Source organism: Xanthomonas sp. GW (assembly GCF_014236815.1).
Classification (GTDB): Bacteria; Pseudomonadota; Gammaproteobacteria; order Xanthomonadales; family Xanthomonadaceae; genus Xanthomonas_A.
Map to the genome: position 1 here is coordinate 3,522,628 of NZ_CP051189.1, position 57,671 is coordinate 3,580,298.

Genomic DNA, 57,671 nt, shown 5'->3' on the forward strand with positions numbered 1-57,671 from the left:
GGTGGAAAGCGTGCGCGCCCGCGACGGCCGCCACGTGTTCGTGTATCCGTTCGCCGGGCGCCAGGTGCACGAAGGCCTGGCCGCGCTGCTGGCGCTGCGCTGGGGCCGGCACCAGCGCAACACTTTCAGCTTCGCCGCCAACGACTACGGGCTGGTGCTGTCGCCGGCGCAGGAGGTCGCCACCGACGCCGCCCTGCTGCGCGAACTGCTCAGCCCCGAGCACCTGTTCGAGGACCTGCGCGAAAGCCTCAACCTGGGCGAACTGGCGCGGCGCCAGTTCCGCGAGATCGCGCGCGTGTCCGGCCTGCTGCCGCCGAGCCTGCCCGGCGGCACGCCGCGCAGCCTGCGCCAGCTGCAGGCCTCCAGCGGCCTGCTGTACGACGTGCTGAGCCGCTTCGACCCCGGGCACCTGCTGCTGGCGCAGGCCGAACGCGAAGTGCTGCAGGGCGAGATGGAGCTGACCCGTCTCGCCGCCACCCTGCACGACTGCGCCGCGCGCGAACTGGCCGTGTACACGCCGCGTAGCCTGACCCCGCTGTCGTTTCCGCTGTGGGCCGAGAGCATCCGCGGCCAGCTCAGCACCGAGGACTGGAAGGCGCGGGTGATGCGCGCGGCCGCGCAGCTGGAACAACGCCATGCGCGCTGAACTGGACTGGCGCCTGGCCGGCGAGCCGATGACCCTGCTCGGCGAGCGCGCGCTGTACTGGCCGGCGCGCCGGCGGCTGCTGATCGCCGACCTGCACCTGGGCAAGGCCGACGTGTTCCGCCGCGCCGGCATCGGCCTGCCCAGCGGCGGCACCGCACTCGACCTGCACCGCCTCGCCGCGCTGCTGCAGGCGCAGGCGGCGCAGGAACTGTGGATCCTCGGCGACGTGCTGCACGGCGCCGCGCCGGCGGCCGCCTGGCAGCGCGACTGGCACGCCTGGCGCGCTGCGCATCCGCAGCTGCGCGTGGCCGCGATCGCCGGCAACCACGACCGCGCGCTGGCCGGCGCCGGATTGGACATCGCGCTGCTCGGCGAACAGGTCGAGGACGGCCCGTTCGCGCTGCGCCACGATCCGGTGCCGCACGCGCAGCTGTACGTGCTGTGCGGGCACCTGCATCCGCTGGCGAAACTGCCCGGGCTGCGCCCGCGCTGGCCGGCGTTCTGGCTGCGCGAACAGATGACGGTGCTGCCCGCGTTCTCGCAGTTCACCGCCGGCGTGGCGCCGGTGCTGGAGGCGGGGGAACGCCTAGTCGCCTGCGTCGAAGGCGCGGCGCTGGCGTTGCCGGTGGCGATGCAATGACGCGCGGCCCCGGAGACTCAGATCGCCCGCTGTGGGAGGGACTTAAGTCCCGACGCGTTATCAGTAAAACGTCGGGACTGAAGTCCCTCCCACAAAGAAGCGACGGCGCCGCAGCATCGCAACATGCCGGCCAATCGCAGAAACGACGTCGATCGCGATCTGCACGAACACGCTGGCTCACTGCACCTGTTCGCCCTGCGCCGGCCCCGCCGCAATCGGTGGCGCCGCCGCCGTCTCCGCCAGCGCCTGCAGAAATCCCGGCTCCAGCGGCAGCTTGCCGAACCAGCCGTGCTGGGTGCCGCTGAGCACGCGCAGCATGTGTCCGCGCCCGCCGGGCATGCGCCCGGCCGGGAGCATGCCGAGGTCGCGCACGCGCGCCACCAGGTCGCGTTCGGACTGGAACAGCGGGGTCAGCCAGCGGCTCCAGAACTGGTACACCGCCACGTGCGCGCGGCGCTGCGCCTGGTAGCGCGCCAGCGCCGCGTCCAGGTCCGGCGCTTCGCGCAAACTCTCGCTCAACACCCACGCGTCCATCAGCGCCATGTTCACGCCCTGCCCCAGCTGCGGGCTCATCGAATGCGCCGCGTCGCCGGCCAGCACCAGGCGGCCGCGGTACCAGCGCTGCTGCACCGCGTCGCGATAGCTGGCGCGCGCCAGCTGCGCCGGTGCGCACACCTGCGCCAGGCGCTCGCGCGCCTGCGGCCACAGCTGCGCGACCTCGTCCAGCCACGCATCCATGCCGCGCGCCTGCCAGGCGTCGAAATCGGCGGTGGGCAGGCTCCAGAAGAAACTCATGCGCGGCTCGGGATCGCCGGGCCGGGTACCGACCGGCAGCAAGCCGATCATCTTGCGCGCGGCCACGTAGCGCTGGCGCAGTTCGTCGGCGAAGGCCCAGTCGCCGCGCGGCAGCAGGCACCACAGCGCACCCCACGGATAGACCCGGTCCAGGCGCGTGCCCTGCACCTGCGCGCGCAGCGCCGAGGCCGAACCGTCGCTGGCGATCACCAGGTCGAACGGGCCATGCCAGCGCCCGTGCTGGTCCTGCACCCGGCGCAGGCCATCGTCGATGGCGACGATGCGCGTGTCGCGCTGCAGCTCGGCATAACCGTCCCACGCCTGCGCCAGCAGCGAGAACAAGGCGCCGCGCTGCATGCCCAGGCCGAACAGGCGCGTGTCCAGGTCGCGGTAGCGCATGTCCATCACCGCGCGGCCGCACGGCGTTTCGCCGTACAGGCGCCGCACCGGCGCGCCATGCGCCAGCGCCTGCTCGAGCAGGCCGATCCGCCACAACACCTGCAACCCGGTCGGCTGCAGCAGGAAACCGGCGCCGACCGGACCCGGTTGCGGCGCGCGCTCGAACACCTGCACCCGATGGCCGTCGCGCGCCAGCAGCAGCGCCAGGGCCTGGCCCGCCGTGCCGTAGCCGACGATGCCGATCTGCATCCGTTGCTTCATCGCATCCACTGATTGCGGGCGACACCGCGGCGGTATCGCCATCCATAAAAAACCCCGCCGAAGCGGGGCTCAAAAACAGCTCAGCCGAGCAAGTGAGTTACTCGACAGGCGTAATATTGGAGGCCTGCGCGCCCTTCGGACCCTGGGTCACGTCATAGCTGACACGCTGTCCTTCCTGCAGGCTGCGGAAGCCCTTGGAATTGATCGCGGAGAAGTGCGCGAATACATCGGCGCTGCCGTCTTCCGGTGAAATAAAGCCAAATCCCTTGGCGTCGTTGAACCACTTGACGGTACCGTTCGGCATGGTGATGCGAGACCTTGTGCAATGAATGGGTGGTGGTTGTGCGGCAGCCCGCACCGGCGGAGTATGCAAAGCTTGAGCAACGATGACAATCACCCGCGCGCCAGTTCGCCGATCAGCTCAGGCAGCCCCGCCGACGCCGCCTCCACATTCGCCAGCACCTCGGCCAGGGTGATTTCCTGTGCGTCGCCGCAGCCCGCGGCCCAGTTGGCCACGATCGCCAAACACACGTATTCCAGGCCCAATTCGCGTGCCAGGCCCGCTTCCGGCATGCCGGTCATGCCGACCAGATCGCAGCCGTCGCGGCGCAGCCGCGCGATCTCTGCAATCGTTTCCAGGCGCGGTCCCTGGGTGGCGCCGTAGCAGCCACCATCGACCACCTCGGCGCCGGTCACGCGCGCGGCGGCCAGCACCTTGCTGCGCAGCATCGGCGAATAGGGATGGCCGAAATCCACGTGCAGCACCTCGCTGCCCGGCTCCTCGCTGAGCGTGGAGACGCGGCCCCAGGTGTAGTCGATCAACTGGTCGGGACAGGCCAGCACGCGCGGCCCGAAGCGCTCGCCGATGCCGCCGACGGTGTTGAGCGCGAGCACCCGCGTGGCACCGATTTGCTGCAGCGCCGCAAGGTTCGCGCGGTAATTGATCTTGTGCGGCGGCAGCGAATGGCCCTCGCCGTGCCGAGCCAGGAACGCGACCCGGTGGCCGAGCAGCGTGCCGATGCGGATCGGCCCGGACGGACTGCCATAACGGGTGTCGACCTGGCGGGTCTCCACGTCGTCCAGTTGTGCGAGTTTGTAGACGCCGGTGCCGCCGATCACGGCCAGTGCGATGTTGTCCATGCGGATCCTCGAATCAGAACGTGCGCGAACGCCGGCCGCGAAGGCCGGCGAGAGATGGAAAAGGCGCGGCGCCTTATTCCTTCATCGCGTAGATCGCCGGCAGGTTGCGCAGGCCTTCGTTGACGTCCATACCGAAGCCGAACACGTAGCGGTCGGGCACGTCCACGCCCACGTAGTCGGCGCTGACGCCGTCCACGCAGCGCTCGTGGCGCTTGACCGTCAGCGCCGCGATGCGCACGTCGGTGGCGCCCTGCTCCAGGCACCATTGACGCACCGCCAGCAGGGTCAGGCCTTCGTCGAGGATGTCGTCGAGCAGCAGCACGCGGCGCCCGTACAGCGCGGTGGCCGGACGGTGCTTCCACACCAGTTCGCCGCCGACGGTCTCGCCGCGGTAGCGGGTGGCGTGCAGATAATCCAGCTGCAGGTCCTGGCCGCGCGCGCCCAGTTCCAGCGCCAGTTGCCCGGCGAACGGCAGCGCGCCGTGCATGATGGTCAGGTAGACCGGGATCTCGCCGCGGTAGTCGGCGGCGATGGCGTCGGCCATGCGCGCGATGGCCTGGTCGAGTTGCGGACGATCGACCAGCAGGTCTGCCTGGGCCAGGGCCTGGGCGATGGTGAGAGTGGACATCAGGCGGTTTTTCCGAGGGTTGCGAGCAAGTGGGATTGGGTGTGGCCGTAGCGGGCATCGGCGAGCAGGCCGTCCCAGCCGAGGGCGCCGCGGCCGATCAGGCCGAGCAGCGCGGCGGTATTGAGCGGGCGGTCGCGCGCGGCCTGCAGCGAGTCTTCGACCAGTTCGGGATGGCAGACCAGGACCACGTCGCAGCCGGCGTCCAGGTGCGCGGACACGCGCGCGGCGACACCGCCGGCAGCGAACGAGGCCGCCATGCCGATGTCGTCGGAGAACACCACGCCGCGGAAGCCCAGTTCCTGGCGCAGGATCTGCTGGATCCAGCGCGGCGAATAGCCGGCCGGTTCCGGTGCCACCTGCGGGTAGACCACGTGCGCCATCATCACCGCATCGGCGCCGGCGGCGATGCCGGCGGCGAACGGCACCAGGTCTTCCTGGCGCAGCACCTCGAGCGGGCGCGGATCCTCGGCGTTGTCGACGTGGGTGTCTTCCAGCACCGTGCCGTGGCCGGGGAAGTGCTTGAGCGTGGCCGCCATGCCGACGCTGTGCATGCCGCGCACGTAGGCGCCGGTGAACGCGGCCACCACCTGCGGATCGTCGCTGAAGGCGCGGTCGCCGATCGCGCGGTTGCCGCGCGCCAGGTCCACCACCGGGGCGAAGCTCAGGTCCACGCCGCTGGCGCGCACCTCGCTGGCCATCAGCCAGGCGTGCTGCTCGGCCAGCGCCAGCGCCGCATCGCGATCGCGCGCATACAGCGCGCCGAAGCCGTGCAGCGGCGGCAAAGCGCTATAGCCCTCGCGGAAGCGCTGCACGCGGCCGCCCTCCTGGTCCACGCAGATCAGCTGCGGCCGCGGCGCCGCGGCGCGGATCGCCGCGGTCAGCTCCACCAACTGCGCCTTGGAGGCGAAGTTGCGCTTGAACAGGACCACCCCGGCGACGGCATCGTGCTGCAGCCAGTCGCGTTCCTGGGCGGTGAGTTCGGTACCGGCGACGCCGATCGCGAGCATGCGGGGGATTCTCCTGCCAGCGCTGTTCAGCGCGCCTGGGCGGCATTGTCGCAGATGCCGGCGCCGGCGGCAGGCCGACGCGGCGCCATACGTTGCCAATGCGTGCCGGTGGCGCGCGGTGGGCGCGCCACGTTGCCGTCGTGTGACCGGCCTAAACAGCGCAGCCGTCGGGGCCGCAGTCCTGCGCCGCATCCGGTGCCGGCGGCAGCAGGCCGCGCAGGGCCTCGGCGAACACCTCCGGCGGCTGCGCCCCCTGTATCGCGTGGCGGCCATCGACGACATAGGTCGGCACCGCGCGGATGCCCATCGCCTGCGCCTGCTGCAGCTGCGCCTGGATCTCGGCCAGGCCCTCGTCGCCGTCCAGCAGCGCCTGCACCCGCGCCGCGGGCAGCCCGCCGGCGGCGCCGGCGGCGATCAGCGTGCCGGTCTCGGCCAGGTTGCGGCCTTCGGCGAAATGCGCGTGGAACAGCGCCTCGGCCACCGCCTCGGCGTTGCCTTCGCGCGCCGCCAGCCACAGCAGCCGGTGCGCCGGCAGCGTGGTCACCCTTACCTGGCCGCGATCGAAGTCGAATGGCAGCCCCTCGGCGCGCGCGGTTGCCTGGGTCTGCGCAAGGATCTGCTCGGTACGCGCGGCGCCGCCGAACTTGGCTTCATAGGCCTTGCGCAGCGGCACCGGCTCGGTGCCGGCATCGGGATCGAGCAGGTAGGGATGCCAGTGGATTTCCAGCGCCGGCGCATCCGCGCCGAGCGCCGCGATGCCTTGCTGCAACCGGCGCTTGCCGATCCAGCACCAGGGGCAGACTACGTCGGACCAGATATCGAGGCGCATAGGGCGGGGATTCGGGATTCGAGATTGGGGATTCGCAAAAGCATAAACCCGATCGCCGCACGCGACCCGCTTTTGCCAATCCCTAATCCCAAATCACCAATCCCGGCACTTCAACGAATCCCTAATCCCCAATCCCGAATCCCGGCCACTGAGAGAACGGATGCGAGGCCAGCGCCAAATTGTAGTAGCGGGCATCGTCGGTGACTTCGCTGCCGATCCAGTCGGGCTTGGCGAAGGCCTCGTCGGCGCTCTGCAGCTCGATCTCGGCGACCACCAGCCCGGCGTTGTCGCCGAGGAACTCGTCCACTTCCCACAGATGGCCCTGGTGCTGCACCAGGTGCCGGCGCTTGTCGATCAGCCCGCCCACGCACAGCGCCAGCAGCGCGCGCGCATCGTCCAGCGGCAGCGGATATTCGAACTCCTGGCGGGTGTGCCCGAGCTCGCGCGACTTCAGGTTGAGGAACGCCTCCTCGCCCTGGATGCGGACCCGCACCGAGGCCTTCTGCGCGCCGCTGTCCATCGCCGCCTGGTCGTTGATATAGCCCTGCGCCATCGGGATCACCCGATGCGCCGCGGCGCGCCAACCGTCGCCGGTGACGAGGAATTTGCGTTCGATTTCTATAGCCATGGGAATGGGGAATCGGGAAAGGAGAATGGGAAAAGCATAAGCCAGCGCGCGGACGTCGCTGTTACCACTCCCTATTCCCCATTCCCGATTCCCGGCTTCTCAAACACCGCAATGCTCTCCACATGCGCGGTATGCGGGAACATGTCCATCGCGCCGGCGGCCTTCAGCACGAAGCCCTGCTCGTTGACCAGGTAGCCGGCGTCGCGCGCCAGCGAGCCCGGGTGGCAGCTGACGTAGACGATGCGCTGGAAGCTGTCCAACGGCAGCTGCCGCAGCACCTCGATCGCGCCGGAGCGCGGCGGGTCGAGCAGCAGCTTGTCGAAACCCTGCTGCATCCACGGCGCCTGGCGCTGGTCCTGGGTCAGGTCGGCGGCGAAGAACTGCGCGTTGTCCAGGCCGTTGCGCTGCGCGTTGTCGCGCGCCCGCGCCACCAGCCCCGCGTCGCCTTCCACGCCCACCACCTCGCGCACCGTACGCGCCAGCGGCAGGGTGAAATTGCCCAGCCCGCAGAACAGGTCGAGCACGCGGTCGCCGGGCTGCGCGTCGAGCAGGGTCAGCGCCAGCGCGATCATCTTCTGGTTGAGCGAGGCGTTGACCTGGATGAAGTCCAGCGGCCGGAACGCCAGCTCCACGTCCCATTGCGGCAAGCGGAACGACAGCGGCACTTGCTGCGGATACAACGGATGCACGCTGTCCACGCCGCCGGGCTGCAGGAAGATGGCGAACTCGTGGGCCTGGGCGAACGCCACCAGCGCGTCCTGGTCGCGCGCGCTGAGCGGCTGCATGTGGCGGAAGGTCAGCGCCACGGCGTCGTCGCCGGCGATGAATTCGATCTGCGGGATGTCGCGCTTGCCGTCCAGGCTCTCGACCAGTTCGGCCAGTGCGCTCACCTTGAAGCCGATCTGCGGAATCACCGTGTGGCACACCGACAGGTCGGCGACGAAGCGCGGATCAAGCTCACGGAAGCCGACCAGGGTCTTGTCCTTCTTCTCCACCCGGCGCACCGAGAACCGGCCCTTGCGCCGGTAGCCCCAGGGTGCGCCGGACAGCGGCGGCAACACCGTCTGCGGGGTCACGTGGCCGATCCGCTCCAGGTTCTCGGTCAGCACCCGCTGCTTGGCCAGGATCTGCTGGTCCTCGGCCAGGTGCTGCAGCACGCAGCCGGCGCAGACCCCGAAATGCGGGCAACGCGGCTCGACCCGCTGCGGCGAGGCCTGCAGCACCTGCAGGGTGCGCGCCTCGTCGAAATGGCGGTTGCGCGCGGTGGGTTCGGCAAGCACCGTCTCGCCCGGCAGCGCGCCGGCGACGAAGGCGACCTTGCCGCCCTCGCCCTCGGGGCGGGCGACGCCGCGGCCGTCGTGGCTGAGGTCGACGATATCGGTCTGGAACGGGGTGCGGTCTAGGCGTTTTCTGGATCGGGCCACGTGGCGGCAGGCTGCGGGCGGAAAAGGGCGGCCATTGTCGCAGATGCGCCAGGGCCTGCCGATGCGCCGGGAGCGGCCCTGCCGTGCGCGGGCACGTGCGCCGACGCGGGCCGCGCAAGCGCCCGGGCGCGGCGCCTCGGGTTGCCCTGGCCTGCGCCGATCCGGCCAGCGCCCTCCCCAAAGCAGTTGGCCCGGAACACCCGCTTGCGGACGCGGCGGCGGCGGCGCAAAGTGATGCGACGCATCGTCGCAGCCGCTAAGATGCGCCCAGGCCGCATGGAGGCATAAGGATGGCATCGACCCAGGACCCTGTGACGCGACTTTTGCTGGTCGAGGACGACCCGATCAGTCGCACGTTTTTGCAAGTGACGCTGGAATCCCTGCCTGCGCAGGTCGATCTGGCCGACACCGTCGCTTCCGCGCTGACCAGCGCGCAGGCGCAGGAACACGACCTTTGGCTGATCGACGCCAACCTGCCCGACGGCAGCGGCGCCGACCTGCTGCAGCGCCTGCAGCGGCAGCGCCCCGGCACCCTGGCGCTGGCGCATACCGCCGACGCCAGCGGCGCGGTCCGCGAGCACCTGCTCGGCGCCGGTTTCGCCGAAGTGCTGCTGAAACCGCTCAGTCCCGAACGCCTGCTGCAGGCGGTGCGGCGGTTACTGGCGCGTGGCCGCGTCGGTGCCGCGCCGAACGCGGCAGAGGCGGCGGTGGACTGGGACGAGACCACCGCACTGGTCGCGCTCAACGGCGAGCGCTCGCACCTGATCGCGCTGCGCGAACTGTTCCTGGCCGAGTTGCCCGGCACCCGCGACGCGGTCGCCTCGGCGCTGCAGCTCAGCGACGAGCAGGCGGTGCGCAACCACCTGCACCGGCTGCAGGCCAGCTGCGGCTTCGTCGGCGCCGCCCGGCTGGCGCGCGCGGTCCGCCAGCTGCAAGGCGACCCGGCCTCGTCGCAGGCGCGCAGCCAGTTCAGCGAGGCGGTCGCTGCGTTGCTGCATTGAGCCGGGATTTGGGATTGGGGATTGGGGATTCGTAGAAGCGGGGCGTCGGCGCACTTGCCGCACACCCCTGTAGGAGCGGCTTCAGCCGCGACAGACACCGTCGGCAAGCCGGCATGCTGCAGAAGCGGTCGGGGCTGAAGCCCCTCCTACAAGAAGCCGGCAAGCGAACGCGCGGCTCAATCGGCCTTCGGCACCGGCGATCCAGGCACTTCCATTGAACCAGGCGCCTCCGACATTTCCACAGCCTCCGCGTCGCGGCGCTGGCGGGTCAGATCCTGCAGCATCTCCCAAGACTTCAGGCCGCGCCCGCCGAGGTGGTGCATCAGCACCACGCGCATGCCGCGGCGCAGGCCGGGCAGGTCTTCGGCCACCGGCATCTCGTCGGCGGCCAGCGCCAGCAGCGCGCGGCCGGTGGCCATGCCGCTGCGCTGGTCGTGGCCGCGGTCGCTGAGCAGGCGGCGCGGGCCGTGTTCGGCGTCCAGCACGTAGCGCGCGGCCGGGTCGATCGGCTCGCCGTCGCCGTCGTGGCGTAGGTCGAAGCCCACGCCCAGCGCGTCCAGCAGGTCGCGCTCGAAGCAACGCAGCGTCCACGCCAGCGGCGCTTCCGCGCCCAGCCGCGCGCGCACCCGTGCGTAGGCCAGGTACAGGTCCGGCGCAGGATCGTCGCGCGGCGCCAGGCGCAGGGTCAGTTCGTTGATGTAGAACCCGGCGAGCATGCCGTCGCCGCTCAGGCGCGGCGCCGTATCCAGCGCCTCGGCCGCACGCAGCTGGGCCAGCTCGCCTCGACGCTGCGCGCTGAAGCGGATCGACTGCAGCGGCTGCAGCGCGGCGCGCAGCGGCTGATTCTTCGGCCCCTGCACGCCCCGCGCCAGCACGCCCAGCCGGCCGTACTGCGCGCTCAGCACTTCCACCAGCAGGCTGGTCTCGCGCCAGGGGCGCGCGTGCAGGACGAAGGCGGGTTCGTGTTCGATGAGCATGGAAGCTTCGGGGACTCGGGACTCGGGACTCGGGACTCGGGACTCGGGACTCGGGACTCGGGACTCGGGACTCGGGACTCGGGACTCGGGACTCCAGAATGCTGTCCGGGGACAAATCGCTGTCAAGCGATCTGATGCAAAAGCGCCGTGTTCCGAAGAGAAGTGGCAGCTGTATTTCCGGCTCAGCCGTTTTTTTTGGGAGGGGCTTCAGCCCCGACGCGTTATCGGCAAGGCGTCGGGGCTGAAGCCCCTCCTACAGAAAAGCGGAAATGCGGCGAACTTGCGAAATCCGGAATCCTGGCTTTCACAGCCGAACGGCTGGTCATCCCGAATCCCAAATCCCGAATCCCGGCTTTACCACTACTCCCCGTACCCGAACGCCTTCAGCGCGGCCTCGTCGTCCGACCAGCCCTCGCGCACGCGCACCCAGGTCTCCAGGAACACCTTGGCGCCGAACAGGCGCTCCATCTGCTGCCGGGCCTTGGCGCCGATGTCCTTCAGGCGGGTGCCGCCCTTGCCGATCACGATCGCCTTCTGGCCCTCGCGCTCGACCCAGATCACCGCGCCGATGCGCAGCAGCGCGCCGTCCTCGGCGAAGCGCTCGATCTCCACCGTGGTCGCGTACGGCAGCTCTTCGCCGAGCTGGCGCATCAGCTGCTCGCGGACCAGTTCGCCAGCCAGGAAGCGCTGGCTGCGGTCGGTGATCTCGTCCTCGCCGAACATCGCCGGCGCTTCCGGCACCAGCCCCAGCAGGTCGCGCACCAGCGCTTCCAGGCCCTTGCGCTTGAGCGCGGAGATCGGGTGCACCGCGGCGAAGCTGCGGCCCTCGCTGACCTGCTGCAGGAACGGCAGCAGCGCGGTCTTGTCCTTGAGCCGGTCGACCTTGTTCACCACCAGCACCACCGGGATGCCGGAATCGTTGAGCACGTTGAACGCCAGCGTGTCCTCGTCGTCCCAGCGCCCGGCCTCGATCACCAGCAGGCCGGCGTCCACGCCTTCCAGCGAGCCGCGCGCGGCGCGGTTCATGACCCGGTTCATCGCGCGCTTCTGCTCGCGGTGCAGCCCGGGCGTGTCGACCAGCACCAACTGCCCTTCCGGGAAGCTGGCGATACCCAGCAGGCGGTGCCGGGTGGTCTGCGGCCGGTTGGAGACGATGCTGACCTTGGCGCCCACCAGGGCGTTGGTCAGGGTGGACTTGCCCACGTTGGGGCGGCCGATCACGGCCACGCTGCCGCTGCGGTAAGGGGAGGCTTGCTCGTTCACTTGCTGGAATCCAGTTGCTCGATGGCGGCGGCGGCGGCCTGTTGTTCGGCCAGCCGTCGCGAGGTGCCCTCGCCCTCGGTGGTGAGGGCAGGCTCGGCGAGTACGCAGCGTACCCGGAATAGCTTGGCGTGTTCGTCGCCGGTTTCGCTGATCAGTTCGTACGCCGGCAGGGCCCGCTGCCGGGCCTGCAGCCATTCCTGCAGGCGGGTCTTGGCGTCCTTCTCCGGCTTGCCCACCGGCAGTGCGGCCAGCGCCGTCTCGAACCAGGGCAGGATCACCGCACGGCAGGCCTCGAAGCCGGCGTCCAGGTAGATCGCCGCGACCACCGCCTCGACCGCGTCGGCCAGGATCGAATCGCGGCGATGCCCGCCGGACTTCATCTCGCCCGGCCCCAGGGTCAGCCGCTCGCCCAGTTCCAGCTGGCGGCCGATGGTGGCCAGCGAGGCTTCGCGCACCAGTTCGGCGCGGGCGCGGGTCAGCGCGCCTTCGTCGGCCTTGGGCCAGCGCTGGTACAGCGCCTCGGCGATCAGCTGGTTGACGATGCTGTCGCCGAGGAATTCCAGCCGCTCGTTGTGCGGCGCGCCGGCGCTGCGATGCGTCAGCGCCTGCGCCAGCAGCTGCGGGTCGGCGAAGCGGTGACCGATGCGGTCGCCGCGCAGGATCGTTTTACTCGCCACCGCGCGTCGTCAGGTCCTGGGTGATGTCGAACTTGCCGACCACGTCCAGGTTGGCGACCAGCGGCTTGCGCACTTCGTAGGCCACATGCATCTTCCAGCCCGAATCCATGCGGTCGAACTTGACGTCGTCCGGCTTCACGTTGTCCGAGTTGTTGATGTCCAGGCGGCGGAACAGCAGCATCTTCGCCTGCGCCGGATCCATGTCGGCGCTGCCCGGTTCGGCGGCCAGGCCCTTCATCGCCGAGCGCACCGCGTAGTACTCCATGTACATCGGGAACAGCTTCATGCCGATGTAGGCGAAGAAACCCACCACCGCCAGCACGATCACGAACGACGTCAACGTCATGCCACTTTGCTTGTGCTTCATCGCGCTTCCCCTTACGCCAGAAATCACTGGATGCCGGTCCCGATCCGCGAGGGATCGAAACTGCCGCTGCAGAACCAGCCTTCGCAATTGAGCCAGACCAGGAACGCCTTGCCGCGCAGGTTCTCTTCGGGCAGGAAGTGGGTCTGGGTCCAGAAGCGGCTGTCCTCGCTATTATCGCGATTGTCGCCCATCACGAAATACTGGCCCGGCGGCACCACCCAATCGCCCTGGCCGGCCGGATTGTTGCGGTCCAGCCACTCCAGTTCGGTGTGGGTGCGGCCCGGCAGGTATTCGGTGAGCAGCGTGGACCCAGTCATCTCCGCGCCCTTGCCCTTGCCGACGTACTCGCCGCGCACCTGGTACTTCATCGGCGTGCCGTTGATGTACAGGGTATCGCCGTGGAAGCCGATGCGGTCGCCGGGCAGGCCGATGACGCGCTTGATCCAGTTCTCGTCCGGCTTGTGCGGCGGCTTGAACACCACCACGTCGCCGCGCTTGGGCTCGCTGGTCGGGATCACCTTCTGATTGGTGATCGGCAGGCGGAAGCCGTAGGCGAACTTGTTGACCAGGATGAAATCGCCGACCAGCAGGTTCGGCATCATCGAGCTGGACGGAATCTTGTACGGCTCGGCGATGAAGCTGCGCAGGATCAGCACCACCGCCAGCACCGGGAAGAACGCCCGCGAATAATCGACCAGCACCGGCTCGGTGTCCAGCAGGCCGGCGCGCGCGGCGCGGCGCTTGGCGAAGAACAACTTGTCCAGCAACCAGATAATGCCGGTGGCGAAGGTCAGCACAACCAGCGCGATTTCAAACCATTTCATTCGTGTTCCTTCGGAACGGGATTTGGGATTGGGGATGAGGGGATTCGGCAGAGCGGGACATCAGACAGGCTTGCGCGCTTGCCAATCCCCAATCCCGAATCCCCAATCCCGGCTACTTATCCATCTGCAGCACAGCCAGGAAGGCTTCCTGCGGGATCTCCACGCGGCCGACCTGCTTCATGCGCTTCTTGCCTTCCTTCTGTTTTTCCAGAAGTTTCTTCTTGCGCGACACGTCGCCACCATAACATTTGGCCAGCACGTTCTTGCGCATCGCCTTGACCGTGCTGCGCGAGATGATCTGCGAGCCGACCGCGGCCTGGATCGCCACGTCGAACATCTGCCGCGGGATCAGGTCCTTCATCTTCTCGCACAGTTCGCGGCCGCGCCGGTCGGCATGGCTGCGGTGCACGATGATCGACAGCGCATCGACCTTGTCGCCGTTGATCAGCGTGTCCACGCGCACGAACGGGCCGGCGTCGAAGCGCAGGAAGTGGTAGTCCAGCGAGGCGTAGCCGCGCGACACCGACTTGAGCTTGTCGAAGAAATCCAGCACCACCTCGGCCATCGGCAGCTCGTAGCTGATCTGCACCTGGCTGCCCAGGTAGTTGATGCCGATCTGGCTGCCGCGCTTTTCCTCGCACAGGGTGATGATGTTGCCGACGTAGTCCGGCGGGGTCAGGATGTTGGCGCGGATGATCGGCTCGCGGATCTCTTCCACGTTGTTCAGCGGCGGCAGCTTGGACGGGTTGTCCATCGGAATCACGCTGCCGTCGGTCTTGAGTACCTCGTAGACCACGGTCGGCGCGGTCGAGATCAGGTTGAGGTCGTACTCGCGCTCCAGCCGTTCCTGCACGATTTCCATGTGCAGCATGCCCAGGAAGCCGCAGCGGAAGCCGAAGCCCATCGCCTCGGAGCTTTCCGGCTCGAAGCGCAGCGCCGCGTCGTTGAGGCGCAGCTTGTCCAGCGCCTCGCGCAGGTCCGGGTAGTCCTCGGCATCGACCGGGAACAGGCCGGCAAACACGCGCGGCTGCATTTCCTGGAAGCCAGGCAACGCGTGCGGTGCCGGGTCGGCGGCCAGGGTCAGGGTGTCGCCGACCGGCGCGCCGTGCACGTCCTTGATCGAGGCGTTGATCCAGCCCACTTCGCCGGCGCCCAGCGCGGGCAACTCCTTGCGCTTGGGGGTGAACACGCCGACCTTGTCGACCAGGTGGGTACGGCCGGTGGACATCACCAGGATCTTGCTGCCCGGCTTGATCTCGCCCTGCATCACCCGCACCAGCGAGACCACGCCCAGGTAGTTGTCGAACCACGAGTCGATGATCAGCGCCTGCAGCTTGTCGGTGTCGCGCGGCTTGGGCGGCGGGATGCGGTGCACGATCGCTTCCAGCACCAGGTCCACGTTGAAGCCGGTCTTGGCGCTGACCGCCACCGCGTCCTCGGCGTCGATGCCGATCACCGCCTCGATCTCGGCCTTGGCGCGGGCGATGTCGGCGGTGGGCAGGTCGATCTTGTTGAGCACCGGCACCACTTCCAAGCCCTGCTCCACCGCGGTGTAGCAGTTGGCCACCGACTGCGCTTCCACGCCCTGCGCGGCGTCGACCACCAGCAGCGCGCCCTCGCAGGCGGCCAGCGAGCGGCTGACTTCGTAGGAGAAGTCGACGTGGCCAGGCGTGTCGATGAAATTCAGGTGGTAGACCTGCCCGTCCTTGGCCGTATACGGCAGGGACACGGACTGGGCCTTGATGGTGATGCCGCGCTCGCGCTCGATCGGGTTGGAGTCGAGCACCTGCGCTTCCATCTCGCGCGCCTGCAAGCCGCCACAGAGTTGGATGATGCGATCGGCCAGGGTCGATTTGCCATGGTCGACGTGGGCGATGATGGAGAAATTGCGGATGTTCCGCATCGAATCAGAGGACATGAGGTGGGCGGCGGCCAGGACCGTCGTCAGGATAACGGGCCATTATCGCATGGCCGGAGGGAGCCAGGCGCCCCGGCTGCGGCACACCGACGCCCGCGGCGGCGCGGGCACGGTTTCGCGCAACAAACCCCAATGAAATCAATGGCGGCCAGCGAACCTGGGTTCGCTGGCCGCCATGGGCACTACCGCGATCGGCCGCTCAGTCGACGCTGATCGCGATGAACTGGCTGGCCGGGCTACCCGGCGCGCGCACCAGCAGCATCACCACGTCGCCTTTCTTCGCGCCGGCGGTGAGCTTGCGGAACTGCGCCGCAGTGGACACCGGAGTGCGCCCGACCTGCAGCACGATCATGCCCGGACGCAGCTGCGACTTGCTCGCCACCGCGCGGCTCACCTGCGCCACCTGCACGCCCTCGTCGGCGCGCAGCCCGAGCTTCTGCCGCACCGGCGCCGGGATCTCCTCCACACTGATGCCCAGCGCGCTGCTTTCCGCGGCCTGCGGCGCCGGCGCCGCGCCACCGCGGCCCGGCTGCTGCTGGCCCATCGCCATGCCGTCGTCGCTGAGCTCGCTCAGGGTCACGCTGATGTCGCGCGGCTTGCCGTCGCGGATCACGGTGACCCGCGCCTTGCTGCCCGGCGGCAGCATGCCCACCAGCGGCGGCAGGTCCTCGCGCGTGTTGATCTTCTGCCCGTTGAAGGCAACGATGAAGTCGCCCGGCTCGATCCCGGCCTTGGCCGCGCCGCTGCCCGGCTGCACGCCGTTGACCAGCGCGCCGCGCGTGTCGGTCAGGCCCAGGCCCTTTGCCTCTACATCGCTGATGTTCGGCTGCATGGTCACGCCGAGCATGCCGCGGCTGACCTTGCCGGTCTTCTTGATCTGCTCGACCGCGCTCATCGCCAGGTCGATCGGGATCGCGAAGCTGATGCCCATGTAGCCGCCGGACGCGGAGAAGATCTGCGAGTTGATGCCGACCACCTCGCCGCGGGTATTGAGCAGCGGGCCGCCGGAATTGCCCTGGTTGATCGCCACGTCGGTCTGGATGAAGGGCACGTAGCGCTGGTCGGCGTACGGATTGCTGCGCCCGGTGGCGCTGACGATGCCGGCGGTGACCGAGTGGTCCAGGCCGAACGGCGAACCGATCGCCACCACCCACTGGCCGGGCTTGAGCATGTTGGAATCGCCCACGCGCACCGTCGGCAGGTTCTTGCCCTCGATCTTCAGCAGCGCCACGTCGTACTGCTGGTCGCTGCCAACCACCTTGGCGGTGAATTCGCGGCGGTCGGTCAGCTTGACCTTGACCTCGCTGGCACCGTCGACCACGTGGTGGTTGGTCAGCACGTAGCCGTCGGGCGAGATGATGAAGCCCGAGCCCATCGAGCGGCCGCCGGGGGTCGCGTCGTCTTCGTCCGGCCCTTGCTGGCCGGGCATGCCCGGTTGGCCGGGCATCCCTTCCGGGCCGAAGAAGCGGCGGAAGAATTCGGGGATCTGCGCGTCGTCGGGCATGCCGCCGGCGCCGGTGCGCGTGGCCGCGGCCTTGCGGCTGATGGTGGTTTCGACGTTGACCACGCCGGGACCGACCTGTTCGACCAGGTTGGTGAAATCGGGCAGGCCGGCGACCAGTTGCGGCGCGGGCGCCGCGCGCGCGGCCGGCGCGGCGGCAGCGGGCGCGGCCGACTCGGGTTGCTGTGCGCAGGCGGCCAGCGGCAGGGTCAGGGCCAACACGCCCAGCAGATGGTTGCGGATACGGTGAGTCATCGGACGCGAGCCTCCGGTTCGGGAAAGGGAAGGAAAACAGGGGCGGTGCCGCGGGCACCGCGCGCCGGAGCGAAGCACGTGCTTCGACCGACGCCTGGGGTCAAGGCTGCTGCGGCAACGGCGCGGGCGCCGCGTCGGCCGGCAGCCGCGGCTCGAACGGATAGAACGCCGCCGACGCGCCCTGGCGCGGGAAACTGGCGGTGAACGCGCCGCCGGACGCGGCCGGCGCCAGCGCCGAGCGCGGCCATGGCCGCGCCTGCAACGGTGCGGGCTGGTGCGCGAACGGATCGCCGGCATGTTGCTGCGCGAGCGCCTGGCCGGCCGCCGTGGCCGTCGGCGGCAGCGCGCTCGCCGCAGGCCGCGACGGTGCCGCGGCGGCGATCGCGCGTACCGGTTCGGCGGCGCGCGCCGCGCTGCTGCGCGCGGCCTGCTGGGTGCGGGTCGCGCCACGGCGGACGGCCGCGTCCTGGCGCCGGTTGGCGGCGATGGCCACGGCCGGCGCCGCGGCGACCGCCGCGCCGAGGTCGCCCTGCGGGTCTGTCGGTGCCGGTGCCGGTGCCGGCGTCTGCGGCACGGCAGCCACCGGGACAGCGGGCGCCGCGGCGGCAGGAGCGCTCGAGCTGGCGACCTGCACCGGCGCTGGTGCGGGCGCCGCATCGGGCAGGCGCTCGCGGGTCATGAACAAGGCGATCGCGGCGACCGAGGCCGCCAGCGCCGCGCTGCCGCCCCAGCGCCAGGCACGGCGGCTGCCGGCGGCATCACTGGCGCGCGCCACCTCGGCGCGTTGCGCCTCGGCCGCCACCGCCTGGCGCACGCGCTCGCCGAAATCGGCCGGCGCCGGCATGCACACGCGGCCGCGCAGGATGTCGCCGCACAGCTGCCAGCGTTCGTGGCAGCCGGCGAGCTCCTCGTCGTGCTGCAGCCGGCGCACCACGAAGCGCGCCTCGTCGGCCGGCAGCTCGCCGTCGATCAATGCCGACAGCTGCTGCCGGTAGTGCAGTTCGAACTTGTCCGGCGGCGTGGCGCCGGGAGTCGGCTCGGCCTGGGGAATGGGAGTGCTATCGGTCATACGCGGTGTCGCTCACGAGTGGCGCTGTCGGTATCCAGCAGGGGACGGAGTTCGGCGTCGATGGCGTCCCGCGCACGGAAGATGCGCGAGCGCACCGTGCCGATCGGGCAACCCATCTTCTGCGCGATGTCCTCGTAACTCATCCCGTCCACCTCGCGCAGGGTGATGGCGGTTCGCAATTCTTCCGGCAACGCATTGACCGCCTTCATCACCGTCTGTTCCAGCTCCTGGCGCATCAGTTCGCGCTCGGGCGTGTCGGTGTCGCGCAAGCGCGTGCCGCTGTCGAACTGCTCGGCGTCGAGCACGTCGACGTCGTCGGTGGGCGGCCTGCGGTTGTGCGCAACCAGGTAGTTCTTGGCGGTGTTCACGGCGATCCGGTGCAACCAGGTAGAAAACTGGGCGTCGCCACGGAAGTTCCCTATCGCGCGGTAGGCGCGGATAAAGGTGTCCTGGGCCACGTCCTGACATTCGCTCCAGTCGGCGATGTAGCGCCCGATCAGGCCGACGATCCGGTGTTGGTACTTGCGTACCAGCACATCGAACGCCGCGCTTTCGCCGCGCTGCACACGCCGGACCAGTTCCAGGTCCAGCTCCTGAGGTGTTTCGACATCGGCCATAACGGGCCGCACTCCTGTCAGCCCAACCTACGTCGGACCATCTGACCGCCAATTCGGAAAAAAGTTCAGCGCCCCTGCGGACCGCCGCCCCACGACGTTAACCCGCATTCCGTTAGGCTGGCGGCATGCCAGCGGTCGCGGGACCCGCGTCACTCCCCTGTGGATTGGGATTTGACGCAACGGAAACAACCTCTGGATGATAACGATCTTCTCCATACATAAGCGGATGGTCCTCCCCATGCTTTCAGGCTTCGACGGGCTCCGATTCAGTCACTGGCAAGCGGATATCCGCGACGACGGCGTCGTCGTGCTCAGCCTCGACCGCCAGGACGCGCCCGTCAACGCGCTGTCGCAGGACGTGCTGCTGGAGCTGGGCGATCTGCTCGAACGCATCGCCATCGACCCGCCCAAGGGCGTGGTGATCCGCTCGGCCAAGGCCAACGGCTTCATCGCCGGCGCGGATCTGAAGGAATTCCAGGAATTCGACCGCCGCGGCACCGTCAACGACGCGATCCGCCGCGGCCAGGCCACCTTCCAGAAACTCGCCGAACTGCCCTGCCCGACTGTGGCCGCGATCCACGGCTTCTGCATGGGCGGCGGCACCGAGATCGCGCTGGCGTGCCGCTACCGGGTCGCGTCCAGCGACGGCTCCACCCGCATCGGCCTGCCCGAAACCAAGCTCGGCATCTTTCCCGGCTGGGGCGGCAGCGCACGCCTGCCGCGGCTGATCGGCGCGCCGGCGGCGATGGACCTGATGCTGACCGGGCGCACCGTGTCGGCGTCGGCGGCCCGCGCCATGGGCCTGGTCGACAAGGTCGCCGCACCGGCGGTACTGGTCGATACCGCGGTGGCGCTGGCCTTGACCGGCAGCGCGCGCCCGTTCAAGCAGCGCGCCACCGCCTGGGCCACCAACACCTGGCCGGCGCGCAAGCTGCTGGCGCCGCAGATGCGCAAGCAGGTCGCGCGCAAGGCGCGCAAGGAACACTACCCGGCGCCGTACGCGCTGATCGGCGTATGGGAGCGCAGCGGCGGCGGCGGCATCCAGGCGCGGCTGGACGCAGAGCGCAAGGCGGTGGTCAAGCTGGCGAGCACGCCGACCGCGCGCAACCTGATCCGCATTTTCTTCCTCACCGAGCGGCTCAAGGCGCTGGGCGGGAAGGATCATGGCATCCGCCACGTGCACGTGGTCGGCGCCGGGGTGATGGGCGGCGACATCGCCGCCTGGTCGGCCTACAAGGGCTTCGAGGTGACGCTGCAGGATCGCGAGCAGCGCTTCATCGATGGCGCCCTGAGTCGCGCCGGTGAACTGTTCGCCAAGCGGGTCAAGGACGACAGCAAGCGCCCGGCGGTGGCGGCGCGCTTGAAGGGCGACCTGGCCGGCGACGGCGTGCCGCTGGCCGACCTGGTGATCGAGGCGATCATCGAGAACCCGCAGGCCAAGCGCGAGCTGTACCAGGCGCTGGAACCGCGGATGCAGCCGGATGCGCTGCTCAGCACCAATACCTCCTCGATCCCGCTGACCGAACTGCGCGAGCACATCCAGCGCCCGGCGCAATTCGCCGGCCTGCACTACTTCAACCCGGTGGCGCAGATGCCGCTGGTGGAGATCGTCTGCCACGACGGCCTGGCCGCCGACAACCAGAAGCGGCTGGCGGCGTTCTGCAAGGCGATCGACAAGCTGCCGGTGCCGGTGGCCGGCACGCCCGGCTTCCTGGTCAACCGGGTGCTGTTCCCGTACCTGCTGGAAGCGGCCACCGCTTACGCCGAGGGCATCCCCGGCCCGGCGATCGACAAGGCCGCGGTGAAGTTCGGCATGCCGATGGGGCCGATCGAACTGATCGACACGGTGGGTCTGGACGTGGCGGCCGGCGTCGGCGCGGAACTGGCGCCGTTCCTGGGCCTGCCGATTCCTGCGGCGCTGCAGACGGTGGAGCCGGGCAAGCGCGGCAAGAAGGACGGCCAGGGCCTGTACGCCTGGGAGAACGGGCGCGCGAAGAAGCCCGAAGTGGACAAGGACTACCAGGCGCCGGCCGATCTGGAAGACCGCCTGATCCTGCCGCTGCTCAACGAGGCGGTGGCGTGCCTGCACGAAGGCGTGGTCGCCGATGCGGACCTGCTCGATGCCGGGGTGATCTTCGGCACCGGCTTCGCCCCGTTCCGCGGCGGCCCGATCCAGCACATCCGTGCGGCCGGCGCCGACGCGCTGCTGGAGCGGCTGCGCGCACTGCAGGCGCGCTACGGCGAGCGCTTCGCGCCACGCCCGGGCTGGGATGCGCCGGCGCTACGCGAGCCGGTGGCCTGAGTCCGCCGTTCGTCCTCTGCGCCCTCTGTAGGAGCGGCTTCAGCCGCGACAGGCGTTACCGATAGATCCTGTCGCGGCTGAAGCCGCTCCTACAGGAGACGGAAGACGCCCGACCCGTGTCAGGAATGCGAATGCCCATGTGCATGGCGGTGCCGGTGCTCATGGTCGTCGTGCTTGTGGTGATCGTGATCCGCATGATCGTCGTGCGTACCCGATGCAGCGCGCGCCGGCGTGCCGCAGGGCTCCGCGCCGCAGTGCCCGGCTTCCATCTGCAGGGTGATGTGGTCGATGTCGAAGCGCGCATGCAGGCCATCGCACAGGGCCGCACGCAACGCGTCGGCATCGGCGCCGTCGGCGATCACCACGTGCGCGGTCAGTGCCGGGGTGCTGGAGGCAAGCGCCCACACGTGCAGGTCGTGCACGTCCTCCACGCCCGCAACGCCGCGCAGATAGCCACGCACCGCGGCCATGTCCACGCCCTTGGGCACGCCTTCCAACAGCACGTTGATCGCCTCGCGCAGCAGCACCCAGGTACGCGGCAGCACCCACAGGCCAATCAGCACTGCCAGGATCGGATCGATCACCTTCCAGCCGGTGAGGCGGATCGCCAGCGCGCCGACGATCACCGCCACCGAGCCGAGCATGTCGCTCCACACTTCCAGGTAGGCGCCCTTCATGTTGAGGCTCTCGCCGCTGCCAGCCTTGAGCAGGCGCATCGAGATCAGGTTGATCAGCAGGCCGAACGCGGCGATGCCGAGCATGCCGACCGTGGCCACGTCCTGCGGCTGGCGGAACCGCTGCACCGCTTCCCACAAAATGTAGGCGGCGACCACGAACAGCATGCCGCCATTGAACAGCGCGCCCAGCGCTTCCAGCCTTGCGTAACCGTAGGTGCGCTTGGCATCGGGCGGGCGCCGGCTCAGCCGCACCGCGACCAGCGCGATCATCAGCGCCAGGGTGTCGGTGGCCATGTGCGCGGCGTCGGACAGCAACGCCAGGCTGTTGGTCAGGAACGCACCGGCGATCTCCACCAGCAGGAACGTGGCGGTCAGCCCCAGCGCCCACCACAGCGGTTTCTCGTGGCGGATCTCGGTCGGTGCGTGGCTGTGGTCGTGTCCCATGGCTGGCCGGTGACGTCTGCGGAGAATGTCCGCCACCTTAGGCCGGCACCGCCGCGGAGACTATTACACCGTGGCCGCCGCTGCCGCGCTCGTCATGCCCGGAACGAACACCGCGCGCACGCAGCCTTCGTGCTTGTGCTTGAACATGTCGTAGCCGCGCACGGCGTCCTCCAGCGGCATCCTGTGGGTGGCCAGGAAACGCGACTTGAGCGCTCCGCTACGCGCCAGGTCCAGCAGCTGCGGCACATAGCGCTGCCCGTGCTGCTGCGCGGTGCGCACGGTCAGCCCCTTGTTCATGATCGCGCCCAGCGGGAACTTGTCCATTAGCCCGTACACGCCCAGGATCGACAGCACGCCGCCCTTGCGGCATGCCAGGATCGCCTCGCGCAACGCCTGCCCGCGATCGGTGTGCAGGTGCAGCGCCTGCTTGACCCGATCGTAGGCATAGCCGAGGCCGGTGCCATGCGCTTCCATGCCAACCGCATCGATGCATGCGTCGGGGCCGCGCCCGCCGGTCATCTCGCGCAGCATGTCGACCACGCCGTCGACGGCCGAATAATCGATCGTTTCCACGCCGAGCACGTCGCGCGCCATCGCCAGCCGCTCGGGCAGGCGATCGATGCCGATCACCCGCTCGGCGCCGAGCAGCTTCGCGCTCTGCTGCGCCATCAGGCCGACGCCGCCGCAACCCCACACCGCGACGGTGGCGCCCGGTTCGATGCGACAGAAATCCGCGCCCATGAATCCGGTTGGCCCTGCATCGGACAGGAACAGCGCGTCCTCGTCGGCCACTTCGTCGGGAATCGGGAAGCAGCCCACGTCGGCATGCGGCACCCGGATGAACTCCGCATGCGACCCGGCATAGCCGCCGAACACATGGGTGTAACCGTAGATGCCGGCGGTGGGATGACCCAGCAGCGGCTCCTGCATTTCCCAGTTCGGATTGGTGTTGTCACACAGCGAGAACTCCTGGCGTCCGCAGTGCCAGCACTCGCCGCAGGAGATGAAGGACGGCACCACCACGCGCTGGCCCACGCGCAGGGATTGGACCTGCGGCCCGACCTCCACCACCTCGCCCATGAACTCGTGGCCGATGACGTCGCCCTCGCGCATGCTGGGAATGTAGCCATCGATGAAGTGCAGGTCGGAACCGCAGGTGGTGCTGAGTCCGACTTTCAGGATCACGTCGCGCGGATTGACGATGACCGGATCGGGCACCGTCTCCACGCGCAGGTCGTTCACGCCGTTCCAGCAAAGTGCGCGCATGGCATGTCCTCTTCAGTCTCGGGGTTGATCGCGCTCGCGCGCGGACGGGTTGTCGCGCAAGGTCGGTACCTCGCCGCATTCGACCCATGCCTTGAACCGGCGCAGGACCGTGGCGACCACGGCGTCAGGCGCGGCGCCGACCAGCTTCGCCGCCGCCTGCGCGAGTGGGCCGCCTTCCACGCGGTACTCCACGGCCAGCAAGGTTTCGCAACCGAAACCATTGGGCGCGGGACGCACGCTCAGTTCGGTCTGCAGCTGCAGGCCGTGCTCGCCGCTGCCCTCGTAGCGGACCCACTCGCCCAGCCGCGCCTCGCCGCGCCGGTAGTTCAGTGCAATATGCCGGTCCAGCGGCAGGTGCAGCCGCCATTGCGACGCGTAGCCATCGCCGGACTGCAGGTCGGCGATGCCGTCCAGGATCTGCTGCTGCACGGCCATGTCGCACCACGCATCCAGGATCCGGTGCGGCTCGGCGAGGATGCTGACGGTACGCAGCATGCGGGTTCCGCCGAGCGCATCGGGGTGTTCTGCAACCGCGGGAGAATCGCGCATGGAAGGATCTCTCTGGCTGAAGCCGCCGGCGCAGGCACCGGCGGCGGAAGGAACGGCGGTTCCGGCGCAGCGTTCAGCGCGCGTCGGCACCGGACGCGGCTGCACCGCTCTGCTGCAACTGCTGCGCCTTGGCGAGATGCGCGGCGACATGCGTACGCGTGGTACGCAGATGCTCGGCCACCTGCGGCGTCTTGGCCGCGGGGATCAAGGTATCGTCCAGCATCTTCAACGCCGCCTTGTGGTCCTTGACCATGGCGTCGATATAGGCCCGCGCGAACGCGCCGCCCTGCAGCGCCTGCAAGGTCTTGGCTTCCGCCTGGCCCTTCTGCAGTTGCCGCTCGGCCGGACCGGCCTTGGCATCGGGCGCCCATGGCACGATCTTTGCGTTGTTGTCCGAGTGCTCCTTGACCATCTGGCTGGCGTAATCGCGGACTGCGCCGGTCACCTGTTTTTGCAACGCCAGATTGCCGGCATTGATCTCCGTGGTGTTGATCGCCGCCAGTACGCCGAGCGCCTGCTTTTCGTTGATCGCACCGGACCGATCGGCGGGGCTGCCGGGCGCGGCGCCAGTGGCGGAGGAAGGCGACGTGGAAGGTTGGGACTGCGTTGCGCCGGCAGTGCCGTTCGTGCGGCTCCCGGATTGTCCGGACATGTCGTTCTGCGCCTGTGCGGCGCCGGTGCCCAGGGCCAACATCACCGCCAAGGACGTTCCGTTGATGAGGTTGCGCATGACATCTGTTCCTTGCATGAGGTTAGGCCCAATGCTGTGCAGCGAGGCGTTAGCGCGTCGTTGAACAGAAGTGGAGAAGGCGAGAAAACTGCGGTTTCGGCAGCGGAAAAAACGCCATTGGCGCGCCTGTGCCCGCAGACATTGGTCCTGCCGCCGCCGACCTGCGCTAGATCGCCCACACTCGCGCGCCGCCCACAGCGGGATGCCTGCTCGGCAACGGAACGTAGCTCCGGCATAACCGAGCGATCGCGCGGCAGGCCCGTACGCTCCGCCTGCTGTGTCAGACCCGCGTATCGCGCAAGCGCATGCCGCGGATCACGAAGCCGCTGCGCGGCAACGTGGGAAACCGGTTCAGCGGATAGTGCAGGTCCTGCGCAGGCACCTCGTAATCGCACCCCATCGCCAGCTCCTCGACCGCGGCCATCAGCAGCGCAATGGCCGGGTCTTCGCCCGGGCAACGGTGCCCCTGCTCGACCGAACCGCCGCCTTGCGGCACCAGGTCGAAGCTGCCCACGGCCCGATCGCGGAAACGGTCCGGATCGAACCGCTGCGGTTGCGTCCACAGCGTCGGATCGTGATTGGTGCCGTACAGATCGACCATCATCCATTCGCCGCGGCGGAAATTGCGCCCGCGCCACTGGAACGGCGTACGCACGCGCCCGCCCACCATCGGAAAGAACGGGTAGAAACGCCGCACTTCCTGCACGACATTGCGCAGCAGGCCGGGTTCGCCCAGGCGCAGCCGCTGCTGCAAGCGCGGGTGCTGGTGCAGCGCAAGCGCGGCGAAGGTGATCCAGCGCGCCACCGCCACGGTCGGGCGCAACAGGTTGATCAACTCCACCGCGGCGACCCGCACACTCAGCGTCCTGCCCTGCGTATCTCGGTACGCGGCGATGGCGGCAGCCGGCGTGGCGGGATCGGGCGTGGCCTCGCGCCGCAACGCGCGGATCACGCCACGGATCCAGCGTTCGCTGCGCTTGCGCCGCCACCAACCGCGCCACCAGCGCGCGCCGGCGCTGCCGGCGCCGTCGATCATCGCCGCGAATTCGCCTGCGCGACGCTGGCTCTGCGCCGCATCGAGCGGAATGCCTGCCCAGCGGCACACCGCGCGGCACAACACCAGTTCGGCTTCCTGCTGCAGGACCAGTTGCGGCATGCGCGCCCATTCCGCGCACGTTCGCGCCATTGCCTGCGGAATTCATCGACCAATGCGGCGCTGGCATCAGGCGCCAGCACCGCGCGAAACAGGCGCTTGCGTTGCAGGTGCGCATCGCCATCCAGGCGCTGCACGCTGCCGAAGCCCTGCAGCAATGCGACTGTGGTCGGCGGCAAGGCGCCGCGCCGGGTAAACCGGCCCGGATGGTAGAACGCCGCGACGGCATCCGCGCCGCGCGCGAAAGTCGCGGTGCGCAGCAGCATCCGGGTCTGGAACACGTCGCTGTGCAGCCGCTCGCATTGTTCGGAGACGAAAGCGTAACCGCCACGTCGCAGGCCGCGCACGACCTGCGTGGCCGGAAGCTGCGGAAACGGCGGCACGTGCGGAGAGGAAGAAGATGCCTGCATGCGAATGCTCCCAACAGTGACCAGGGCAGACTAGGCGGCGTCCCACGCCGCCCGCAGCGGCCTGCGCGGGCCAGCATCCGCAACGGCTGGCAACACCATGTGATCCCCGTTTCACCCAGGCTTCGCCGGCGTCTCACGTCGCGCTACCGCAGCGTCAACGCCTGCGTACGAACCTTGACGCGGCAGCGATCTGCGCTTCACCGCCAAGCCACGGCGTACGACCTAGCGTGGGTCGTCCTTGTCCTGGGAGCAGCGCCATGGCGTACCAACACCATCCCATCGAACAACAGGTCATGGTCATCACCGGCGCCTCCAGCGGCATCGGCCTGTGCACCGCGTTGATGGCCGCCGAGCGCGGCGCCAAGCTGGTGCTGGTGGCGCGCAGCCGCGAGACGCTGGAGGACGTGGTCAGTACGATCGGCGACGCTGGCGGCGAGGCGATCGCGCTCGCCGCCGACGTCGCCGATCGCGAACAACTGGAAGCCGCGGCGAGCGCCGCACTGCGCCGCTATGGCCGCATCGACACCTGGGTCAACAATGCCGGCGTGGCGATCTACGGCAAGCTCGCGGAGGTGGCCGACCAGGACAGCAAGCGCCTGTTCGACGTCAACTTCTGGGGCGTGGTGCATGGCTCGCTAGTTGCCTTGCCGCATCTCGTCGCCTCGCACGGTTGCCTGATCAACCTGGGCAGCGAAGCATCCGAGGCCGTGGTGCCGCTGCAAGGCATGTACTCGGCCTCCAAGCATGCGGTGAAGGGCTTTACCGATGCGCTGCGGATCGAACTGGAGCACGTGGACAAGCTGCCGGTGTCGGTGGTGCTGATCCAGCCCACCGCGGTGGACACGCCCTACCCGCAGCACGCACGCAATTACATGCGCGAGCAGCCGACCCTGCCGAAGCCGATGATCACCCCGATGCGCGTCGCCGAAGCCATCCTGCACGCCGCCGAGCACGGCGGACGCGACGTCAAGGTGGGCCTGCTGGCCAAGGCCAATACGGCGGTGACACATATGCTGCCGCGGCTCGCCGACCGCATGTCGGCGATGCGCGGCGAGCAGCAGAAGCAACCGGTGCCGGCCCGCGATCCCGATGGCACCCTGTACCGCGCCGGCGAAAGCGGCCGCATCCAGGGCGGCTGAGCATGCTCCGGCTGTCGCGGCATCACGGCAGCCAGTACAGCATCAAGCCGCTGATGGCCGCCAGCGACAGCAGCGACAGCGTGCCCGCGGCCAGCACGCGGCCGCCGGAGGCCAGCACCGAGCGCAGGTTCACCGACAGCCCCAGCGCCGCCATCGCCACCAGGGTCAGCAGCGCGGAAACGCGCTGCGCCGCGTCCGCCAGCGCTAGCGGCAACAGGCCCGAGGAGCGCAGCAGCATCATGCCGACGAAGCCCAGCACGAACCACGGCAGCAAGCGGTGCAGCGGCAGGCGCGCGGCGCCCGGCCGGCCCGCGGTCAGGCCGAGCAGCAGCATCACCGGTCCCAGCATCACCACCCGCATCAGTTTGACCAGCGCGCCGACCTGCGCGCTGATGGCGCCCACCGGCAGCGTCGCCGCCAGCACCTGCGGCACCGCGTACACGGTCATGCCGGCGAGGATGCCGTAGTGGCGCTGGTCCAGGCCGAACAGCGGCACCGCCAGCGGCAGGAGCAGCACTACCACAATGCCCAATGCCGCGGTGAACGCGATCGAGGCCGCCACCTCGTCCGAATCGGCGTCGATCACCGGCGCGGCGGCGACGATCGCCGAGTTGCCGCAGATCGCATTGCCGCAGGCCACCAGCGTGGCCAGCCGTGCCGGCAAGCCGAGCAGGCGACCGATGCCGTAGCCGATGCCGATCGCCAGCAACACGGTGGCCGCGATCAGCCCCAGCAGCAGGCCGCCAGCCGCACCGACCGCACCGAAGCTGACCGATGCGCCGAGCAGCACGATCGCCACTTCCAGCGGCAGCTTGGCGGCGAACGCGATGCCGGCATCGGCACGCGCCGGCAACCGCACCGCCGTGCGCAACACGGTGCCGAGCGCGATCGCGAACACCAGCGCATCGATCCACGGCCGGCCCAGCCAGCGCAGTTGCACCTGCTCCGTCAGCCACGCCAGCGCGGCGACCGCGATCGCCAGCAGCAGCCCCGGCAACAGTGCCGCGCCCTTGTTTCGTGCCTTGTGCATTGCCGCCACCCTGTCGAAGTGGCGGCAGGATGCGCCCGACCATCCTGTCATTCCATCGCATAATGCTGGATAGTTCGTTCTGTCCAACCGAACGATCCCGCCGTGACCCTGGAACAACTCGCCCTGTTCGTCGCCGTCGCCGAACGCCAGCACCTGACCCTGGGTGCGCAGGCCGCACATCGCACCCCGTCGGCGGCCAGCGCCGCGATCAAGGCGCTGGAAACTCAGTACGGCGTGCCGCTGTTCGACCGGGTCGGGCGCGGCATCGCGCTGACCGCCGCCGGCGCGGCGTTCTTCGCGGAAGCCAAGGCGATCCTGGCGCGCACCCGCGCCGCGGAACTGGCCTTGAGCGAGTGGCGCGGCGTGCTGCGCGGCACGCTGGATCTGCACGCCAGCCAGACCGTGGCCAGCTACTGGCTACCGACGCGGCTGATGGCGTTCCACGCGCGCTTCCCGCAGATCCAGATCCGCCTCAGCGTCGGCAACACCGAAAGCGTGGCGCGCGCGGTGCTCGAAGGGCGGGCGGAATTGGGGTTCGTCGAAGGCGGCGTGCACGATCCGCAGTTGCAGTTGTCCGCGCTCGGCCACGACCGCCTGCTGCTGGTCGCCGCGCCGACCCATCCGTTGGCCGGACGCCTGCGCCTGGGCCTGCCGCGACTGGCCGAGGCCAGCACCTGGATCATGCGCGAAGCCGGCTCGGGTACGCGTTCGGAGTTCGAGGCGGCGTTGCGCGCGGCCGGGGTCGCGCCGGAACGCCTGCGCGTGGCGCTGACCCTGCCCTCGAACGAAGCAGTGTTGTCGGCGGTGCACGCCGGCCACAGCCTGGCGGCGATCTCGCAACTGGCGGCCGCGCCGTGGCTGGAGAGCGGCCGCCTGCAGCGCGTCGGCATGGCGCTGGGCGCACGCACGTTCCACGCGTTACGCCATCGCGAACGCAGCCTGGGTGCGGCGGCGGCGGCCCTGCTCGACAGCGGCGACACCGTGGACGCAACTGGCTGAGGCCGGCACAGTCGCGGCGATCTGGCGCGCCACGCGCGCAGACGCGTCGGCGCGCGTACCGGTCTTGAGCCTGGACTACAGGCGCGTCGCGTCGCCCTGCCCCGCCACGATGGGATCTGCGCGCAGCCGCCGACCGCTTCGCAGCGCTTGCGCCATGCCGCTTTGCAACATGGCGATCAATTCCAAAACAAGATAGCCGGCAGTAAATGCTTCATTGGAATGGAATGGCAGTCACTCCTATGCTCGCCCCCAGTTCCAGGCGATCGGCGCGGCGGCAAGGGGGCAAACTCCGCCACCGACGACAGCCAGGACGCAACAAGCTTCGCGCAGCGAGGCGGCCACACGACGCACGTTCGCACCATCCGCACGGGGACTAACCCCTGCGATCTGCCAGCGCGGCCAGGAGGACCGGATTGTCCGGTCCCATTTCAACTTGCTTGGTAACTTTTGTCCTGGGAGGGAACAAAGATGCCTTTTGAACAACACCGTCGCCCGGCTAGCCGGCGCGCGCAGCACCAGGCCGCCCGCACGCTGCTCGGCTCGGCCATCGTCCTGGCCCTGGCCGGCAGCTTCGGCGCCCACGCGCAGAGCGTCGCCGCCGATCCGGCGCCGCCGGCCGGCACCTCGAACCGCGATACCGGGCAGGCGCCGGTCACCCTGGACAACGTGATGGTGATCGGCCAGCGCGCCAGCCTCGACCAGGCGGTGCAGGCCAAGCAGCTCGACGACCATGTGGTCGAGGTGATCTCCGCCGACAACATGGGGCAGATGCCCAACGTCACCGTGGCCGAGGCGCTGGTGCGCCTGCCCGGCGTCAACGGCACCCGCGACCGCGGCAACGAAAGCCTGGCCACGGTGCGCGGCCTGGGCCCGCGCATGACCATGGGCACCGTCAACGGCCGCGAGATCGCCTCCTCCGAACCCAACCGCGCGGTGCGCTGGGAAGTGTTCCCCACCGAGATCGTCTCCACGGTCAAGGTCTACAAGACCCAGTCGGCGGACTTGGTGGCCGGCGGCATCGCCGCCACCGTGGACATCTCCACGATCAGCCCGCTCGACCATACCGGCCCCAGCTTCGTCGGCACCGCCGGCCCGATCTACTACGACGAAGCCAAGGACGTGGACGGCTATTCGCCGTGGGGCAACCGCCTCGGCGCCAGCTGGATCCACCGCTTCAACGACAACCTGGCGATCGCCCTCGGCGCCACCTACCAGAAGCAGAAGAACGCCGGCGTCTCGATCGGCAGCTGGGGCTATACCGACGACAGCAATGCGCGCGACGTCGATGGCGACGGCAAGGTCGATTACACCCCATGGGGCGCGGCCGACCAGCTCAAGCTGACCGAACAGACCCGCACCGGCGCGATGGGCACCGTGCAGTGGCGCTCGGGCAACCTCGAACTCAAGCTCGACGGCCTGTATTCGCGGATCAAGATCGACGAGGACCAGCGCCAAAACTGGTTCAACAACCTCGGCTACAGCATCTTCTCGGCCAGCAATCCGTACACCACGCCGGGCTCGTCCTACACCATCGTCGACGGCGACGTGGTCGCCGCCACGCTGGCCGATTCCAACCTGCAGGTGGACCACGTCATCAGCCACTACAGCGAGGTCAAGACGCTTGCCGCCGGCGGCCTCAACGCGAAGTGGAGCGGCGACGTGTGGACCCTGGGCGGCGACCTGTCGTTCTCGCAGGCCAAGCGCGACAACGACTGGCGCGCGGTGCGCTTCGGCAGCAATCCGGACACCGTGTCCTTCGATTTCCGCCACGGCGTCACCCCCACCATCAGCACCAGCTCCGACACGCCGGAATGGGGCATCAGCGGGCAGACCGAGCCGCAGGCGCTGCGCGACCGGATCGCAGCGCTGGCGCTCAGCGCCAGCCGCGCGATCGAGGATTCGCCGATCACCGCGCTGCAGTTCGGCGCGCGTGCGGCGCGGCGCGAGAAGGAGAACCGCCACTTCACCAGTTTCCAGTCCGGCTACGACCAGCCGATCTCCGCCTACCAGGACCTGATCCATCCAGTGCAGATGCCCGACCTCAACGTGCCGACGTTGACCGGCGGCGATCTGGACGCGATCGCCAGGCTCGGCTTCGGCGGCTTCGATCCGGGCCTGAACGCCGAACAGCGGCTGGACCACTGGAACGTCAAGGAAAACGTGCGCGAAGCCTTCGCCAAGGCGGTGTTCAGTTCGCAATGGTTCGGCGTCGACGTCACCGGCAACGTCGGCGTGCGCGCGGTCCACACCGATACCACCAGCGACGGCTACGACACCGTTGGCGGCGTGGTCCAGCCCAGCAGCGCCAGCAACGACTACACCGACGTGCTGCCCAGCGCCACGCTGAACTTCCTGCTCGACGACGCGCGCATCCTGCGCTTCTCGGTGGCCAAGGTGATCGCGCGTCCGCCGCTGGACGAACTGCGCACCGGCCGCGCGCTCGACGACCCCAACACCACCGTCGGCCAGCTCACCGGCAGCGGCGGCAACCCGCAACTGAATCCGTTCCGCGCCACCCAGCTCGACCTGTCCTACGAGTGGTACTTCCACAAGGAAGCGCTGGCCGCGCTGGCGCTGTACCGCAAGTGGGTGGACTCGAGCATCGGCTACAAGACCCAGCACGAGACCATCGACGGCCGCGACTATCTGATCAGCGGCCCGTTCAACGGCGGCGGCGGCTATATCAACGGCGCCGAACTGACCTTCCAGACACCGTTCTTCTTCATCCCGCACATGGAGAACTTCGGCGTCTACTCGAACTACTCCTACGTCGAGTCCAATCTGCACGAATTCTCGCCGGCCGACGATCCGCTGCCGCTCAGCGGCCTGGCGCGCAACACCGGCACCTTCGACCTGTGGTACAGCAACAGCAAGTTCGAAGCGCGCGTGGGCTACAAGTACCACAGCCCCTACACGGTGGTGTACGGCTGGAACGCCGCACGCCTGGCGCGGCTGGAAAGCGAAGGCACGGTGGACCTGAGCCTGGCCTGGCGCTTCAGCGAGCACCTGGGGCTGAAGTTCCAGGTCGGCAACCTGAGCAACGAGCCGTTGCGCGCCTACAGCGACAACAAGCGCAACCGCCTGGCCAACCAGGACGATGGCGGCTACCAGTTGTTCGGCCGCCGCTTCGCCCTGGAAGCGACCTACACGTTCTGAGCCCTTCTGCCGCAGGTACCGCATGCCGCACACACGCCGTCACTGGATGCCAGCGCTCGCGCTGGCCCTCGCCGCCGCCCTAGCCCTCGTACCGGCCGCCGCTGGCGCCGGTCCGCTGTACCTGGGCGCCGACCTGTCCTACGTCAACGAAATGGAGGACTGCGGCGTGCAGTACCGCGAGCACGGCGCGGTGCAGGACCCGTTCGTCCTGTTCCATGCGCACGGCGCCAACCTGGTGCGCGTGCGCCTGTGGAACGACGCGCGCTGGACCCGCTACAGCGACCTGAGCGACGTCAAGAAGACCATCCGCCGCGCCCGCGCGCAGGGCATGCAGGTGCTGCTGGACTTCCACTACTCCGACGACTGGGCCGATGGCGAGAAGCAACTGATCCCCAAGGCCTGGGCCGCGATCACCGACCAGGACGAACTGGCGCGCACGCTGTACGGCTACACCTACGACACGCTGAGCGCGCTGGACCGCGCCGGGCTGATGCCGGAGCTGGTGCAGGTCGGCAACGAGAGCAACTCGGACCTGATGGACCGCCAGCCGTGGGACAAGCGCCGGCCGATCGATTGGGCGCGCAACGCCACGCTGCTGCGCGCCGGCATCCAGGCGGTGCGCGACGCCGGTGCACGCTCGGCGATCAAACCGAAGGTGATGCTGCACATCGCCCAACCGGAGAACGTGGAGCCGTGGTTCGCCGCGGCGAGCAAGGCCGGCGTGCGCGACTTCGACTTCATCGGCATCAGCTACTACCGCAAGTGGTCCAGCGAATCGATGGACGAACTCGGCGCCACCATCAAGCGCCTACGCCAACGCTACCGCGCCGACGTGATGGTGGTGGAGACCGCCTACCCGTGGACGCTGGCCAGCGGCGACACCTCGCACAACCTGCTCGGCGAGGACTCGCTCATCGCCGGCTACCCGGCCACGCCGCAAGGGCAACTGGATTACCTGGTCGACCTCACCCAATTGGTGATCGACAACGGCGGCAGCGGCGTCGTGTACTGGGAGCCGGCCTGGACCAGCAGCAGCTGCAAGACGCGCTGGGGCACCGGCTCATCGTGGGAGAACGCCAGCTTCTTCGATTTCGCGCACGGCAACGAGCTGCTGCCCAGCATCGGCTTCATGCGCCACGCCTACCGGCCTGCGCCGCAGGCCAGGACCGACGCGGCGCCGGCGCCGCACGCACAGGACCCGCAACCATGATCGAACTGAGCCGACGCGAATTGCTGCGCTCGCTGGTCGCCGGCGGCGTACAGGTGGCCGTTCCCGGCGCGGCGGCGGCCCTGGCACCGGCGGCGCTGGCCGCGAGCGCCAGCGGCGCAGGTCCGGCGCTGAGCTTGGACGAAGACGCGCCAGCGCCGCGCGAACGCCTGCTGTGCGATTTCGGCTGGCGCTTCCACCTCGGCCATGCCGACGACCCGGCGCGCGACTTCAACTTCGGTACGTTCCAACGCACCTACGCCAAGGCCGGAAAGGACACCGCCGATGCGGCCCTGCTTGGCTTTGACGACAGCCACTGGGATGCGATCGACCTGCCGCACGACTGGGCGGTGGCACTGCCGGTGCGCCAGGATCCGGCCTCCGCCGCCATGCTGGCCGACGACCCGGCGGCCGCGCACGGCTACAAGCCGCTTGGCCGCAATGATCCGCAGACCAGCATCGGCTGGTACCGGCGTGAACTGGAGATTCCGGCCGACGACCTGGGCAAGCGGATCTGCCTGGAATTCGACGGCGTGTTCCGCGACTGCATCGTGTTCTGCAACGGCCACATCGTCGGCCGCAACGGCAGCGGCTACTGCGGCTTCGAAGTCGATCTCAGCGACGTGCTCGACTACGGCAAGCGCAACGTCATCGCCGTGCGCGTCGACGCCAGCCTGGGCGAAGGCTGGTTCTACGAGGGCGCGGGCATCTATCGCCACGTGTGGCTGCGCAAGACCGATGCGCTGCACGTGCCGCTGGACGGCGTGTTCGTGCGCAGCCCGTGGCAAGGCGGCGCCGCGCAGGCGCTGGTCAGTACCGAACTCGGCAACAGCGGCGCCGAACCGCGCAGCTGCAGCGTCACCTCGGTGATCCGCGCGCCGGACGGGCGCATCGTCGCGCGCGCGACCGCGGCGCCGGTCGTCGTGGCGCCGGGCGTGGTGCAGCGCGTCGAACAGACGCTGGATCTCGGCACGCCCGCGCTGTGGTCGCCGGACACGCCGCAGCGCTACACCCTGTGCACCCACCTGCATAGCGACGGCCACGCCTGCGATGCGCTGACCACCCGCTTCGGCGTGCGCAGCCTGCAGTTCGACCCACAGCGCGGCCTGCTGCTCAACGGCGCGCCGTTCAAGCTGCATGGCACCAACAACCACCAGGACCATGCCGGCGTCGGCACCGCCATTCCCGAGCGCCTGCACGAATGGCGTTTGCGCCAGCTCAAGTCGATGGGCTGCAACGCATACCGCAGCTCGCACAACCCAGCCGCGCCGGAAGTGCTGGAACTGTGCGACCGGCTCGGCCTGCTGGTCATCGACGAGACCCGGCGCATGTCCTCCGACAGCGAGGCGCTGGCCGAACTGGAAACCATGGTGCGGCGCGGCCGCAACCATCCCTGCGTGATGCTGTGGTCGCTCGGCAACGAGGAGCCGCAGATGGTCACCGCGCGCGGCGCACGCATCGTCGCGCGCATGCAGCGGCTGGTGCGGCGCCTGGACCCGACCCGCCCCACCACCTTCGCGATGGACCAGGGCTTCGACGACGGCGTCGGCCAGGTGGTGGACGTACTCGGCTTCAACTACCGCACCCCGCAGATGGATGCCTTCCACGCGCGCCATCCCGACATTCCGATCTACGGCAGCGAAACCGGCAGCACCGTCGGCGTGCGCGGCAACTACCGCACAGACGACACGCGCGGCTACGCGCGCGCCTACGACCTCGATTACCCATGGTGGGCCAGCAGCGCCGAAGCCTGGTGGAGCTACGTCGCGCAACGGCCGTACATCGCCGGCGGCTTCGTCTGGACCGGCTTCGACTACCGCGGCGAACCCACCCCGTACAACCGCTGGCCGAACGTGGCCTCGCAGTTCGGCATCCTCGACAGCTGCGGCTTCCCCAAGGACAACTACTGGTACTACCGCGCGCAATGGACCCGCGAGCCGGTGCTGCACCTGTTCCCGCACTGGAACTGGGACGGCATGCTGGACGAACGCGACAACGGCATGGTCGACGTCTGGTGCCACAGCAACCTGGACGCGGTGGAACTGCTGGTCAACGGCGCAAGCCAGGGCCTGCAGCCCGTGCCCGCCTACGGCCACGTCGAATGGCGGGTGAAGTACGCGCCCGGCACCATCGAGGCGCGCGGCTACCGCGACGGCAAGCAGGTGCTGGCGCAGACCCGCACGACCGTTGGTGCAGCCGCGGCGATACGCCTGCGCAGCGACCGCAACGAACTGCTTGCCGACGCCGAGGACGTCGCCGTGGTCGCGGTCGAGATCGTCGATGCGCAGGGCCGCGTCGTCCCCACCGCCGACAACGCCGTGCGCTTCGCCGTCCGCGGTGCCGGCCGGCTGATCGGCCTGGGCAACGGCGACCCGGCCAGCCACGAGAACGACAAGGGCGACAGCCGCCGCGCGTTCAATGGGCTGTGCATGGCGCTGCTGCAGACCAGCCGTGCGGCCGGCACGCTGGTGCTGGAGGCGACCGCACCTGGGCTGGCACCGGCACGGCTGGCGCTGCGGACGGTGAAGTCCAACGCACGCGCGTTCCTGGCGTGAAACGCGGCGTGCAGCGCGCCTGTCCCGGAACCAGCGGGCCTAGTGCCCGCGCCCGCGCTGCTGCCCCCACATGGGCGAGTGGACAACACGGAAGCTGCCCTGCGCCCGCCTCGCTCGCGAGCCCGCATGCGCCGGCGTCAGGCATCCTGCAGCCCCGGCCTGCCGTGTTCCACGGCATAGCGCTTCCAGCTCTGCAGCGTGCCGTTCGGCTGCATCACCTGGTCCAGCGTCTTCATGTCGCCGATCCACGCATCGCGGGTGACGTCGCACAGCACATAGCCGCGCTTGTCGGTGGTGGCCTTCAGGTGCGGGCTGTGCCGCAGCGTGCTTTCGGCCGACGCATCCACGCCCAGGCCGTCGGAACCGGAACTGATCGAGGTGGCGAGGAATTCGCTGGAGACGATTCCGGAATCGGCATTGTCCTGCACCAGATCGCTGGCGTAATGGCGGTGCGCATCGCCGCAGGCGGTCACCACGTTGCCGAAGCCGACGCGCTGGATGTGCTCGAGCAGGCGCCGGCGGCTGGCCAGGTAGCCGGACCATTGGTCGTCGGAGAACACCACCGCGCCATTCTTCTCTTCCGCGTAATTGCCCAACGCCACCTGGTGGGCGATGGTGTGCCAGCGCGGGGCCGCGTCGGCCAGGCCGTCGAACAGCCATTGTTCCTGCTTGGCTCCGACGATGCTGCGCGCCGGCGACTCCACCTGCGTGCGTTGCGCCATGTCGACCTGCTTGCTGCGGTACTGGCGGGTATCGAGCAGGTGCAGGTCCATCAGGTCGCCGTAGCGCGCGCGCCGATAGAGCTGCATGTGCCCATCGCGCGGGAACGACGTGTGCCGCAGCGGCATGTTCTCGTAGTAGGCCTGGAACGCCTGCGCGCGCCGCAGCGCGAACACCTCGCTGGGCGTGTCATCCTGGTCTTCCGCGCCGGCCCAGTTGTTGTCCACCTCGTGATCGTCGAAGGTCACGAACCACGGCGCCGCCGCGTGTGCGGCCTGCAGGTCGGCATCGCTCTTGTACTGCGCGTAGCGGCGCCGATAGTCGTCCAGCGTGTAGATCTCCGGGCCGACGTGGTTGCGCAGGTTGGTGAACGGGCGCCCGTTCATCTTGCGCACGCCCAGCTTGGTTTCGCCCTCGTAGATGTAGTCGCCGTAGTGGAAGACGAAGTCCAGCGGCTCCTCGGCGATGCGCCGCCATGCGGTGTAGTGGCCTTCCTCGTACTGCTGGCAACCGGCGACCGCGAAGCGCACCCGCTCCACCTTCGCGCCCGCCGCCGGCAAGGTGCAGGTGCGGCCGACCGGGCTGGCGTGGCCGCCGACGCTGAAGCGATACCAGTACGGCCGGCCGGGAGCCAATCCCTCCAGCTCGACATGCACCGCATGGCCCAGTTCCGGATGGGCCAGCGACGAGCCGCGCCGCACCAGCGTGCCGAAGCCCTCGTCGCTGGCCACCTGCCACTCCACCACCATCGGCCGCGCCGGCAGGCCGCCGCCGAACACCAGCGGCTCGGTCGCCAGCCGCGTCCACAGCACCACGCCGTCCGGCGCCGGATCGCCGGAGGCCACGCCGAGGGCGAACGGCGTACTCGCGAACCGTGGCGCGGCGAGCAGGTTGCGCGGGCTCAGGGACTTGGCGTCGGTCTGCGCGGCCAGCGCAGAGGCGGTGCCCATCCAGGCGCCGAACGCGGAAAGGCCGGACAGGGCGAGAAAGCGCCTGCGATCGAATGTGGTCATGGCCAGCGCCTCAGTTGTAGATGAGGTGGAAGTAGAAGAAACGACCGTAGTCGTCGATCTCGGTACGGAAGCGTCCGTTCGGACCGGTGCTGTAGGTCGGCTGCGTGTTGAACAGGTTCTTGGCCTCGTACTTCAGCGTCACGTGTTTGCCGATCCGGTGGCTGAAGGCCAGGTTGAAGGTCATGTACGGGTCGTAGTACGAGTCCAGCCATTGCGTGTCGCCGAAGTCGACCAGCATGCGGCTGCGGTAGGTGCCGGACACGCGCAGTTGCGCGCCCTGCCACGGCATGCGCCAGATCAGCGAGCCGTTCAACGACCAGTCCGGCTGGTACAGCAGGCGGTCGAGGCGGCGCTCGCTGCCGTCGCTGATCCGGTAGTCGGTGCGGCCTTCCAGCCGGGTGGCGTTGAAATACATGTCCAAGCGCTGCCGGCCCCAGTGCAGGTTGCGGTTGGCGATGGAGAACTCGACGCCGCGCAGCGTGGATTCGTCGGTATTCATCGGCTGGGTCACCCGGTAGCGGATGTCGCCGATGGTCTGGAAGGTGGTCAGGGTGTAGATGTCGTCCTTGATGACCTTGTCGAACAGCGCCACCGAGACCAGGCCGTTGTTGCCGTTGAAGTACAGGTCCCAGGCCAGGTCCAGGTTGGTGGCGCGGCGCGGTTCCAGGCTGGCGTTGCCCTGCTGGATGGTGCAGAAATTTCCGCCCTGGCCGTCGTCGCCGCAGCTGGTGTTGGTGGCCTGGGCGATGTTGCTTGGCGTCGGACGGCCCAGCGTGCGGCTGGCCGAGAAGCGCAGGCGCTGGTCTTCGCTGAGCTTGAAGGTGGCGTTCAACGACGGCAACAGGTTGTCGTAGCCGCCGCCGGTCTTGCGCAAGTCCGCCGTATAGGTCTTGCCGCCGTCGGCGCTGAACGGGCTGAACGCATCGAAGCGGGTGTGGTCGTAACGCAGGCCGCCGATCAGCAGCAGCCGCTCCCAGGCGTAGTGCGCCGAGACGTAAGCGTTGCTGATGTCCTCGACGTACTTGTAGTCGCTGGTGACGTTGTCGTTCGGGTAGGCCGCGTTGTTGTCGCCCAGCGTTGGCGCCAGCTGCTCGCTCCACTTGCGGTTGTCGATCAACGGAAAGCCCGGCACGGTGCCCAGCAGGGTCGCGCCCGGATAAAGATAATCGTTGAGCGTCGCGCTGGTCTTGTAGTAGTCGAAATCCACGTTCTGCCAGATGTTCAGGTGCCGGTACTCGGCGCCGGCGGCGACACCGAAGCCGCGCGCATCGGCATCGATGTTGTGGGTGAAGTCCACCCGCAGGTTGTCGACGGTCTCCTGCGCCTGGCGTGGCGAGGTGTAGGCCTGCGCCGGATTGAGCTTGAACGCCGAGCTGGTCAGCAGGCTCGGATCGGAGACGCCGACCGCGTTCGGAAAACCATGGCTGTCGTTGGCGTAGTCGACGAACAGGTTGCTTGGATAGGCGCGCACGCCCCAGTAGACCTGGGTGTTGTCGAACGTCTCTTCGGTGTGGCCGGCGCGCAGGGTGAGCTTGGACGCATCGCCCACGTCCCAGCTGAAATGGGCGATGGCGCCGCGGTTGCTGCGGTCCCAGCGGTCGTGCCGGTTCTTGATGTAGATGCTGTTGATCTGGGTGGTGCCGCTGTCCTCGGTCTGGTCGCGGATCGGAAACTTGGCATTGGAGTACAGGTCGGTCTTGTTCATCGTCGAGTTCTCGTAGAACCGGTACGAGTACAGCAGCAGCGAAGCGTAGAAGGGCTCATCCGACGGCTTCCACTCCAGCTTGGCCGAGCCGCCGAAGTTGGTGATGTAGTTGGTGTAGGTGCCGGTACTGAAATTACCCGGCGCGCGCAGGCCGTTCCAGCCGCTGGCCTCGCTGGGCTCGGTGGTGCCGTCGGTCAGGTATTTGCCGGCATCGTTGTAGTAGTAGTTCGATTCCACCCAGCGTTTGATGCTGTTGCGCGAACGCTGCTCGTAGCGCGCCACCGCCACGATGCCGAACTGCTGGTCGGCGCCGAACTGGTTGGAGAACACCGCCTTGGCACTCTTGCCGAAGTGGCCCAGGGTCTTGTGGTCGCCGCCGGCACTGCGGCCGACATCGGTTTCGGCGGTGGAGTAGATGCCGGCTAGATCAGCGAAAACGTACTTGCCGGACCGGTCGAACGCGCTGCGGCTGATGATGTCGATCACCCCGCCGATGGCATCGGGCGCCTGCTCGGCGCTGAAGCTCTTGTAGATGTCGGTGCGGGTGCCGACGTCGCTGGGAATCAGCTGCAGGTTGTTCATGCGCTCGCCGGAGCCGCTGGCGCCCACGCTGGCGATCGCGATGCCGTCGATGGTCGTGTAGTTGAGGTTGGCCTGCACGCCGCGCACGGTCACGTAGCGCGGCTCGCCTGCGTCCTCCACCGCGCTCAGGCCGGGCGCGGCCATCAGGCTCTCGGCCAGCGTCTCGTCGCCGTAGCTGTCCATCTCGTCGTAGATCACCGAGTCCCGGATCATCGACGAGGTCTTCTTCTGCTCGATCACCTCGTGCGCGGCGATCACCTTCACCGCATCCAGGGTGGGGGCGACCCTGCCCTCGTCCTCGCGCGGCGTCGGCGCGGCCGGCTTGGGTTCGCTGCGCGCCGGGGCCGGATCGATGGCGATGACGTTGCCGTCCACCACCGCATAGGTCAGACCGGTACCGGCCAGCAGCGCATCCAGCGCCTGCTTGACGGTGGCGCCCGCCGGCACCGCGCCGCCCATGCGCGCCGTGCCGGCCGGCGAATACAGGAACTGCACGCCCGAGTTGCGCGAGAGCTGTTCCAGCGCGCGGCCCAACGGCTGCGCGGCGATCGGCGCGGTGACCCGCACTTCCAGCCCATCCGGCGTCGCCGCGCGCGCCTGGGCGAGCAGGCAGGGTGACAGGGCGAGGACCATCGACAGGTAGAGCTGCTTCCGCATTGCGGTTCCTTGGAGGAGAGAGGACGGCGGGGCCCACGTCGCGGATCGACGGCGGCTTCTCCTAAGAAAGAGCGGGAAAACGCGGAAGTGGAGAACGCGGATTCGATGAATTTTTTTTGACAGCGCCCGTGCGCTCGCGCTCAGCGGCTGGAGACCCGCACCGTGTCGCCATCGCGGCGCACCGCCAAGCGCGCATCGCGCTGCAGAAAGGCCTGCAGCGCCGCGACCCGGTGCGCGTCCAGGCTGCCGGACAGGCGCACCGATGCGGCCGCCGCGTCCTCGACCACCACCTGCACCGTGTTGTGGCGATTGAACGCCGCCGCGACTTCGTCCAGGCGTTCGTCGAGGAAGGAGACCTTGCGCTGCTGCCAGTCCAGCAGCATCGAGGCCGGCATGTCGAGCCGCTGCACTGCACCGCTGCCGTGATCGACCAGCACCACCCGGCCGGCATCCAGCTGCGCCAGGCGCCGCGCATCCGCGTCGCTGCGCCAGACCTCCACCTCGCCGGACATCACCCCGATGCGGGTGCCCTGCAATCGCCGCGACACATCGAACACAGTACCGATGTCGCGGATCTGCAGGCCGTCCACCTGTACCAGGAACGGTCGCCGATCCGCGGCGATGTCGAAGGTGGCTTCGCCTTGCAGCAACTCCACCCGCCGCGCCAGCCAGCCCATGCGCACACGCACGACGCTGTCCGCGTTGAGACGCAGCTGGGTGCCGTCGGCAAGCCTGAGGTCGCGCAACTGTCCGTGTCCGGCCGTCAGCAGCAGCGGCTGCGACTGCAGGTGCAGCAGTCCGAAACCCAGCCCCAGCGCGATGCAGGCCGCTGCGGCCGCCAGCGTCCAGCCACGGCGCGCGCGGCGCACGCGCGGTGCCTGCGTGCGCGGCGTGCTGGCAAACAACGGCACCACCTTGGCCAGGGTGCCGTGCGCACCGTGCGCTGCGCGACCGGCAGCCACCACCTGCTGCTGCGCCATCCCCATCGCGGCGCCCACCTGGCGATGCAGGTGCAAGGCATGCAGGTATTCGCGCACGTGCTCGGGCGAACGCTGCATCCAGTCCAGGAACGCCAGGCGCTGCGGTTCGCTCAGTGGCGCCTCGCGGTTGAGCAGGAACCAGCGGGCCGCCTGCTCGGCCACGGTCCCGTCCACGGCTGGCGGCTCCTGCCGGTTCACGCGTCCTCCCTGGCGCGCAGCGCCTTGCGGCAGGCGTCCAGGCCCTTGCCGATGTGCTTGCGCACCATGTGCACGGACACGTCCAGCTGCGCACCGATCTGCGGACACTCCAGGCCATCGCGATAGTGCAGTTCCATCATCCGCCGCGTGGCCGGCGGCAGCTGCGCGATGGCCCTGCGGATATCGCTCCAGCGCTGCCTGCTTTCGAACGCGCCTTCGACGTCCTCTTCGCTCTTCAGGACTTCGGCCAGCAGCTCGACATCCTCCAGCGGCGGCAGCGCAGAGCGCGAGCGCGCATGCTCGCGGGCCAGGTTGGCCGCCACGGTGTAAAGATACGCCTCGGGATTGGCGACGGCCTCGGCGTTATCGCCGGTGGTGCGCAGCAAGCGCAGGTAGACCTCCTGCGCCAGGTCCTCGGCATCCTCGGCATGCGAGCCGCGGCGAAGGAAGAAGCCGCGCAGCAGGCGATGCCGCAGCTGGTAGCTCTTCTCCCAGATCCTGACGCTGCTCACGCTGATCGGCCGCACCACATGGAAACGTTCGATCTTCGCGCGACAAGATGACATCGCGGTTGCATCGCAGCGCTGCCGTACGGCGCCGCCGCGCATGGTCGGTCCCGTGACACGGCCTTCGCGTCATGAATCAGGGCGTCGCCCCGGCGATGCGCGCTCCCCCACCGCGCATGGCGGTGAGGGAGCGCAAGCCCTCATCGCAAGCGCGAGAATGCACCGATACCGGCGATCGCCAGCCGCTCGGCGGGCAGCGCCGTTTCGGCGAACGACAGCCGCAGGTAGCGGATCTGGCGGACCTCGGGGAAATTCAGCCGCTGGGTCGAGAGCGCATAGGCGATATTGGCCAACTCGCCGCCACCGGCCGGCTGCCAGTTCTTGCCGTCTTCACTGCTTTCGGCGCGATAGCCCTTTGGCGGCGCCGCGCCCTTCATCACCGCGCGCGAGGGGGTGAGGCTGAAGCCAGCGACCTGGCGCAGCGCGCCGAGGTCGATGGTCACCTGTACGGGATGGCCCGGCTTGGGAGCGGGTACGCTCCAGATCGTGCCGGCATCGTCGTCGAGCAACTTCTCCGCCCCTGGCGCACTGGCCTCGACGATGCGCCAACCCGCGGTGGACAGCACGTCCGGCGCGTTCGCCGTCGGCCGCGCGACCGCAACTGGCGCAACCGCGCGGAACAATGCGAATTCGCTGATCGCCGGGCAGACCGGCGCATCGAGCACGAGCAGACGCACGCGGCGCGCGGCGACCGGGTGCTCGAGTCGCAGGATCCGCTGTGCCCCGATGCATTGCGCTTCGGCCAAGCGCTGCCATTGCCCATCGACCTCGGCTTCGATTGCGAAGCGGGTGACGCGTACGCCCAGCGGCAGGTATTCGCGCAGCCGGATCAGGTCGAAGCTGTGCACCGCCGACAGTTCCAGCGTCAGCGTCGGCGTAGTGACGCCGTCCGGCGTAGACCAGTAGCTGTCCGCCTGGCGGTCTAGCACGCGCGCCGGCTCGAATCCCTTGCCCCGCGACGCGCTGGCGCTGGCCTTGGCGCCCTTGGCCAGATCGATGGCGAAGCTGGCGCGGATCGCGTCGCCGAAGCTCTGCAGCACCGCCACGTCGTGGTCGGCGATGCGACCGCGCCGGTCCGGCGGAAGATTGAGGTTCATGTTGGTGCCGCGCGCGACCGAGGTGTCGAAATAGCGCACCAGGTTTTCCGGGCTGCGCACCTTGCCGTCTTCATCGGCATGGTAGAACCAGCCCGGGCGGATCGAGGTGTTGGTTTCGGCCGGCCACCACAGTGCCGCCCCGCGCACGCCGGCGTTGCCATTTTCCTGGGTGTAAGGCGCATTGGGCATGGTCGGCCAGCACGGATCGCCGGCGACGCCGTCCTCGTTGCCGACCCAACGGATATCGGCGCCGAGCGGGTCGAAGGTGCAGGCCATCGGCTGGTGCTGGTGGACCAGCTCGATCATCCGCGGCCAGTCGTAGTAAGCGGGCGCATCGAGCTTGCGCGTTTCGCGCGCGCCACCGTAATAGCCGTCGCCGCCATTGGCGCCGTCGAACCAGAACTCGAACAAGTCGCCATAGCCCGTGCACAGTTCGACGATCTGCTTGCGGAAATAGTCGAGATAGCCGGGACGGCCATACTCTGCGTGGTTGCGATCCCAGGGCGACAGGTAGATGCCGAAGGCCAGGCCGGCGCGCCGGCATGCCGCCGCCATTTCGCCGACGATGTCGCCCTTGCCGTTCTTGTAGGGCGAATTGCGAATGCAATGCTCGGTCAACCGGGTCGGCCACAGGCAGAACCCGTCGTGATGCTTGGCGGTAAAGATGATCCCTTTCAGATTGCCGGCCTTGGCAGCGGCGACGATCTGGTCGGCGGAGAAATCGCTGGGATCGAACTTGCGCGGATCTTCGTCGCCGTAGCCCCATTCCTTGTCGGTAAAGGTGTTCATCGCAAAATGCACGAAGGCGTATTGCTCCCACCGATGCCACCGCAGCTGTCGCGCGCTGGGCACGGCGCCCCACGGTGCCGGCCCCTTCGGGCGCGGCGCAGCCGCGATCTGAGCGGCGGATGCACTGAAACCCGCGGCGACGGCCACAACACCCGTGGCAAGAAAGGTACGACGATCGATCATTGGCGCCTCCGACTCTGCACAAGTTTCGATCTTAGCTTTTCCAACTGCGGAAGAGTCCGCCCCCGAAGCTACAGACGGTCGTGCAATGGGAAGAAGGTCAATCCGTGTGGCGATCCTTCGCCGCATGCTTGGGGATTGACTGCGCGCTGTCGTCGATCCCGGTTTCCACGGACACTTGCAGCTGACGCCCAGACGACTCGACCGTACTTGGCATGGACTCGGCATTGCACGTACTGCACAGCGACCGGACATTCCTTGCCCCCCCCCGATTGGCTTCCTGCAACTGTCCATGGAAACGGGGTGACACCCGGAGTTCCACAATGGATCGCAGGCGACGCGTCGGGCCATGGAGCCAGGCTGAAGCCGCGCCACCCTGTCCTTTGCTGGCTGCACACGTCCATACTTGCCCACAGCCAGCCAACCTGAAATTCCTTAAACCATTGAATCAGATGCAAAATCGAGAAAAAACCCAATCTCCTGGAAGCGCAGCGGAGCACACCCCGCTGATGAAGCAGTTCTTCGCCGCAAAGTCCGAGTACCCGGACCTGCTGCTGTTCTTCCGCATGGGCGATTTCTACGAGCTGTTCTACGACGACGCGCGCAAGGCCGCGCGCCTGCTGGACATCACCCTGACCCAACGCGGCAGCTCCGGTGGCGCGCCGATCCCGATGGCCGGGGTGCCGGTGCATGCCTACGAGGGCTATCTGGCGCGGCTGGTGGCGCTGGGCGAGTCGGTGGCGATCTGCGAGCAGATCGGCGATCCGGCGCTGGCCAAGGGCCTGGTCGAGCGCAAGGTGGTACGCGTGGTCACGCCGGGCACGGTCACCGACGAGGCGCTGCTCGACGAGCGCCGCGACACCTTGCTGATGGCGATCGCGCGCAACAAGCACGGCTACGGCCTGGCCTGGGCCGATCTGGCCGGCGGCCGCTTTCTGGTCAACGAGGTCGATAGCGAGGACGCGCTGGAAGCGGAGCTGGCGCGATTGGAACCGGCCGAACTGCTGGTGCCCGACGAGGACCAGTGGCCGGAATTCCTGCGCGAGCGCCGCGGCGTACGCCGCCGCGCGCCATGGCTGTTCGACGCCGACAGCGGCCGCCGCCAACTGTTGAACTTCTTCCAGTTGCACGATCTCAGTGGCTTCGGTATCGACGACAAGCCGCGCGCCACCGCCGCCGCCGGCGCCCTGCTCGGCTACGTGGAGGAGACGCAGAAGCAACGTCTGCCGCACCTGACCGCGATCGCGATGGAAACCGCGGCCGAGGCGATCGCGATGAACGCGGCCACGCGCCGCCACCTGGAGCTGGACACGCGGGTGGACGGCGACACCCGCAACACCCTGCTCGGCGTGCTCGACAGCACGGTCACGCCGATGGGCGGGCGCCTGTTGCGGCGCTGGCTGCACCGCCCGCTGCGTCTGCGCGAGGTGCTGGTGCAGCGCCACCACGCGGTCGGCACGCTGATCGATCGCGGCGCGGATTCCGATCTGCGCGATGCGTTCCGCGCGCTCGGCGACATCGAACGCATCCTCACCCGGGTGGCGCTGCGCTCGGCGCGCCCGCGCGACTTCTCCACGCTGCGCGACGGCCTGGGCCTGCTGCCGGCGGTACGCACGATCCTGGCGCCGCTGGATTCGCCGCGACTGGCCGCGCTGGCCGCGGAACTGGGCCAGCACGACGAGATCGCGCACCTGCTGGCCTCGGCGATCGCCGAGCAGCCGCCGCTCAAGCTCAGCGACGGCGGCGTCATCGCCGCCGACTACGACGCCGAACTGGACGAACTGCGCCGGCTCAGCACCCACGCCGACCAGTTCCTGATCGACCTGGAAGCGCGCGAGCGCGCCAGCAGCGGCATCGCCACGCTGAAGGTCGGCTACAACCGCGTGCACGGCTACTACATCGAGATCAGCAAAGGCCAGGCGGAAAAGGCGCCGGTGCACTACACGCGGCGGCAAACGCTGACCAATGCCGAGCGCTACATCACCGAGGAACTGAAGAACTTCGAGGACAAGGTGCTGTCGGCGCGCGAGCGCTCGCTGTCGCGCGAGAAGCTGCTGTACGAAGCCTTGCTGGACACGCTGGGCGATCGCCTGGAGCCGCTCAAGCGCGCCGCCGCCGCGCTCAGCGAACTGGACGTGCTGGCCGGCTTCGCCGAGCGCGCGCAGGCGCTGGACTGGGCGCAGCCGGAACTCGAGACCGCGCCGTGCCTGCGCATCGAACGCGGCCGCCATCCGGTGGTGGAAGCGGTGCGCGAGCAGCCGTTCGAACCCAACGACCTGGACCTGCATCCGGACCGGCGCATGCTGGTGATCACCGGCCCGAACATGGGCGGTAAATCCACCTACATGCGCCAGAACGCGTTGATCGTGCTGCTGGCGCACATCGGCAGCTATGTGCCGGCAACACGTGCGGTGATCGGCCCGATCGACCGCATCCTGACCCGCATCGGCGCCGGCGACGACCTGGCGCGCGGCCAGTCCACCTTCATGGTCGAGATGGCCGAGACCAGCTACATCCTGCACCACGCCAGCGCGCAGTCGCTGGTGCTGATGGACGAGATCGGCCGCGGCACCTCGACCTACGACGGTCTGGCCCTGGCCGACGCGGTGGCGCGCCACCTGGCCCACCACAACCGATGCTACACCCTGTTCGCCACGCACTATTTCGAGCTCACTGCGCTGGCCGACGAATCGGTCGAAGGCGGCGCCAGCGGCATCGCCAACGTGCATCTGGACGCGGTCGAGCACGGCGACAAACTGGTGTTCATGCACGCGGTCAAGGACGGTCCGGCCAATCGCAGTTTCGGCCTGCAGGTGGCGGCGCTGGCCGGCCTGCCGAAAGCCACCGTCGCGCAAGCGCGGCGGCGGCTGGCGGAGCTGGAGCAGCGCGGCGGCGAGAGCCACGCCTCGCAGATGGCGCCGCAGGCGCTGGACGCACCGCAGCAGTTCGGCCTGTTCGCGGCCGCGCCCTCGGCCGCGCAGGACGCGCTGGCGGCGCTGGACCCGGACGAGCTGACGCCCAAGCAGGCGCTGGAAGCCTTGTACCGGCTCAAGTCGTTGCTGTAGCGCGGCGTGCGGCCTCAGCCCCCTCTCCCATCGGGAGAGGGGCTGGGGTGAGGGTCCGGCGCGAAGCGTCTCGCGGAGTTTGGGTGCACGAGGCTGCGCCCGTACCCTCATCCGCCCCTACGGGGCACCTTCTCCCGATGGGAGAAGGGAACAGCCGTAGCCCCTCTCCCCTCGGGAGAGGGGTTGGGGTGAGGGTACGGCGCGAAGCGTCTCGCGGAGTTTGGGTGCACGAGGCTGCGCCCGTACCCTCATCCGCCCCTGCGGGGCACCTTCTCCCGATGGGAGAAGGGAACAGCCGCTAGCCCCCTCTCCCGCCGGGAGAGGGGTTGGGGTGAGGGTCCGGCGCGAAGCGTCTCGCGGAGTTTGGGGTGCACGAGGCTGCGCCCGTACCCTCATCCGCCCCTGCGGGGCACCTTCTCCCGATGGGAGAAGGGAACAGCCGTAGCCCCTCTCCCCTCGGGAGAGGGGTTGGGGTGAGGGTACGGTGGCGCAGCACGCACAACCGTCGGCGAATCGCGTCCGCTAGACGGTCGCCGGCGCCACGCTTGCCGGCATGTCCGGATGCGGATGCGCCGCGAGCAATGCAGCGTCGATCGCACTGGCACGCAGCAATGCAGGACGGTCGGCATGGCGCTGCGCGAACGCGGCGAATGCCGGGCGCGGCTCGAGCAGGCCGATGCGCATGTAGTACCCCAGGCATGCGGCGGCATACAGATCAGCCGCGCTGAAACGGTCGCCGGCCAGGTGCTCGCGGCCCGCGACCGCCTGTTCCAGCGTCTGCATCAGATCGGCCTCGCGGCCATAGCCGGCGCTGCGTGCCGGTGCCAGCGCGCCACCTTCCTTCGCGGTCAACAGTGCCTCGAACGGCCCGGCCATGAAGAACAGCCAGCGGTAGTAGTCGGCGCGTGCCGGCGATCCCGGCGGCGGCGCCAGTTGCCGCTCCGGCACCAGGTCGGCCAGGTAGGCACAGATCGCCGCGTTCTCGGTGACCACGGTGTCGCCATGGCGCAGCGCCGGCACCTTGCCCATCGGGTTGATCGCCAGATATTCCGGCGCCTTCATCGTGGTGCCGTAGTCGAGGATGACCGCCTGGTACGGCAGGCCGGTTTCCTCCAACATCCAGCGGGCGACGCGGCCGCGCGACATGGGGTGGGTGTAAAGCACGATCTCGGTGGACATGGGCAGACTTCCGTGGTGAACAGCCTGCAGTCTGGTCCTGCCCTGCTGACAGGTACTGTCAGCAGTCGGCGCCGTAGCCGGTGGCCGCGCGCCAGCGCTTGATCAGCAGATGCCGGCGCGAGGGATAGCGTTCGCCGTCGTCGGCCAGGGCCAGCACCCGGTCGGCGCGGAAGTGGCGGAAATCGCGGCGCAGTTCGCACCACGCGGCGATCATGCCGTAGCCGCCGAAGAAGGCCATCGCGAACGGCCAGATCAACCGTTGCGAGGCCGCGCCGTTGGCATCGGTGTAGTCCATCCGCAGCACGTGCTCGAGGCGGATGCCATGGCGCAGCACCGGCAGCCACGGCGCCGGCGGCGGCAGGTCTGCGGCGGCGGGCACCAGCAGCCCGCTGGTCTCGATCGACAGGCGCAGATTGCCGGGCAGCGTCGCGGCGATCCGCGCCACCGCGCGCTGCGCCGCCTGCGCCAGTTCCGGATCGGCCTGGCGCGCTACCCAGCGCGCGCCCAGGGTCAACGCCTCCAGTTCGTCCTCGGTGAAATTCAGCGCCGGCAGCAGGAAGCCGGGACGCAGCACGTAGCCGACGCCGGGATCGCCGAGGATGTCGGCGCCCTGCACGCGCAAGGTCGCGATATCGCGGTACAGCGTGCGCAGACTCACGCCCAGCGCGGTGGCGAGCTCGGCGCCGGCCACCGGCCGGCGGCGTCCGCGCAGGGCGTCGAGCAGGTGCAGCAAACGGGTCGCACGGATGGTCATCGCGACAGGATAGTGGGCTTTGTCGTTTCCGATCGCGGCCTTGGCGGCTCGACGTCGCGTTGCGCAATGCATCCGATGCGCTCGGCGCGCCCATACTGCAGATCGCCGATCTCCACGCAGGCAGGCGAGGCTCGTCCGCAGGCGCGTTGTCCATCGAGTGCCGACGCCGGTCGGCGCGATCCGGTCAAAACCCGGACATGCTCTACCGCGATCCTCGAACCGCTACGCACCGTCATCCTATAGGTAAGGTCTATCGATTCCGTAGGATCATTCGACTTCCCTACCGCAACGTCCCCGCCTACCGTGTCCTCCAATCGCCGCGCGCCATGCCTGCACTCCCTGCATCCACATCGCCCGGCCCCGCCATCACGCGCACCGCACGACCACGGCGCGCGGCCACCCAGCGTCCATCAAGGTAGCCCTAGCCATGACCAGCGAATCGAAGTGCCCGTTCCACAGCGCCGCCAGCAGCGGCACCACCAACAAGGACTGGTGGCCCAAGCAATTGCGCGTGGACCTGCTCGGCCAGCACTCGTCCAAAACCAATCCGCTGGGCGAGACGTTCGATTACGCCAAGGCCTTCAATGCGCTCGACCTGCAGGCGCTGAAGCAGGACCTGCATGCGTTGATGACCGATTCGCAGGACTGGTGGCCGGCCGACTTCGGCCATTACGGCCCGTTGTTCATCCGCATGGCCTGGCATAGCGCCGGCACCTACCGCACCGGCGATGGCCGTGGCGGCGGCGGCCGCGGCCAGCAGCGCTTCGCCCCGCTCAACAGCTGGCCGGACAACGTCAGCCTGGACAAGGCGCGGCGCCTGCTATGGCCGATCAAGCAGAAGTACGGGCAGGCGATTTCCTGGGCCGACCTGATGATCCTCACCGGCAACGTCGCGCTGGAATCGATGGGCTTCAAGACCTTCGGTTTCGCCGGCGGCCGCGAAGACACCTGGGAACCGGACCAGGACGTGTACTGGGGCCGCGAGACCACCTGGCTGGGCGGCGACGTGCGCTATGCGCATGGCTCGGACGGCGTGGACAAGGCCGGCGGCGTGCTGGTCTCCGACGACGACGCCGATGGCGACGTGCACACGCGCGATCTGGAGAACCCGCTGGCCGCGGTGCAGATGGGCCTGATCTACGTCAATCCGGAAGGCCCGGACGGCAATCCCGATCCGCTGCTGGCCGCCAAGGACATCCGCGACACCTTCGCGCGCATGGCGATGAACGACGAAGAGACGGTCGCGCTGATCGCCGGCGGCCACACCTTCGGCAAGACCCACGGCGCCGGCCCGGCCGACAATGTCGGTGCCGAACCGGAAGCCAGCGACCTGGAGTCGCAGGGCCTGGGCTGGCACAACCGCTTCGGCAGCGGCAAGGGCGGCGACACCATCACCAGCGGCCTGGAAGTCACCTGGACCAGCACCCCGGCGCAGTGGAGCCACGATTTCTTCGAACACCTGTTCAAGTTCGAGTGGGAACTGAGCAAGAGCCCGGCCGGCGCGCACCAGTGGGTGGCGAAGAACGCCGAAGCACTGATTCCGGACGCGCACGATGCGTCGAAGAAGCATCTGCCGACCATGCTCACCACCGACCTGGCGCTGCGCTTCGATCCGGCCTACGCCGCGATCTCGCGCCGCTTCCTGGAACACCCCGAGCAGTTCGCCGATGCCTTCGCCCGCGCCTGGTTCAAGTTGACCCACCGCGACATGGGGCCGCGTGCGCGCTACCTGGGTCCCGAGGTGCCGGCCGAAGAACTGGTCTGGCAGGATCCGATCCCCGCGCTGGATCACGCGCTGGTCGATGCGCAGGACATCGCCGCGCTGAAGCAGACGCTGCTCGGTTCGGGCCTGAGCATCGCCCAGCTGGTCTCGACCGCCTGGGCGTCGGCCTCCACCTTCCGCGGTTCGGACAAGCGCGGCGGCGCCAACGGCGCGCGCATCCGCCTGGCCCCGCAGAAGGATTGGGAGGTCAACCAGCCCGAACAGCTGGCGCAGGTGCTGGCCGTGCTGGAGCGGATCCAGACGCAGTTCAACGGCGCCCAGAGCGGCGGCAAGAAGATCTCGCTGGCCGACCTGATCGTGCTCGGCGGCGCGGCCGCGGTCGAGCAGGCCGCGAAGAACGCGGGGCAGACGCTGACCGTGCCGTTCGTGCCGGGGCGCATGGATGCCACGCAGGCGCAGACCGACGTCGAATCGTTCGCGGTACTCGAACCGGCGGCAGACGGCTTCCGCAACTACAGCAAGCGCCGCTACGCGGTCTCCGCCGAAGCGCTGCTGATCGACAAGGCGCAGCTGCTGACCCTGACCGCGCCGGAGATGACCGTGCTGGTCGGCGGCCTGCGCGTGCTCGGCGCCAATGTCGGGCAGTCGGCGCACGGCGTGTTCACCAAGCGCGCCGACACGCTGAGCAACGACTTCTTCGCCAACCTGCTGGACATGGGGATCGAGTGGAAGGCGACCTCGGACAGCAAGGAACTGTATGCAGGCCGCGACCGCGCCAGCGGCGAGCAGAAATGGACCGGCACGCGCGTGGACCTGGTGTTCGGTTCCAACTCGGTCCTGCGTGCTCTTGCCGAGGTATATGCCAGCGCCGACGCGCAGCAGAAGTTCGTGCAGGACTTCGTCGCGGCCTGGAGCAAGGTGATGCAGCTGGATCGTTTCGATCTGGCGGCGTGAGATAGGTCGACGGCCTGCCCGGTGCGTCGGGCAGGCTGCTGGTCGATTGGGCCTGACAAGGATGATCCGGGGCTGGTCGGCGGCCTCAGTTTCTGCACTTCGCGACACACGCTAATGCCCTGGCTTGCCGGGGCGTTTGCGTGAGCGTCGTGACATGGATATCGCGACGCTCCGGCTGATGCGAAGCTGGGTTGTGGAAGTGATTCGGGATGGCCTCAAATCACCTGTCCCGACACTTTCCGACAACGACAGGTTCACCACTTCGTTCGTCGCGACTGAAGTCGCTCCCACAAGGGATCTACGGTGCGCCGGCTGGGTGCACTGTAGGAGGGACTTCAGTCCCGGCACTCTCCGATACCGATCGGTTCACCGCTTCGTTCGTCGCGGCTGAAGCCGCTCCTACAGGGGATATGCGGTGCGCCAGCTGGGTGCACTGTAGGAGGGACTTCAGTCCCGACACTCTCCGACACCGATCGGTTCATCGCTTCGTTTGTCGCGGCTGAAGCCGCTCCTACAGGGGATCTGCGGTGCGCCGGCTGGGTGCACTGTGGGAGGGACTTCAGTCCCGACATCCCCGACACCGATCGGTTCACCGCTTCGTTCGTCGCGGCTGAAGCCGCTCCTACAGGGACTTCGCGGCGTGCTGGCTGGGTGCACTGTAGGAGGGACTTCAGTCCCGACACTCTCCGACACCGTTCGGTTCACCGCTTCGTTCGTCGCGGCTGAAGCCGCTCCTACAGGGGATCTGCGGTGCGCCGGCTGGGTGCACTGTAGGAGGGACTTCAGTCCCGACACTCTCCAACACCGTTCGGTTCACCGCTTCGTTCGTCGCGGCTGAAGGGCACCTCGAACAACCCGTCATTTCACTGAAGTGAGCTGCAAAGGCGCTGCCGTTACGGCTGTTCGAGGAAGCCAACGTGCTTCGCAGGGGTCCTGGATGTAGGAAGAGCGGCCGGATTGGCCGCCTCACCCGCTCACGCGGGCGCCATGGCCCGCTGCTGCAGCCGCGCCAGCCGCATCAGGTTGTGACTGGCGACCTTCAACCCGATCACCACCGTGGCCCGTGCCAATCCGATGGTGCGCAGGCATTTACCGCCCTGCTGCGCCAGCCGCGCGAACGGGTGTTCGCCGAACACCCGGTCCTTGGCAAGCCGCCGGTTGCGGCGCTGTTCGGCCGCGCTTAGCGGCTTGCGCGCCTGGCCCTGGTGCTGGATGGCCGCCCGATAGCCGCGTTGCGTCAGATCGGCCTCCCGCGATGCGTCGGCATAGCCACTGTCGGCCCATACCGTGCGTCCGCGATTGCTGGGGTCCAGCACGTCCTCGAAGTGTCGGCTGTCATGCACGTTGGCTGCGCTCACCGCATGTCGGCGGATGAAGCCCCAACGCCGATCGGTGCTGGCGTGCAGCTTATAGCCGTAATGCGCCTTGCCGTGCTTGCGGGTCCAGCGGGCTTGCACATCCTTCTGCGCGCGCTTAGCGTCGCTCCAGTCTTGGCCTACCTTGCCACCCTGCTTGATCTGTGCGTTCTCCTCGCGCGTGTTGCGTTGGATTGGGGCGCTGACGATGCTCGCATCGATGATCTGGCCGCCACGCGCGATGAATCCCGCCCGCTGCAATTGCACGCCGACCGCTGCGCTGATGTCGCCCATCACATCCTGCGCCTTGAGCCGCTCGCGCCACACCCAGATCGTCTTGGCGTCAGGCACCTTGCCGCTGTGTTCCAGTCCAAGGAAGTGCTGGAAACTGCGCCGATCCAGCACCTGGTACTCCAGCGCATCGTCAGAGAGGTTGTACAGCTGCTGCAGCAGCAACAGTTTGATCATGACCACCGTCGGCCAAGCCGGACGGCCCCCTCGCGTACCGGTGCCCAAGGACAGCTTCGCATCGACGGCTTGGGCAATCGCTGCGAAATCGATATGACGCGAAAGCAGGGTCAGCGGGTCGCCTATCTGCTGGCGCTTGGCTTCGCGTTCGTGTCCGGCAAACAGGCTGATCATCGCGGGGCCTCGGCTCTCTCTTCTGACCATATGATGCCAAAGAAGGAGGTTTTTAGAGGTGCCCTGAAGCCGCTCCTAAAGGGGATTTGCGGCACGCCGACTGAGTGCACTGTGGGAGGGACTTCAGTCCCGACTGCACGATGCCTGGGAAAGCGTCCACTCGGCGATCGCGAGCTAGTGGCTCGGGCACCGGAGCGGCGGCTTCGGAAACGACCCTCCCTGCCCTACAACGCGTCCAGATCGCCCAGCGCGCGGATCAGGCGCCGTGCGCGCTTATCCGGCTTGCCATCGGGGGCCTGGTAGCCGTTGCGTTCGGCGCTGCGTTGCCCGCGTTGCTGCGCGCGCCGCTCGCGCGAGGCGTCGCTCTCCTGGTACAGCGTCTGCGCGACGCTGGCCGGGCCGCGGTCGTCGCTGAGCGCCAGCACCTGGATCTCGAACACCTCCTCGCCGCGCTCCACGCGCAACTGCTCGCCCACGCGCACCGCGCGCGAGGATTTCGGGCGCTGCCCGGCCACGTCGACCTTGCCGGTTTCCACCGCCTGCTTGGCCACGCTGCGGGTCTTGAAGAAGCGTGCGGCCCACAGCCAGACATCCAGCCGGACCACGCTCGGTTGCACTAGCGGTTCATTCATCGTGCTTGCGGAACTCCACGTTCATCGGTCGCTCGTCGTGTCGCTCGCTGGACCACTGCAGCGACTCCTGCGGATGGCAGCGCTGCTCGCGCTGGCTGGTGGCCAGACCGTCGGCACGGCGCGGGAGCGCACTGTCGTCCTCGCCGACCAGGCATTCGGGTCGCTCGCCGGGCCGCACCGTGGCATCGCCCCAGCGCGCGTTGTCGGCACAGGCGGCCAGTGCCAGCGCCAGCGCGCTGCATCCGATCCACTGCAGATTGCGGCGCAAGTTCGGCATTGCAAGTTCCTTGGTTAGTGATGTGTGCCGACCGCTGTGCCAGCAGCTGCAAGCCGGCCCCGCAGCGACGCATTCAGCCTAGGACGTTCCCGGCAGCGCCACACCTGCCATCCGTTGCCTCCCCGGCTTCGCGTGCAGGTGCTAGTGTGCGCGGCTCCCCGTTTCCGTCCGTGCAGGCCTGCGATGCCCAAGTCCGCCGCGCTCACCGAAGGCCCGATCGGCCGGCAGTTGCTGCTGTTCGCGCTGCCGATCCTGGCTGGCAACATCGCGCAGTCGCTGAACGGGTCGGTCAATGCGATCTGGGTGGGCCGCTACCTCGGCGAGGCGGCGCTGACCGCGGCGGCCAACGCCAACAGCATCATGTTCTTCCTGATCGGCTCGGTGTTCGGCATCGGCATGGCCGCCACCATCCTGATCGGCCAGGCGATGGGCCGCGGCGACGTGGTCCAGGCGCGGCGGGTGATGGGCACCAGCGCCACGTTCTTCATCGGCATCTCGGTGCTGATCGCGGCCTGCGGCTGGTGGCTGGCGCGGCACCTGCTGGCGGCGATGGGCACGCCCGCCGCCTCGCTGCCGCTGGCCGAGGCCTATCTGCGGGTGATTTTCCTGGCGATGCCGCTGCTGTACGCGTTCGCGTTCCTGTCGGCAGCGCTGCGCGGCACCGGCGACTCGCGCACCCCGTTCCGCTTCCTGCTGCTGTCGGTGGCGCTGGACATCGGCTTCAATCCGCTGCTGCTGTTCGGGCTGGGGCCGTTCCCGAAGCTGGGCATCGCCGGCGCCGCCTGGGCCACGCTGATCGCCCAGGCCATCGCCCTGAGCGGCCTGCTGCTGTACCTGCGGCACAAGCGCCATGTGCTGTGGCTGGGCCGGCAGGACGCGCGGCTGTTCCGCATCGACCCGGCGATCCTGCGCGCGCTGGTGGTCAAGGGCGTGCCGATGGGCCTGCAGATGGTGCTGATCTCGCTGGCGATGATCGTGATGATCTCGATGGTCAACGGCTACGGCACCGATACCTCGGCCGCCTACGGCGCCGCGATGCAGCTGTGGACCTACGTGCAGATGCCAGCGATGGCGATCGGCGCGGCGTGTTCGTCGATGGCCGCGCAGAACGTCGGCGCGCAGCGCTGGGACCGGGTCGCGGCGACCGCGCGGAAGGGCGTGCTGTTCAACTTCCTGCTGACCGGCGCGCTGATCGCGCCGCTGATCCTGCTCGACCGCTGGACCCTGGCGCTGTTCCTGCCGCCGCACAGCGCGGCGCTGGAGATCGCGCGCCATCTCAACCACATCGCGGTGTGGTCGTTCCTGTTCTTCGGCGTGACCTTCGTGATCTCCGGCGTGGTCCGCGCCACCGGCGCGGTGATCCCGCCACTGCTGATCCTGGCGCTGGCGCTGTGGGGCGTCCGCGTGCCGTTCGCCCAACTGCTGCAGCCGCAGTTCGGTGCCGATGCGGTGTGGTGGAGCTTCCCGACCAGTTCGATCTGCTCGATGGCCTTGTCGCTGGCCTATTACCGCTGGGGCAACTGGCGCAAGGCGCAGATGCTGAGCCAGCCGCGCCCGGAGGAAATGGCCAGCCCCGCGGAAGTGCCGGCGCAGCCGCCGGCTGCGGTCGCGGATGTGTCGATCGTGCAGGATCCGGCGCGCTGAGCGCTGGGACTCGCGTTGCGTTCCAGGCGATTGCGCCCGTGGATCTCCTTCAGTCGCGGCAGGCCTTCTCGGTAAAGCCCGTCGCGACTGAAGTCGCTCCCACATGCAGCCTGCGTGACTCCCAAACGCGATCTCACTTCGCCTCGACCGAAGCGGCATCGAGGGAACGCAGCGGGGACTGAAGCCGCGGACGCTCTGGCCGCGCGGATGGGCCACGGCTTGGCTCGGTCGCGGTTGAAACCGCTGCTACAGGGTCTTGCGGCGAGCTGTCTGGTGCACTGTAGGAGGGGCTTCAGCCCCGACCGGAACCTCCAGCCCACATCATGCCCAGCGCAAGCCCGGCACATCAGGCGCAGCGGCGCAGCCACCGCGAAATCACGGCATCCGGCCCCACAAACGCAAACGGCCGCCCGAAGGCGGCCGTCGCGGCAGCGACCGAAGTCGCTGGGGATTACTCGGCCTTGGCGGCGGCCGCA

At 68.7% G+C, this 57,671-nt stretch carries 47 protein-coding genes (2 of these 47 only partly in view); 12 read left to right on the top strand and 35 right to left on the bottom strand.

All coding sequences use genetic code 11. The features are described from left to right. Positions 1 to 646 carry the end of a ligase-associated DNA damage response DEXH box helicase gene (locus HEP73_RS15055; protein WP_185820595.1) on the top strand. It extends 1,895 nt beyond the left edge of the window, so only the last 646 of its 2,541 coding nucleotides appear in the window; its start codon lies off the left edge, out of view; it ends in the stop codon at positions 644 to 646. After that, positions 636 to 1,286: a ligase-associated DNA damage response endonuclease PdeM gene (pdeM, locus tag HEP73_RS15060; protein WP_185820596.1), complete on the top strand. Its 651-nt coding sequence runs from the start codon at positions 636 to 638 to the stop codon at positions 1,284 to 1,286. The genes HEP73_RS15055 and pdeM overlap by 11 nt, the downstream gene beginning before the upstream one ends. A gap of 177 nt (positions 1,287 to 1,463) precedes the next feature. Here pdeM and HEP73_RS15065 read toward each other — a convergent pair whose 3' ends face one another. The 8 genes from HEP73_RS15065 to rlmD all read right to left on the bottom strand — a co-directional run bounded on the left by HEP73_RS15065 (position 1,464) and on the right by rlmD (position 8,397). Continuing rightward, positions 1,464 to 2,741: an FAD-dependent oxidoreductase gene (locus HEP73_RS15065; RefSeq protein ID WP_185820597.1), complete on the bottom strand. Its 1,278-nt coding sequence runs from the start codon at positions 2,739 to 2,741 to the stop codon at positions 1,464 to 1,466. A gap of 97 nt (positions 2,742 to 2,838) precedes the next feature. After that, a complete protein-coding gene (gene cspE, locus HEP73_RS15070) occupies positions 2,839 to 3,045 on the bottom strand; it encodes a transcription antiterminator/RNA stability regulator CspE (RefSeq protein ID WP_003488188.1) in 207 nt (68 codons plus the stop codon). Between the two features lie 89 nt (positions 3,046 to 3,134). Next, a complete protein-coding gene (locus HEP73_RS15075; RefSeq protein WP_458309623.1) occupies positions 3,135 to 3,881 on the bottom strand; it encodes an S-methyl-5'-thioinosine phosphorylase in 747 nt (248 codons plus the stop codon). Positions 3,882 to 3,954: 73 nt separating this feature from the next. After that, the gene (locus HEP73_RS15080; protein WP_185813428.1) at positions 3,955 to 4,509 is read right to left on the bottom strand and encodes a hypoxanthine-guanine phosphoribosyltransferase; all 555 of its coding nucleotides are present in this window, start codon (positions 4,507 to 4,509) and stop codon (positions 3,955 to 3,957) included. Then, positions 4,509 to 5,516 (bottom strand): beta-N-acetylhexosaminidase, encoded by a 1,008-nt coding sequence (gene nagZ, locus HEP73_RS15085; RefSeq protein ID WP_185820598.1) that lies wholly within the window; start codon positions 5,514 to 5,516, stop codon positions 4,509 to 4,511. Before nagZ ends, HEP73_RS15080 begins: the two co-directional genes overlap by 1 nt. A gap of 151 nt (positions 5,517 to 5,667) precedes the next feature. Then, positions 5,668 to 6,345, bottom strand: coding sequence for a DsbA family oxidoreductase (locus tag HEP73_RS15090; protein WP_185820599.1), 678 nt, complete (start codon positions 6,343 to 6,345; stop codon positions 5,668 to 5,670). A 121-nt stretch (positions 6,346 to 6,466) separates the two neighbouring features. Then, complete coding sequence (locus HEP73_RS15095; RefSeq protein ID WP_185820600.1) at positions 6,467 to 6,973, bottom strand: CYTH domain-containing protein; 507 nt, start codon at positions 6,971 to 6,973, stop codon at positions 6,467 to 6,469. A gap of 71 nt (positions 6,974 to 7,044) precedes the next feature. Then, positions 7,045 to 8,397, bottom strand: a complete 1,353-nt coding sequence (gene rlmD / locus HEP73_RS15100; protein WP_185820601.1) for a 23S rRNA (uracil(1939)-C(5))-methyltransferase RlmD — start codon at positions 8,395 to 8,397, stop codon at positions 7,045 to 7,047. Positions 8,398 to 8,687: 290 nt separating this feature from the next. Here rlmD and HEP73_RS15105 point away from each other — a divergent pair, with 290 nt between their 5' ends. Then, on the top strand, positions 8,688 to 9,398 hold the full coding sequence (locus HEP73_RS15105; RefSeq protein ID WP_185820602.1) for a response regulator: 711 nt from the start codon (positions 8,688 to 8,690) through the stop codon (positions 9,396 to 9,398). Between the two features lie 176 nt (positions 9,399 to 9,574). On the opposite strand, the gene recO is transcribed toward HEP73_RS15105, so the two are convergent. From recO to rpoE, 9 genes are all read right to left on the bottom strand, one after another. Further along, complete coding sequence (gene recO / locus HEP73_RS15110; RefSeq protein ID WP_185820603.1) at positions 9,575 to 10,375, bottom strand: DNA repair protein RecO; 801 nt, start codon at positions 10,373 to 10,375, stop codon at positions 9,575 to 9,577. A gap of 360 nt (positions 10,376 to 10,735) precedes the next feature. Then, positions 10,736 to 11,638: a GTPase Era gene (gene era / locus HEP73_RS15115; RefSeq protein ID WP_185813435.1), complete on the bottom strand. Its 903-nt coding sequence runs from the start codon at positions 11,636 to 11,638 to the stop codon at positions 10,736 to 10,738. Then, a complete protein-coding gene (rnc, locus tag HEP73_RS15120; RefSeq protein WP_185813436.1) occupies positions 11,635 to 12,315 on the bottom strand; it encodes a ribonuclease III in 681 nt (226 codons plus the stop codon). Before rnc ends, era begins: the two co-directional genes overlap by 4 nt. Next, the gene (locus tag HEP73_RS15125; protein ID WP_179563682.1) at positions 12,305 to 12,682 is read right to left on the bottom strand and encodes a DUF4845 domain-containing protein; all 378 of its coding nucleotides are present in this window, start codon (positions 12,680 to 12,682) and stop codon (positions 12,305 to 12,307) included. Before HEP73_RS15125 ends, rnc begins: the two co-directional genes overlap by 11 nt. Positions 12,683 to 12,705: 23 nt before the next feature. Then, positions 12,706 to 13,506, bottom strand: coding sequence for a signal peptidase I (gene lepB, locus HEP73_RS15130; protein ID WP_053836767.1), 801 nt, complete (start codon positions 13,504 to 13,506; stop codon positions 12,706 to 12,708). A 112-nt stretch (positions 13,507 to 13,618) separates the two neighbouring features. After that, a complete protein-coding gene (gene lepA / locus HEP73_RS15135; RefSeq protein ID WP_179565498.1) occupies positions 13,619 to 15,409 on the bottom strand; it encodes a translation elongation factor 4 in 1,791 nt (596 codons plus the stop codon). Positions 15,410 to 15,623: 214 nt separating this feature from the next. Next, positions 15,624 to 17,180 (bottom strand): DegQ family serine endoprotease, encoded by a 1,557-nt coding sequence (locus tag HEP73_RS15140; protein WP_185820604.1) that lies wholly within the window; start codon positions 17,178 to 17,180, stop codon positions 15,624 to 15,626. Between the two features lie 100 nt (positions 17,181 to 17,280). Beyond that, on the bottom strand, positions 17,281 to 18,249 hold the full coding sequence (locus tag HEP73_RS15145; RefSeq protein ID WP_185820605.1) for a sigma-E factor negative regulatory protein: 969 nt from the start codon (positions 18,247 to 18,249) through the stop codon (positions 17,281 to 17,283). After that, positions 18,246 to 18,866: an RNA polymerase sigma factor RpoE gene (rpoE, locus tag HEP73_RS15150; protein ID WP_053835168.1), complete on the bottom strand. Its 621-nt coding sequence runs from the start codon at positions 18,864 to 18,866 to the stop codon at positions 18,246 to 18,248. Before rpoE ends, HEP73_RS15145 begins: the two co-directional genes overlap by 4 nt. A 238-nt stretch (positions 18,867 to 19,104) precedes the next feature. On the opposite strand from rpoE, the gene HEP73_RS15155 reads away from it, so the two are divergent. Next, on the top strand, positions 19,105 to 21,168 hold the full coding sequence (locus HEP73_RS15155; RefSeq protein ID WP_185820606.1) for a 3-hydroxyacyl-CoA dehydrogenase NAD-binding domain-containing protein: 2,064 nt from the start codon (positions 19,105 to 19,107) through the stop codon (positions 21,166 to 21,168). A gap of 119 nt (positions 21,169 to 21,287) precedes the next feature. Here HEP73_RS15155 and HEP73_RS15160 read toward each other — a convergent pair whose 3' ends face one another. The 6 genes from HEP73_RS15160 to HEP73_RS22645 form a co-directional block, all read right to left on the bottom strand. Then, the gene (locus HEP73_RS15160; RefSeq protein ID WP_185820607.1) at positions 21,288 to 22,289 is read right to left on the bottom strand and encodes a cation diffusion facilitator family transporter; all 1,002 of its coding nucleotides are present in this window, start codon (positions 22,287 to 22,289) and stop codon (positions 21,288 to 21,290) included. A gap of 63 nt (positions 22,290 to 22,352) precedes the next feature. After that, positions 22,353 to 23,555: a zinc-dependent alcohol dehydrogenase gene (locus tag HEP73_RS15165; RefSeq protein ID WP_185820608.1), complete on the bottom strand. Its 1,203-nt coding sequence runs from the start codon at positions 23,553 to 23,555 to the stop codon at positions 22,353 to 22,355. Between the two features lie 12 nt (positions 23,556 to 23,567). After that, positions 23,568 to 24,104: an SRPBCC family protein gene (locus HEP73_RS15170; protein WP_185820609.1), complete on the bottom strand. Its 537-nt coding sequence runs from the start codon at positions 24,102 to 24,104 to the stop codon at positions 23,568 to 23,570. A gap of 73 nt (positions 24,105 to 24,177) precedes the next feature. Next, entirely contained in the window at positions 24,178 to 24,834 is a 657-nt protein-coding gene (locus tag HEP73_RS15175; protein ID WP_255423515.1) for a DUF4142 domain-containing protein, read from the bottom strand. A 280-nt stretch (positions 24,835 to 25,114) separates the two neighbouring features. Next, a complete protein-coding gene (locus HEP73_RS15180; protein WP_255423802.1) occupies positions 25,115 to 25,981 on the bottom strand; it encodes a cytochrome P450 in 867 nt (288 codons plus the stop codon). Further along, positions 25,867 to 26,397, bottom strand: a complete 531-nt coding sequence (locus HEP73_RS22645) for a cytochrome P450 family protein (RefSeq protein WP_255423516.1) — start codon at positions 26,395 to 26,397, stop codon at positions 25,867 to 25,869. Before HEP73_RS22645 ends, HEP73_RS15180 begins: the two co-directional genes overlap by 115 nt. 257 nt (positions 26,398 to 26,654) lie before the next feature. Between HEP73_RS22645 and HEP73_RS15185 the strand changes: the two genes are divergently transcribed. After that, a complete protein-coding gene (locus tag HEP73_RS15185) occupies positions 26,655 to 27,536 on the top strand; it encodes an SDR family oxidoreductase (protein ID WP_185820610.1) in 882 nt (293 codons plus the stop codon). A 22-nt stretch (positions 27,537 to 27,558) separates the two neighbouring features. Here the strand turns inward: HEP73_RS15185 and HEP73_RS15190 are convergent, their stop codons facing one another. Next, positions 27,559 to 28,566, bottom strand: coding sequence for a YeiH family protein (locus tag HEP73_RS15190; RefSeq protein ID WP_185820611.1), 1,008 nt, complete (start codon positions 28,564 to 28,566; stop codon positions 27,559 to 27,561). Between the two features lie 102 nt (positions 28,567 to 28,668). On the opposite strand from HEP73_RS15190, the gene HEP73_RS15195 reads away from it, so the two are divergent. The 4 genes from HEP73_RS15195 to galA all read left to right on the top strand — a co-directional run bounded on the left by HEP73_RS15195 (position 28,669) and on the right by galA (position 36,483). After that, positions 28,669 to 29,565: a LysR family transcriptional regulator gene (locus HEP73_RS15195; protein ID WP_185820612.1), complete on the top strand. Its 897-nt coding sequence runs from the start codon at positions 28,669 to 28,671 to the stop codon at positions 29,563 to 29,565. A 468-nt stretch (positions 29,566 to 30,033) separates the two neighbouring features. Further along, positions 30,034 to 32,721 (top strand): TonB-dependent receptor, encoded by a 2,688-nt coding sequence (locus tag HEP73_RS15200; RefSeq protein WP_185820613.1) that lies wholly within the window; start codon positions 30,034 to 30,036, stop codon positions 32,719 to 32,721. A gap of 22 nt (positions 32,722 to 32,743) precedes the next feature. Next, on the top strand, positions 32,744 to 33,931 hold the full coding sequence (locus tag HEP73_RS15205; protein WP_185820614.1) for a glycoside hydrolase family 53 protein: 1,188 nt from the start codon (positions 32,744 to 32,746) through the stop codon (positions 33,929 to 33,931). Next, on the top strand, positions 33,928 to 36,483 hold the full coding sequence (galA, locus tag HEP73_RS15210; RefSeq protein WP_185820615.1) for a beta-galactosidase GalA: 2,556 nt from the start codon (positions 33,928 to 33,930) through the stop codon (positions 36,481 to 36,483). The genes HEP73_RS15205 and galA overlap by 4 nt, the downstream gene beginning before the upstream one ends. Before the next feature lie 137 nt (positions 36,484 to 36,620). Here galA and HEP73_RS15215 read toward each other — a convergent pair whose 3' ends face one another. The 5 genes from HEP73_RS15215 to HEP73_RS15235 form a co-directional block, all read right to left on the bottom strand. Beyond that, positions 36,621 to 38,216 carry an alkaline phosphatase D family protein gene (locus tag HEP73_RS15215; protein ID WP_185820616.1) on the bottom strand — a complete coding sequence of 532 codons (1,596 nt, stop codon included), beginning with the start codon at positions 38,214 to 38,216 and terminating at the stop codon, positions 36,621 to 36,623. Between the two features lie 10 nt (positions 38,217 to 38,226). Beyond that, positions 38,227 to 41,160 (bottom strand): TonB-dependent receptor, encoded by a 2,934-nt coding sequence (locus tag HEP73_RS15220; RefSeq protein WP_185820617.1) that lies wholly within the window; start codon positions 41,158 to 41,160, stop codon positions 38,227 to 38,229. Between the two features lie 140 nt (positions 41,161 to 41,300). Then, positions 41,301 to 42,338, bottom strand: coding sequence for a FecR domain-containing protein (locus HEP73_RS15225; RefSeq protein WP_185820618.1), 1,038 nt, complete (start codon positions 42,336 to 42,338; stop codon positions 41,301 to 41,303). After that, a complete protein-coding gene (locus HEP73_RS15230) occupies positions 42,335 to 42,850 on the bottom strand; it encodes an RNA polymerase sigma factor (protein WP_185823442.1) in 516 nt (171 codons plus the stop codon). Before HEP73_RS15230 ends, HEP73_RS15225 begins: the two co-directional genes overlap by 4 nt. A 194-nt stretch (positions 42,851 to 43,044) precedes the next feature. After that, positions 43,045 to 44,973: an alpha-L-fucosidase gene (locus HEP73_RS15235; RefSeq protein ID WP_185823443.1), complete on the bottom strand. Its 1,929-nt coding sequence runs from the start codon at positions 44,971 to 44,973 to the stop codon at positions 43,045 to 43,047. 449 nt (positions 44,974 to 45,422) lie between these two features. Between HEP73_RS15235 and mutS the strand changes: the two genes are divergently transcribed. Then, complete coding sequence (gene mutS / locus HEP73_RS15240; protein ID WP_185820619.1) at positions 45,423 to 48,035, top strand: DNA mismatch repair protein MutS; 2,613 nt, start codon at positions 45,423 to 45,425, stop codon at positions 48,033 to 48,035. Between the two features lie 522 nt (positions 48,036 to 48,557). Here the strand turns inward: mutS and HEP73_RS15245 are convergent. Then, the gene (locus HEP73_RS15245; protein ID WP_185820620.1) at positions 48,558 to 49,214 is read right to left on the bottom strand and encodes a glutathione S-transferase family protein; all 657 of its coding nucleotides are present in this window, start codon (positions 49,212 to 49,214) and stop codon (positions 48,558 to 48,560) included. A gap of 58 nt (positions 49,215 to 49,272) precedes the next feature. Further along, positions 49,273 to 49,968, bottom strand: a complete 696-nt coding sequence (locus HEP73_RS15250) for a helix-turn-helix transcriptional regulator (RefSeq protein WP_185820621.1) — start codon at positions 49,966 to 49,968, stop codon at positions 49,273 to 49,275. Between the two features lie 427 nt (positions 49,969 to 50,395). Here HEP73_RS15250 and katG point away from each other — a divergent pair, with 427 nt between their 5' ends. Continuing rightward, positions 50,396 to 52,645 carry a catalase/peroxidase HPI gene (gene katG / locus HEP73_RS15255; protein ID WP_185820622.1) on the top strand — a complete coding sequence of 750 codons (2,250 nt, stop codon included), beginning with the start codon at positions 50,396 to 50,398 and terminating at the stop codon, positions 52,643 to 52,645. Between the two features lie 974 nt (positions 52,646 to 53,619). Here katG and HEP73_RS15260 read toward each other — a convergent pair. From HEP73_RS15260 to HEP73_RS15270, 3 genes are all read right to left on the bottom strand, one after another. Beyond that, complete coding sequence (locus HEP73_RS15260; RefSeq protein WP_345776840.1) at positions 53,620 to 54,672, bottom strand: IS5 family transposase; 1,053 nt, start codon at positions 54,670 to 54,672, stop codon at positions 53,620 to 53,622. Between the two features lie 194 nt (positions 54,673 to 54,866). Further along, positions 54,867 to 55,274, bottom strand: coding sequence for an RNA-binding S4 domain-containing protein (locus HEP73_RS15265; protein WP_185820624.1), 408 nt, complete (start codon positions 55,272 to 55,274; stop codon positions 54,867 to 54,869). Further along, complete coding sequence (locus tag HEP73_RS15270; protein WP_185820625.1) at positions 55,267 to 55,551, bottom strand: hypothetical protein; 285 nt, start codon at positions 55,549 to 55,551, stop codon at positions 55,267 to 55,269. Before HEP73_RS15270 ends, HEP73_RS15265 begins: the two co-directional genes overlap by 8 nt. A 183-nt stretch (positions 55,552 to 55,734) precedes the next feature. On the opposite strand from HEP73_RS15270, the gene HEP73_RS15275 reads away from it, so the two are divergent. Beyond that, a complete protein-coding gene (locus HEP73_RS15275) occupies positions 55,735 to 57,195 on the top strand; it encodes an MATE family efflux transporter (RefSeq protein WP_185820626.1) in 1,461 nt (486 codons plus the stop codon). Between the two features lie 451 nt (positions 57,196 to 57,646). On the opposite strand, the gene rplS is transcribed toward HEP73_RS15275, so the two are convergent. Beyond that, a protein-coding gene (rplS, locus tag HEP73_RS15280) for a 50S ribosomal protein L19 (RefSeq protein ID WP_003470862.1) crosses the window boundary here: on the bottom strand, positions 57,647 to 57,671 show its end. Its footprint extends 392 nt past the window's final position; 25 of the gene's 417 nt are visible here — the last part of the coding sequence; the start codon falls outside the window, past its right edge — the gene reads right to left on this strand; it ends in the stop codon at positions 57,647 to 57,649.

Coding starts and splice junctions, on each gene's coding strand:
- HEP73_RS15155 (WP_185820606.1), top strand. CDS start 19,105: ATGCTTTCAGGCTTCGACGGGCTCCGATTCAGTCACTGGCAAGCGGAT.
- HEP73_RS15080 (WP_185813428.1), bottom strand. CDS start 4,509: ATGTCCACTCTCACCATCGCCCAGGCCCTGGCCCAGGCAGACCTGCTG.
- HEP73_RS15125 (WP_179563682.1), bottom strand. CDS start 12,682: ATGAAGCACAAGCAAAGTGGCATGACGTTGACGTCGTTCGTGATCGTG.
- HEP73_RS15145 (WP_185820605.1), bottom strand. CDS start 18,249: ATGACCGATAGCACTCCCATTCCCCAGGCCGAGCCGACTCCCGGCGCC.
- HEP73_RS15220 (WP_185820617.1), bottom strand. CDS start 41,160: ATGCGGAAGCAGCTCTACCTGTCGATGGTCCTCGCCCTGTCACCCTGC.
- lepB (WP_053836767.1), bottom strand. CDS start 13,506: ATGAAATGGTTTGAAATCGCGCTGGTTGTGCTGACCTTCGCCACCGGC.
- HEP73_RS15260 (WP_345776840.1), bottom strand. CDS start 54,672: ATGGTCAGAAGAGAGAGCCGAGGCCCCGCGATGATCAGCCTGTTTGCC.
- HEP73_RS15265 (WP_185820624.1), bottom strand. CDS start 55,274: ATGAATGAACCGCTAGTGCAACCGAGCGTGGTCCGGCTGGATGTCTGG.
- cspE (WP_003488188.1), bottom strand. CDS start 3,045: ATGCCGAACGGTACCGTCAAGTGGTTCAACGACGCCAAGGGATTTGGC.
- HEP73_RS15250 (WP_185820621.1), bottom strand. CDS start 49,968: ATGACCATCCGTGCGACCCGTTTGCTGCACCTGCTCGACGCCCTGCGC.
- recO (WP_185820603.1), bottom strand. CDS start 10,375: ATGCTCATCGAACACGAACCCGCCTTCGTCCTGCACGCGCGCCCCTGG.
- HEP73_RS15105 (WP_185820602.1), top strand. CDS start 8,688: ATGGCATCGACCCAGGACCCTGTGACGCGACTTTTGCTGGTCGAGGAC.
- lepA (WP_179565498.1), bottom strand. CDS start 15,409: ATGCGGAACATCCGCAATTTCTCCATCATCGCCCACGTCGACCATGGC.
- katG (WP_185820622.1), top strand. CDS start 50,396: ATGACCAGCGAATCGAAGTGCCCGTTCCACAGCGCCGCCAGCAGCGGC.
- HEP73_RS15170 (WP_185820609.1), bottom strand. CDS start 24,104: ATGCGCGATTCTCCCGCGGTTGCAGAACACCCCGATGCGCTCGGCGGA.
- HEP73_RS15270 (WP_185820625.1), bottom strand. CDS start 55,551: ATGCCGAACTTGCGCCGCAATCTGCAGTGGATCGGATGCAGCGCGCTG.
- nagZ (WP_185820598.1), bottom strand. CDS start 5,516: ATGCTCGCGATCGGCGTCGCCGGTACCGAACTCACCGCCCAGGAACGC.
- pdeM (WP_185820596.1), top strand. CDS start 636: ATGCGCGCTGAACTGGACTGGCGCCTGGCCGGCGAGCCGATGACCCTG.
- HEP73_RS15235 (WP_185823443.1), bottom strand. CDS start 44,973: ATGATCGATCGTCGTACCTTTCTTGCCACGGGTGTTGTGGCCGTCGCC.
- HEP73_RS15215 (WP_185820616.1), bottom strand. CDS start 38,216: ATGACCACATTCGATCGCAGGCGCTTTCTCGCCCTGTCCGGCCTTTCC.
- HEP73_RS22645 (WP_255423516.1), bottom strand. CDS start 26,397: ATGCAGGCATCTTCTTCCTCTCCGCACGTGCCGCCGTTTCCGCAGCTT.
- HEP73_RS15245 (WP_185820620.1), bottom strand. CDS start 49,214: ATGTCCACCGAGATCGTGCTTTACACCCACCCCATGTCGCGCGGCCGC.
- HEP73_RS15190 (WP_185820611.1), bottom strand. CDS start 28,566: ATGCACAAGGCACGAAACAAGGGCGCGGCACTGTTGCCGGGGCTGCTG.
- HEP73_RS15095 (WP_185820600.1), bottom strand. CDS start 6,973: ATGGCTATAGAAATCGAACGCAAATTCCTCGTCACCGGCGACGGTTGG.
- HEP73_RS15200 (WP_185820613.1), top strand. CDS start 30,034: ATGCCTTTTGAACAACACCGTCGCCCGGCTAGCCGGCGCGCGCAGCAC.
- HEP73_RS15065 (WP_185820597.1), bottom strand. CDS start 2,741: ATGAAGCAACGGATGCAGATCGGCATCGTCGGCTACGGCACGGCGGGC.
- HEP73_RS15205 (WP_185820614.1), top strand. CDS start 32,744: ATGCCGCACACACGCCGTCACTGGATGCCAGCGCTCGCGCTGGCCCTC.
- galA (WP_185820615.1), top strand. CDS start 33,928: ATGATCGAACTGAGCCGACGCGAATTGCTGCGCTCGCTGGTCGCCGGC.
- HEP73_RS15160 (WP_185820607.1), bottom strand. CDS start 22,289: ATGGGACACGACCACAGCCACGCACCGACCGAGATCCGCCACGAGAAA.
- HEP73_RS15175 (WP_255423515.1), bottom strand. CDS start 24,834: ATGCGCAACCTCATCAACGGAACGTCCTTGGCGGTGATGTTGGCCCTG.
- HEP73_RS15090 (WP_185820599.1), bottom strand. CDS start 6,345: ATGCGCCTCGATATCTGGTCCGACGTAGTCTGCCCCTGGTGCTGGATC.
- HEP73_RS15185 (WP_185820610.1), top strand. CDS start 26,655: ATGGCGTACCAACACCATCCCATCGAACAACAGGTCATGGTCATCACC.
- rpoE (WP_053835168.1), bottom strand. CDS start 18,866: ATGGCCGATGTCGAAACACCTCAGGAGCTGGACCTGGAACTGGTCCGG.
- HEP73_RS15275 (WP_185820626.1), top strand. CDS start 55,735: ATGCCCAAGTCCGCCGCGCTCACCGAAGGCCCGATCGGCCGGCAGTTG.
- HEP73_RS15140 (WP_185820604.1), bottom strand. CDS start 17,180: ATGACTCACCGTATCCGCAACCATCTGCTGGGCGTGTTGGCCCTGACC.
- HEP73_RS15075 (WP_458309623.1), bottom strand. CDS start 3,881: ATGGACAACATCGCACTGGCCGTGATCGGCGGCACCGGCGTCTACAAA.
- mutS (WP_185820619.1), top strand. CDS start 45,423: ATGCAAAATCGAGAAAAAACCCAATCTCCTGGAAGCGCAGCGGAGCAC.
- HEP73_RS15165 (WP_185820608.1), bottom strand. CDS start 23,555: ATGCGCGCACTTTGCTGGAACGGCGTGAACGACCTGCGCGTGGAGACG.